General features: G+C 67.8%; 60 protein-coding genes (2 of these 60 running past the window's edge). 35 read left to right on the top strand and 25 right to left on the bottom strand.

From position 1 onward, the window contains the following. The 19 genes from serA to RZE77_RS21895 all read left to right on the top strand — a co-directional run. Window positions 1-550 carry the 3' portion of a phosphoglycerate dehydrogenase gene (gene serA, locus RZE77_RS21985; RefSeq protein WP_319439265.1) on the top strand. 683 nt of this gene lie to the left of the window's left edge, so the window shows 550 of its 1233 coding nt (coding positions 684-1233); the start codon falls outside the window, past its left edge; the stop codon is at window positions 548-550. A 239-nt stretch (window positions 551-789) separates the two neighbouring features. Further along, window positions 790-4668 carry an FAD/FMN-binding oxidoreductase gene (locus RZE77_RS21980; protein ID WP_319439264.1) on the top strand — a complete coding sequence of 1293 codons (3879 nt, stop codon included), beginning with the start codon at window positions 790-792 and terminating at the stop codon, window positions 4666-4668. Beyond that, complete coding sequence (locus RZE77_RS21975; RefSeq protein WP_319439263.1) at window positions 4665-5102, top strand: HIT family protein; 438 nt, start codon at window positions 4665-4667, stop codon at window positions 5100-5102. The genes RZE77_RS21980 and RZE77_RS21975 overlap by 4 nt, the downstream gene beginning before the upstream one ends. Continuing rightward, a complete protein-coding gene (locus tag RZE77_RS21970) occupies window positions 5102-5515 on the top strand; it encodes a gamma-butyrobetaine hydroxylase family protein (RefSeq protein ID WP_319439262.1) in 414 nt (137 codons plus the stop codon). Before RZE77_RS21975 ends, RZE77_RS21970 begins: the two co-directional genes overlap by 1 nt. Window positions 5516-5669: 154 nt before the next feature. Then, entirely contained in the window at window positions 5670-6401 is a 732-nt protein-coding gene (gene ubiE / locus RZE77_RS21965; RefSeq protein ID WP_319439261.1) for a bifunctional demethylmenaquinone methyltransferase/2-methoxy-6-polyprenyl-1,4-benzoquinol methylase UbiE, read from the top strand. Window positions 6402-6435: 34 nt separating this feature from the next. Continuing rightward, window positions 6436-7446, top strand: coding sequence for a Tim44 domain-containing protein (locus RZE77_RS21960; protein ID WP_319439260.1), 1011 nt, complete (start codon window positions 6436-6438; stop codon window positions 7444-7446). Window positions 7447-7599: 153 nt separating this feature from the next. After that, window positions 7600-8172: a ubiquinone biosynthesis accessory factor UbiJ gene (locus RZE77_RS21955; RefSeq protein WP_319439259.1), complete on the top strand. Its 573-nt coding sequence runs from the start codon at window positions 7600-7602 to the stop codon at window positions 8170-8172. Further along, entirely contained in the window at window positions 8169-9734 is a 1566-nt protein-coding gene (gene ubiB, locus RZE77_RS21950; RefSeq protein ID WP_319439258.1) for a ubiquinone biosynthesis regulatory protein kinase UbiB, read from the top strand. Before RZE77_RS21955 ends, ubiB begins: the two co-directional genes overlap by 4 nt. A gap of 12 nt (window positions 9735-9746) precedes the next feature. Beyond that, window positions 9747-11186: a high affinity choline transporter 1 gene (locus RZE77_RS21945; RefSeq protein ID WP_319439257.1), complete on the top strand. Its 1440-nt coding sequence runs from the start codon at window positions 9747-9749 to the stop codon at window positions 11184-11186. A 90-nt stretch (window positions 11187-11276) separates the two neighbouring features. Continuing rightward, on the top strand, window positions 11277-11618 hold the full coding sequence (locus RZE77_RS21940) for an FmdB family zinc ribbon protein (RefSeq protein WP_319439256.1): 342 nt from the start codon (window positions 11277-11279) through the stop codon (window positions 11616-11618). A 9-nt stretch (window positions 11619-11627) separates the two neighbouring features. Beyond that, entirely contained in the window at window positions 11628-12248 is a 621-nt protein-coding gene (locus tag RZE77_RS21935) for a DUF502 domain-containing protein (RefSeq protein WP_319439255.1), read from the top strand. Between the two features lie 31 nt (window positions 12249-12279). Next, entirely contained in the window at window positions 12280-14085 is a 1806-nt protein-coding gene (gene aspS / locus RZE77_RS21930) for an aspartate--tRNA ligase (RefSeq protein ID WP_319439254.1), read from the top strand. Window positions 14086-14092: 7 nt separating this feature from the next. After that, complete coding sequence (gene nudB / locus RZE77_RS21925) at window positions 14093-14566, top strand: dihydroneopterin triphosphate diphosphatase (protein WP_319439253.1); 474 nt, start codon at window positions 14093-14095, stop codon at window positions 14564-14566. Continuing rightward, the gene (locus tag RZE77_RS21920; RefSeq protein WP_319427396.1) at window positions 14563-15315 is read left to right on the top strand and encodes an endonuclease/exonuclease/phosphatase family protein; all 753 of its coding nucleotides are present in this window, start codon (window positions 14563-14565) and stop codon (window positions 15313-15315) included. Before nudB ends, RZE77_RS21920 begins: the two co-directional genes overlap by 4 nt. A 64-nt stretch (window positions 15316-15379) precedes the next feature. After that, the gene (gene folE, locus RZE77_RS21915) at window positions 15380-16111 is read left to right on the top strand and encodes a GTP cyclohydrolase I (protein WP_015866893.1); all 732 of its coding nucleotides are present in this window, start codon (window positions 15380-15382) and stop codon (window positions 16109-16111) included. A gap of 2 nt (window positions 16112-16113) precedes the next feature. Beyond that, a complete protein-coding gene (locus tag RZE77_RS21910; protein ID WP_307699463.1) occupies window positions 16114-16536 on the top strand; it encodes a BLUF domain-containing protein in 423 nt (140 codons plus the stop codon). A 15-nt stretch (window positions 16537-16551) separates the two neighbouring features. Beyond that, the gene (locus RZE77_RS21905; RefSeq protein ID WP_319439252.1) at window positions 16552-17433 is read left to right on the top strand and encodes a DMT family transporter; all 882 of its coding nucleotides are present in this window, start codon (window positions 16552-16554) and stop codon (window positions 17431-17433) included. Between the two features lie 5 nt (window positions 17434-17438). Beyond that, window positions 17439-18272 carry a DUF429 domain-containing protein gene (locus tag RZE77_RS21900; protein ID WP_319439251.1) on the top strand — a complete coding sequence of 278 codons (834 nt, stop codon included), beginning with the start codon at window positions 17439-17441 and terminating at the stop codon, window positions 18270-18272. 126 nt (window positions 18273-18398) lie between these two features. After that, the gene (locus tag RZE77_RS21895; RefSeq protein ID WP_319439250.1) at window positions 18399-18899 is read left to right on the top strand and encodes a BON domain-containing protein; all 501 of its coding nucleotides are present in this window, start codon (window positions 18399-18401) and stop codon (window positions 18897-18899) included. 65 nt (window positions 18900-18964) lie between these two features. Here the strand turns inward: RZE77_RS21895 and RZE77_RS21890 are convergent, their stop codons facing one another. The 6 genes from RZE77_RS21890 to RZE77_RS21865 all read right to left on the bottom strand — a co-directional run bounded on the left by RZE77_RS21890 (window position 18965) and on the right by RZE77_RS21865 (window position 22537). Then, window positions 18965-19525, bottom strand: coding sequence for a ferritin-like domain-containing protein (locus RZE77_RS21890; protein ID WP_319439249.1), 561 nt, complete (start codon window positions 19523-19525; stop codon window positions 18965-18967). Continuing rightward, window positions 19522-20019: a hypothetical protein gene (locus tag RZE77_RS21885; RefSeq protein ID WP_319439248.1), complete on the bottom strand. Its 498-nt coding sequence runs from the start codon at window positions 20017-20019 to the stop codon at window positions 19522-19524. Before RZE77_RS21885 ends, RZE77_RS21890 begins: the two co-directional genes overlap by 4 nt. Next, window positions 20006-20389 (bottom strand): TMEM134/230 family protein, encoded by a 384-nt coding sequence (locus tag RZE77_RS21880; protein WP_319439247.1) that lies wholly within the window; start codon window positions 20387-20389, stop codon window positions 20006-20008. The genes RZE77_RS21885 and RZE77_RS21880 overlap by 14 nt, the downstream gene beginning before the upstream one ends. A gap of 47 nt (window positions 20390-20436) precedes the next feature. Next, window positions 20437-20811 (bottom strand): hypothetical protein, encoded by a 375-nt coding sequence (locus RZE77_RS21875; RefSeq protein ID WP_319439246.1) that lies wholly within the window; start codon window positions 20809-20811, stop codon window positions 20437-20439. 53 nt (window positions 20812-20864) lie between these two features. Beyond that, a complete protein-coding gene (locus tag RZE77_RS21870; RefSeq protein ID WP_015866884.1) occupies window positions 20865-21029 on the bottom strand; it encodes a DUF1328 domain-containing protein in 165 nt (54 codons plus the stop codon). A gap of 188 nt (window positions 21030-21217) precedes the next feature. Next, window positions 21218-22537 carry a CHASE3 domain-containing protein gene (locus RZE77_RS21865; RefSeq protein WP_319442396.1) on the bottom strand — a complete coding sequence of 440 codons (1320 nt, stop codon included), beginning with the start codon at window positions 22535-22537 and terminating at the stop codon, window positions 21218-21220. 131 nt (window positions 22538-22668) lie between these two features. Between RZE77_RS21865 and RZE77_RS21860 the strand changes: the two genes are divergently transcribed. Then, entirely contained in the window at window positions 22669-23301 is a 633-nt protein-coding gene (locus tag RZE77_RS21860; protein WP_015866882.1) for a response regulator, read from the top strand. Between the two features lie 28 nt (window positions 23302-23329). On the opposite strand, the gene RZE77_RS21855 is transcribed toward RZE77_RS21860, so the two are convergent. After that, window positions 23330-23743 carry a response regulator gene (locus RZE77_RS21855; protein WP_015866881.1) on the bottom strand — a complete coding sequence of 138 codons (414 nt, stop codon included), beginning with the start codon at window positions 23741-23743 and terminating at the stop codon, window positions 23330-23332. Window positions 23744-23976: 233 nt separating this feature from the next. Between RZE77_RS21855 and RZE77_RS21850 the strand changes: the two genes are divergently transcribed. After that, complete coding sequence (locus RZE77_RS21850) at window positions 23977-25995, top strand: AsmA family protein (protein WP_319439245.1); 2019 nt, start codon at window positions 23977-23979, stop codon at window positions 25993-25995. A 27-nt stretch (window positions 25996-26022) separates the two neighbouring features. On the opposite strand, the gene RZE77_RS21845 is transcribed toward RZE77_RS21850, so the two are convergent. The 3 genes from RZE77_RS21845 to gpmA form a co-directional block, all read right to left on the bottom strand. Further along, complete coding sequence (locus RZE77_RS21845) at window positions 26023-26781, bottom strand: HesA/MoeB/ThiF family protein (RefSeq protein ID WP_319439244.1); 759 nt, start codon at window positions 26779-26781, stop codon at window positions 26023-26025. 26 nt (window positions 26782-26807) lie between these two features. Further along, on the bottom strand, window positions 26808-28250 hold the full coding sequence (locus RZE77_RS21840; RefSeq protein ID WP_319433078.1) for a S41 family peptidase: 1443 nt from the start codon (window positions 28248-28250) through the stop codon (window positions 26808-26810). A gap of 103 nt (window positions 28251-28353) precedes the next feature. Beyond that, entirely contained in the window at window positions 28354-29097 is a 744-nt protein-coding gene (gene gpmA, locus RZE77_RS21835; RefSeq protein ID WP_015866877.1) for a 2,3-diphosphoglycerate-dependent phosphoglycerate mutase, read from the bottom strand. 105 nt (window positions 29098-29202) lie between these two features. Here gpmA and RZE77_RS21830 point away from each other — a divergent pair, with 105 nt between their 5' ends. The 6 genes from RZE77_RS21830 to nadA all read left to right on the top strand — a co-directional run bounded on the left by RZE77_RS21830 (window position 29203) and on the right by nadA (window position 33572). After that, window positions 29203-29586, top strand: coding sequence for a rhodanese-like domain-containing protein (locus RZE77_RS21830; RefSeq protein ID WP_405547645.1), 384 nt, complete (start codon window positions 29203-29205; stop codon window positions 29584-29586). Window positions 29587-29606: 20 nt separating this feature from the next. After that, window positions 29607-29867, top strand: a complete 261-nt coding sequence (gene grxC, locus RZE77_RS21825; RefSeq protein ID WP_319439243.1) for a glutaredoxin 3 — start codon at window positions 29607-29609, stop codon at window positions 29865-29867. Between the two features lie 128 nt (window positions 29868-29995). After that, window positions 29996-30460: a protein-export chaperone SecB gene (gene secB / locus RZE77_RS21820; RefSeq protein WP_015866874.1), complete on the top strand. Its 465-nt coding sequence runs from the start codon at window positions 29996-29998 to the stop codon at window positions 30458-30460. Between the two features lie 24 nt (window positions 30461-30484). Then, window positions 30485-31498: an NAD(P)H-dependent glycerol-3-phosphate dehydrogenase gene (locus tag RZE77_RS21815; RefSeq protein ID WP_319427384.1), complete on the top strand. Its 1014-nt coding sequence runs from the start codon at window positions 30485-30487 to the stop codon at window positions 31496-31498. A gap of 62 nt (window positions 31499-31560) precedes the next feature. Beyond that, on the top strand, window positions 31561-32439 hold the full coding sequence (nadC, locus tag RZE77_RS21810) for a carboxylating nicotinate-nucleotide diphosphorylase (protein WP_319439242.1): 879 nt from the start codon (window positions 31561-31563) through the stop codon (window positions 32437-32439). A gap of 8 nt (window positions 32440-32447) precedes the next feature. Beyond that, window positions 32448-33572, top strand: coding sequence for a quinolinate synthase NadA (nadA, locus tag RZE77_RS21805; protein ID WP_319439241.1), 1125 nt, complete (start codon window positions 32448-32450; stop codon window positions 33570-33572). 124 nt (window positions 33573-33696) lie between these two features. Here the strand turns inward: nadA and RZE77_RS21800 are convergent, their stop codons facing one another. From RZE77_RS21800 to RZE77_RS21770, 7 genes are all read right to left on the bottom strand, one after another. Next, window positions 33697-34059, bottom strand: coding sequence for a 6-carboxytetrahydropterin synthase (locus RZE77_RS21800; protein ID WP_319439240.1), 363 nt, complete (start codon window positions 34057-34059; stop codon window positions 33697-33699). 17 nt (window positions 34060-34076) lie between these two features. Further along, on the bottom strand, window positions 34077-34715 hold the full coding sequence (gene queE, locus RZE77_RS21795) for a 7-carboxy-7-deazaguanine synthase (RefSeq protein ID WP_319439239.1): 639 nt from the start codon (window positions 34713-34715) through the stop codon (window positions 34077-34079). Further along, window positions 34712-35551, bottom strand: coding sequence for a pantoate--beta-alanine ligase (gene panC / locus RZE77_RS21790; RefSeq protein WP_319439238.1), 840 nt, complete (start codon window positions 35549-35551; stop codon window positions 34712-34714). Before panC ends, queE begins: the two co-directional genes overlap by 4 nt. A gap of 16 nt (window positions 35552-35567) precedes the next feature. Further along, on the bottom strand, window positions 35568-36461 hold the full coding sequence (gene panB / locus RZE77_RS21785) for a 3-methyl-2-oxobutanoate hydroxymethyltransferase (RefSeq protein ID WP_319439237.1): 894 nt from the start codon (window positions 36459-36461) through the stop codon (window positions 35568-35570). Window positions 36462-36535: 74 nt separating this feature from the next. Further along, on the bottom strand, window positions 36536-38107 hold the full coding sequence (nadB, locus tag RZE77_RS21780) for an L-aspartate oxidase (RefSeq protein WP_319439236.1): 1572 nt from the start codon (window positions 38105-38107) through the stop codon (window positions 36536-36538). A 29-nt stretch (window positions 38108-38136) separates the two neighbouring features. Next, window positions 38137-38973, bottom strand: a complete 837-nt coding sequence (locus RZE77_RS21775; protein ID WP_319439235.1) for a segregation and condensation protein A — start codon at window positions 38971-38973, stop codon at window positions 38137-38139. 68 nt (window positions 38974-39041) lie between these two features. Then, on the bottom strand, window positions 39042-39248 hold the full coding sequence (locus RZE77_RS21770; RefSeq protein ID WP_319427375.1) for a DUF3460 family protein: 207 nt from the start codon (window positions 39246-39248) through the stop codon (window positions 39042-39044). A gap of 69 nt (window positions 39249-39317) precedes the next feature. On the opposite strand from RZE77_RS21770, the gene RZE77_RS21765 reads away from it, so the two are divergent. Further along, on the top strand, window positions 39318-39800 hold the full coding sequence (locus RZE77_RS21765; RefSeq protein ID WP_319433074.1) for an outer membrane protein assembly factor BamE: 483 nt from the start codon (window positions 39318-39320) through the stop codon (window positions 39798-39800). On the opposite strand, the gene RZE77_RS21760 is transcribed toward RZE77_RS21765, so the two are convergent. From RZE77_RS21760 to RZE77_RS21740, 5 genes are all read right to left on the bottom strand, one after another. Further along, window positions 39797-41470, bottom strand: coding sequence for a SulP family inorganic anion transporter (locus RZE77_RS21760; protein WP_319439234.1), 1674 nt, complete (start codon window positions 41468-41470; stop codon window positions 39797-39799). The two genes, RZE77_RS21765 and RZE77_RS21760, sit on opposite strands and share 4 nt — an antisense overlap. A gap of 69 nt (window positions 41471-41539) precedes the next feature. Then, window positions 41540-41764, bottom strand: a complete 225-nt coding sequence (locus tag RZE77_RS21755) for a hypothetical protein (RefSeq protein WP_319439233.1) — start codon at window positions 41762-41764, stop codon at window positions 41540-41542. A 22-nt stretch (window positions 41765-41786) separates the two neighbouring features. Beyond that, window positions 41787-42959, bottom strand: coding sequence for a CaiB/BaiF CoA transferase family protein (locus RZE77_RS21750; RefSeq protein WP_319439232.1), 1173 nt, complete (start codon window positions 42957-42959; stop codon window positions 41787-41789). Next, complete coding sequence (locus RZE77_RS21745) at window positions 42956-43930, bottom strand: Bug family tripartite tricarboxylate transporter substrate binding protein (protein ID WP_319439231.1); 975 nt, start codon at window positions 43928-43930, stop codon at window positions 42956-42958. Before RZE77_RS21745 ends, RZE77_RS21750 begins: the two co-directional genes overlap by 4 nt. A 44-nt stretch (window positions 43931-43974) precedes the next feature. Continuing rightward, the gene (locus tag RZE77_RS21740; protein ID WP_319439230.1) at window positions 43975-44730 is read right to left on the bottom strand and encodes an enoyl-CoA hydratase/isomerase family protein; all 756 of its coding nucleotides are present in this window, start codon (window positions 44728-44730) and stop codon (window positions 43975-43977) included. A 58-nt stretch (window positions 44731-44788) separates the two neighbouring features. Between RZE77_RS21740 and RZE77_RS21735 the strand changes: the two genes are divergently transcribed. Further along, window positions 44789-45460 (top strand): GntR family transcriptional regulator, encoded by a 672-nt coding sequence (locus tag RZE77_RS21735; RefSeq protein WP_319427369.1) that lies wholly within the window; start codon window positions 44789-44791, stop codon window positions 45458-45460. A gap of 24 nt (window positions 45461-45484) precedes the next feature. Here RZE77_RS21735 and metG read toward each other — a convergent pair whose 3' ends face one another. After that, entirely contained in the window at window positions 45485-47605 is a 2121-nt protein-coding gene (gene metG / locus RZE77_RS21730; RefSeq protein WP_319439229.1) for a methionine--tRNA ligase, read from the bottom strand. Between the two features lie 246 nt (window positions 47606-47851). On the opposite strand from metG, the gene RZE77_RS21725 reads away from it, so the two are divergent. The 5 genes from RZE77_RS21725 to RZE77_RS21705 are packed head-to-tail and all read left to right on the top strand — an operon-like array spanning window position 47852 to window position 51524. Then, window positions 47852-48883: an isocitrate/isopropylmalate dehydrogenase family protein gene (locus tag RZE77_RS21725; protein ID WP_319439228.1), complete on the top strand. Its 1032-nt coding sequence runs from the start codon at window positions 47852-47854 to the stop codon at window positions 48881-48883. A 26-nt stretch (window positions 48884-48909) separates the two neighbouring features. After that, the gene (locus RZE77_RS21720) at window positions 48910-49614 is read left to right on the top strand and encodes a phosphodiester glycosidase family protein (protein WP_319439227.1); all 705 of its coding nucleotides are present in this window, start codon (window positions 48910-48912) and stop codon (window positions 49612-49614) included. A gap of 47 nt (window positions 49615-49661) precedes the next feature. Then, complete coding sequence (locus RZE77_RS21715; RefSeq protein WP_319439226.1) at window positions 49662-50348, top strand: YceH family protein; 687 nt, start codon at window positions 49662-49664, stop codon at window positions 50346-50348. Window positions 50349-50372: 24 nt separating this feature from the next. Beyond that, window positions 50373-50729 (top strand): hypothetical protein, encoded by a 357-nt coding sequence (locus RZE77_RS21710; protein WP_319439225.1) that lies wholly within the window; start codon window positions 50373-50375, stop codon window positions 50727-50729. 6 nt (window positions 50730-50735) lie between these two features. Beyond that, entirely contained in the window at window positions 50736-51524 is a 789-nt protein-coding gene (locus RZE77_RS21705; RefSeq protein WP_319439224.1) for a phytanoyl-CoA dioxygenase family protein, read from the top strand. 10 nt (window positions 51525-51534) lie between these two features. Here the strand turns inward: RZE77_RS21705 and RZE77_RS21700 are convergent, their stop codons facing one another. Then, window positions 51535-52110, bottom strand: a complete 576-nt coding sequence (locus RZE77_RS21700; protein WP_319439223.1) for a redoxin domain-containing protein — start codon at window positions 52108-52110, stop codon at window positions 51535-51537. 76 nt (window positions 52111-52186) lie between these two features. On the opposite strand from RZE77_RS21700, the gene RZE77_RS21695 reads away from it, so the two are divergent. Then, the gene (locus tag RZE77_RS21695; protein ID WP_319439222.1) at window positions 52187-52837 is read left to right on the top strand and encodes a TetR/AcrR family transcriptional regulator; all 651 of its coding nucleotides are present in this window, start codon (window positions 52187-52189) and stop codon (window positions 52835-52837) included. Window positions 52838-52843: 6 nt separating this feature from the next. On the opposite strand, the gene RZE77_RS21690 is transcribed toward RZE77_RS21695, so the two are convergent. Next, window positions 52844-53982, bottom strand: the 3' portion of a protein-coding gene (locus RZE77_RS21690) for a patatin-like phospholipase family protein (RefSeq protein WP_319439221.1). 55 nt of this gene lie beyond the right edge of the window; only the last 1139 of its 1194 coding nucleotides appear in the window; the start codon falls outside the window, past its right edge; it ends in the stop codon at window positions 52844-52846.

Here is a 53982-nt window from a genome sequence, read left to right as displayed (position 1 = left end):
CGCCATGAAGCCGGGCGCGATCCTGATCAACGCCTCGCGCGGCACGGTCGTGCGGATCGAGCCGCTGGCCGAGGCGCTGAAGCAGAAGAAGCTGCTTGGCGCCGCGATCGACGTGTTCCCGGTCGAGCCGCGGACCAACAAGGACGAATTCCAGTCGCCGCTGCGCGGGCTGGACAACGTGATCCTCACGCCCCACATCGGCGGCTCGACCATGGAGGCGCAGGCCAACATCGGCCTGGAGGTGGCGGAAAAGCTGGTGAAGTACAGCGACAACGGCACCTCGACCTCGTCGGTCAACTTTCCCGAGGTGGCGCTGCCCGCCCACCCCGGCAAGCACCGGCTGCTGCACATCCACCGCAACGTGCCCGGCGTGCTGTCGGAGATCAACAAGATCTTCTCGGACAACAACATCAATATCTCCTCGCAGTTCCTGCAGACCAACGAGAAGATCGGCTACGTGGTGATGGACATCGACGCAGCGTATTCCGACCTGGCGCTGGAAAAGCTGGCCAAGGTGAACGGCACGATCCGCAGCCGCGTGCTGTTCTGAACCCTGAACCAAGCGCCTCCGTCTTGCTCCCTCTCCCCCTGGGAGAGGGCCGGGGTGAGGGCAGCGGCATCCACGCTACGGCAAGCGCCCGGCATAGCGGGGCCGGCTGCGCCGCACCGCCTGCCTGGCGCCTCCCAATAGGGGAACAGCGAAGGCGCAAGGCAGTCCCCCCGCCCCTGCCCTAAAATCCCACCCCCGGCTAGATGGGCGCGCAGCGCCTGGCCGAGGTGCCACCCCCGATGAATGCTCCGACCGCGTTGACCACGCTGTTGTCGCAGGCCGCAGAGCCTGTACGACTGCGCGAGATCCCCTATAACTACACCAGCTTTTCCGATCGCGAGATCGTGATCCGCCTGTTGGGCGAGCGCGGCTGGGAACTGCTCCAGACCCTGCGCGCCGAGCGCCGCACCGGCCGGTCGGCCCGCATGCTCTACGAAGTGCTCGGCGACATCTGGGTGGTGCAGCGCAACCCCTACCTCGTCGACGACCTGCTCGACAATCCGCGCCGCCGCGGCCAGCTGGTCGACGCCCTCCGGCACCGCCTGGCCGAGGTCCAGAAGCGCCGCACCCCCGACAGCGACCTGCCGCGCGACCAGCTCGTGGGCGAACTCACCGGCCTCGTCGGCGAGGCTGTCGCGGCCTTCGACACCGCCTTTCGCGACGTGGCGGCCCTGCGCCGCAAGGCCACGCGCGTGCTCGGCCGCCTCACGGCCAAGGACAACATCAAGTTCGACGGCCTCTCGCGCGTCTCGCACGTCACCGACGCCACCGACTGGCGCGTCGAATATCCCTTCGTGGTGCTGTGCCCCGACACCGAGGCCGAGATGGCGCTGCTGGTCAAGGGCTGCATCGAGCTGGGCCTGACCATCATCCCGCGCGGCGGCGGCACCGGCTACACCGGCGGCGCCATTCCGCTCACGTGGAAGAGCGTGGTCATCAACACCGAGAAGCTCGAGGCCATGACCGAGGTCGAGCTGGTTTCGCTTCCGGGCCTGGAAGCGCCCGTGGCCACCGTCTGGACCGAAGCCGGCGTCGTCACCCAGCGCGTGGCCGACGCCGCCGAGCGCGCCGGCTACGTGTTCGCGGTCGACCCGACCTCCGCCGAGGCCTCGTGCGTCGGCGGCAACGTGGCCATGAACGCGGGCGGCAAGAAGGCCGTGCTCTGGGGCACGGCGCTCGACAACCTCGCCTCGTGGCGCATGGTCACGCCGCAGGCCGAATGGCTCGAGGTCACGCGCATCGGCCACAACCTCGGCAAGATCCACGACGCCGAGAGCGCCGTGTTCGAGCTGCAGTACTACGCCGCCGACGGCAAGACGAAACTGCGCACCGAGCGCCTCGACATCCCCGGCCGCACCTTCCGCAAGGAAGGCCTCGGCAAGGACGTGACCGACAAGTTCCTCTCGGGCCTGCCCGGCATCCAGAAAGAAGGCTGCGACGGCCTCATCACCAGCTGCCGCTGGGTGGTGCACCGCATGCCGGCGCACACCCGCACCGTGTGCCTCGAATTCTTCGGCAACGCCAAGGACGCGGTGCCCAGCATCGTCGAGATCAAGGACTTCATGTTCGCCGAGCAGAAGCGCTCCGGCGTGCTGCTGGCGGGCCTCGAGCACCTGGACGACCGCTACCTGAAGGCCGTGGGCTACGCCACCAAGTCGAAAAAACATGGCGGCTTGCCGAAGATGGTGCTGTTCGGCGACATCGCGGGCGACGACGCCGACGCGGTGGCGCGCGTCACCTCCGAAGTGGTGCGCATCGCCAATTCGCGCAGCGGCGAAGGCTTCGTCGCCATCAGCCCCGAGGCGCGCAAGAAGTTCTGGCTCGACCGCAAGCGCACGGCAGCCATCAGCAAGCACACCAACGCCTTCAAGATCAACGAAGACGTGGTCATTCCGCTGCCGCGCATGGCCGAGTACAGCGACGGCATCGAGCGCATCAACATCGAGCTCTCGCTGCAGAACAAGCTCGCGCTCACCGACGCGCTCGAAGCCTTCCTGCTGCGCGGCAACCTGCCGCTGGGCAAGACCGACGACGCGCACGAGATCCCGGCCGCCGAGCTGCTCGAAGACCGCGTGGCGCAGGCCGTGGCGCTGGTGCAGGGCGTGCGCGCGCTCTGGGCCGAATGGCTGCGCGACGTCGACGCGCTGTTCCCGCAGTTGCAGGACCACACCCTGCGGGCCAGCTGGAAGACCCAGCTGCGCCAGCCGCTGCAGGAAATCTTCTCGGGCGCCGAGTTCACGCCGATCCTGGCCGAGTGCACCGCCATCCACAAGCAGGTGCTGAAGGGCCGCGTCTGGGTGGCGCTGCACATGCACGCGGGCGACGGCAACGTGCACACCAACATCCCGGTCAACAGCGACAACTACGAGATGCTGCAGACCGCGCATGCCGCGGTGGTGCGCATCATGGCGCTGGCGCGCAGCCTCGACGGCGTGATCTCCGGCGAGCACGGCATCGGCATCACCAAGCTCGAGTTCCTGAGCGACGAAGAGCTGAAGCCCTTCATGGACTACAAGCAGCGCGTCGACCCCGAGGGCCGCTTCAACAAGGGCAAGCTGCTGCGCGCGCCCGCCGGCGAAGCCGCGCTGCCGCATGCCGACCTGACCAACGCCTACACGCCGAGCTTCGGCCTCATGGGGCACGAGTCGCTCATCATGCAGCAGAGCGACATCGGCGCCATTGCCGACAGCGTGAAGGACTGCCTGCGCTGCGGCAAGTGCAAGCCGGTGTGCGCCACCCACGTGCCGCGCGCCAACCTGCTGTACAGCCCGCGCAACAAGATCCTCGCAACCTCGCTGCTGGTGGAGGCCTTCCTGTACGAAGAGCAGACCCGGCGCGGCATCAGCATCAAGCACTGGGAAGAGTTCGAGGACGTGGCCGACCACTGCACGGTCTGCCACAAGTGCCTCACGCCGTGCCCCGTGAAGATCGACTTCGGCGACGTGTCGATGAACATGCGCAACCTGCTGCGCAAGATGGGGCAGAAGAGCTTCCGGCCCGGCAACGCGGCCGCGATGTTCTTCCTCAACGCGACCAATCCGCAGACCATCAAGGCGGTGCGCGCGGGCATGGTGGGCATCGGCTTCAAGGCGCAGCGCCTGGCCAACGACCTGCTGCGCGGGCTTGCCAGGAAGCAGACGGCCGCGCCGCCGGCCACGCTCGGCCCGGCGCCCGTCAAGGAGCAGGTGATCCACTTCATCAACAAGAAGATGCCGGGCAACCTGCCCAAGCAGACGGCGCGCGCGCTGCTCGACATCGAGGATGCCGACTACGTGCCGATCATCCGCGACCCGAAGGCCACCACCTCGGAAACCGAGGCGGTCTTCTACTTTCCGGGCTGCGGCTCGGAGCGGCTGTTCTCGCAGGTGGGCCTCGCCACCCAGGCCATGCTCTGGCATGCGGGCGTGCAGACCGTGCTGCCGCCCGGCTACCTGTGCTGCGGCTATCCGCAGCGCGGCAGCGGCCAGTTCGACAAGGCCGAGAAGATGATCACCGACAACCGCGTGCTGTTCCACCGCGTGGCCAACACGCTCAACTACCTCGACATCAAGACCGTGGTGGTGAGCTGCGGCACCTGCTACGACCAGCTGCAGGGCTACCAGTTCGACAAGATCTTCCCGGGCTGCCGCATCATCGACATCCACGAGTACCTGCTCGAGAAGGGCATCACGCTGGCCGATGCAGGCGGTGGCGGCTACCTCTACCACGACCCCTGCCACAGCCCGATGAAGCTGCAGGACCCGATGAAGACCGTGAAGGCGCTGGTCGGCGACAACGTGCTCAAGAACGACCGCTGCTGCGGCGAATCGGGCACGCTGGGCGTCTCGCGGCCCGACATCTCGACGCAGATCCGCTTCCGCAAGGAAGAGGAACTGAAGAAGGGCGAGGCCGCCTTGCGCGCGAACGGCCAGGTCGGCGAAAAGGACAACGTCAAGATCCTGACCAGCTGCCCGAGCTGCCTTCAGGGCCTCTCGCGCTACGGCAACGACCTGAACAACGGCCTGCTCGAAGCCGACTACATCGTGGTCGAGATGGCCAACAAGATCCTCGGCAAGGACTGGATGCCGGAATACGTGGCAGCCGCCAACCAGGGCGGCATCGAGCGGGTATTGGTATGAAGGTAAAGAACTGTCCCTTCTGCGAAGGCCCCGGCGGCCGCGTCGTGTTCGAGGGCGCGAAGCTTCGCGTCATCCATGCCGAGGAGGCCGGCTTCCCGGCCTTCTACCGCGTGGTCTGGCGTGAGCATGCGGCGGAGTTTTCCGACCTCGACGCGGCCGACCGCGTGCTGTGCATGGAGGCGGTGACAGTGGTCGAGCAGTGCCTGCGCGAGCATCTGTCGCCGGCCAAGATCAACCTTGCGGCGCTCGGCAACATGGTGCCGCACCTGCATTGGCACGTGATCGCGCGCTTTGCGGGCGACACGCATTTTCCGGGCTCTGTGTGGGCGCCGGTGCAGCGCGAAGCCAATGCGGCACAGGAAGCCGCCGTGGCCGCGCGCCTGCCCGCGCTCGAGAGTGAGATGATGGCCCGCTTGGGCACAAGGAGCTTCTGATGGCAGGTTTGCAAGCCGGCGCACCGACGCCGCAATCGATCACCGTGCACGGCCAGTCGCGCGTGCTCGAGGTCGGCTTCTCGGACGGCGCGACCTTCCGCATTCCGTTCGAGCTGATGCGCATCTATTCGCCATCGGCCGAGGTGCAGGGCCACGGCCCGGGCCAGGAGGTGCTGCAGACCGGCAAGCGCGAGGTCGAGTTGGCCGACCTGAAGCCGGTGGGCAACTACGCCGTCCAGCCGGTCTTCAGCGACGGCCACGACACCGGCATCTTCTCGTGGAACCTGCTGTACGAACTGGGCGCCAACCAGGCCGCGCTCTGGGCCGAATACGAACGCCGGCTTGCCGCCGCGCGCGTCGACCGCGATGCGCCGATGATCGACAAGGGCGGCTCCGCCTGCAGCAGCCACTGACCCTCCAGACCCGTTCGCTCCTGAAAAAATAGCCTCGCATGCAGGCGCGGCGCGCCTTGCCGCGGCCCGCTATTTCAAGAAAAAGCAACAAATGTCCGCCGTCTTCGCAGGGTCGCCTTCTTGAGGTGTGTGCTTCCGGCCTAATATCAGACCAATGAGCACCACCCACTTCGGCTTCGAAAAAGTCGACGAAAGCGAGAAGGCGCAACGTGTGCGCGGCGTCTTCGATTCCGTCGCCACGCGCTACGACCTCATGAACGATCTGATGTCGATGGGGCTGCACCGCGCCTGGAAGGCCTACACCGTGATGGTGGCCAACGTGGGCGAGGGCTCGCGCGTGCTCGACATCGCGGGCGGCACCGGCGATCTCGCGCTGGCCTTCTCGAAGAAGGTGGGCGCCAGCGGCCAGGTGGTGCACACCGACATCAACGAAGCCATGCTGCGCACCGGGCGCGACCGCCTGCTCGATGCGGGCGTGGCGCTTCCCACGCTGGTGTGCGACGCCGAGAAGCTGCCGTTCCCCAACGACCACTTCGACGTCGTGACGGTGGCCTTCGGCCTGCGCAACATGACGCACAAGGACCTTGCGCTGAAGGAAATGAACCGCGTGCTCAAGCCGCGCGGCAAGCTGCTGGTGCTCGAGTTCTCGAAAGTCGCCAAGCCGCTCGCCAAGGCCTACGACTGGTATTCGTTCAACGTCCTGCCGCGCCTGGGCAAGCTGGTGGCCGGCGACGACGCCAGCTACCGCTACCTGGCCGAATCCATCCGCATGCATCCCGCGCAGGACGAACTCAAGACCCTCATGAAAGAGGGCGGTTTCGGGCATGTGGACTATCACAACATGACGGGGGGCGTGGTCGCCCTTCATGTTGGAATCAAATGTTGATGACGCGAATTCTTCGCTCAAAAGAGGAGACGACATGAAAAGTTTGAGTTCTTTGTTCCTGGCTTGCGTGCTGGCCCTGGTCAGCGTTCAGGCAGACGCAGCCCGCATCGGCGGCGGCAAGTCGGTCGGCCGCCAGTCGTCCAACGTGACGCAGCGCGAATCCGCAGCGCCCACCGCACCCGCGCAGCAAAACGCGACCAATGCAGCGCCGAGGCCCGGAACGCCGGCACCTGCCGCCGCAGCGCCCAAGCGCCCCTGGGGCGCGATGCTCGGCGGCCTGGCCGCCGGCCTGGGCCTCGCGTGGCTCGCGAATTCGCTGGGCCTTGGCGCCGGCTTTGCGAACATCCTCCTGATCGGCCTGCTCGTGATGGCCGGGCTGTTCGCCTGGCGCATGTTCAAGGCGCGCTCGGCTGCGTCGTCGGGCGCCAACCGCCAGGGCGGCTTCGCCTTCGAAGGCGCCGGCAACCCGGCTAACGCCAGCGCGCCTGCGCAGTACAGCCCTGCCAACGTCGGCAACGACGCTTCGGCGCGGCCCTGGGAGCGCAACACGGCTTCCTTCGACGCCCCCCCCGGGCATGGCAGCAGCCTTTCCGCGGCAGGCGCGGCGGCCGGCGGCAGCCTGATCGGCTCGGCGCTTTCGGGCTCGCAGTCGTGGGGCATTCCGGCCGGCTTCGACGTGGACGGCTTCCTGAGCGCCGCCAAACGCAATTTCGTGACGCTGCAGGACGCATGGGACCGTGCCGACGTCACCATGCTGCGCTCCATGATGACCGACGACATGGTCGAGGAAATCCGCAGCCAGCTGGCCGACCGCGCAAGCCACACCGGCGGCGCCTCGAACAAGACCGAAGTCGTCATGCTCGACGCCAAGCTGCTCGGCATCGAGGAACTGGCCGATGCCTACCTCGCGAGCGTGGAGTTCTCCGGCATGATCCGCGAAGACGCTTCGGCCGGCCCGGGCCCGTTCCGCGAAGTCTGGAACATGACCAAGCCCACCAGCGGCAACAGCGGCTGGCTGGTGGCGGGCGTGCAAGCCCTTCAATAGTTCGCCCCCAGGCTCCGCGCACTTCGTGTCGCTTCTTCCACCCCCTACCGGGGGCAACACCAGCAGCCCGGCAAAGCCGGTTCTGCGGTGTTTCTGGAAAAGGGCATGCAGTCCATGAGTCGCCGGGCGCTACAGTGACGGGATAATGGGGACATGGCTACACCATCGTCCCCATTTTCTTTTCTCGACGACCTGTTCAATCGCATCGGCGAGCGCCTGCAGCCGCCCGCCTGGGCGGTGCACGAGATCCAGCACCGCGCGGTGCTGTTCCTGAACCATGTGCTGCAGCAGGAACCCGAGGCCCAGCAGCGGCTGCTCAGGCAGCAGGGGCGGGTGGTGCGCTTCCAGTGGCGCTTCGTGACGATGGAGATGGTGGCCACGCCGGCCGGCCTGCTCGACCTCGCGCCCGCCGGCTCGGTGCCCGAGCTCACGCTCACCGTCACCGACGAATCCCCCTTCGAGCTGGCCCGCGCCACGCTGCGCGGCGGCAAGCCCTCGGTGCAGATCATCGGCGACGTGCAGCTTGCCGCCGAGGTCAACTGGCTGGTGGACCACGTGCGCTGGGACGTCGAGGACGACCTCGCCCGCCTCGTGGGCGACGTGCCGGCCCACACCATTTCCAATGGCGCGCGCCGGGTCGTGGACGCGCTGCGCCAGTTCGTCGGCGGTCGCAAGCCCCCGCAGGCCGGCGGTCCATCGACCGGCTCGGCGAGCACGGCCGAATGAGGCGCTTCTACCGCGGAATCTTCATCGTCTGGGTCGCGCTGCGCTACGGCCTGGACGAGCTCGTGCTCACGAGCTTCCAGAAACCCTGGCTGCGCGTGGTGGCGCGCATCGTCTCCATCGGCCGCAACCTCGACGCACCCCGCGGCCAGCGCCTGCGCGAGGCGCTCGAACGCCTGGGCCCGATCTTCGTCAAGTTCGGCCAGGTGCTGTCGACCCGGCGCGACCTGCTGCCGCCCGACATCGCCGACGAGCTCGCCTTCCTGCAGGACCGCGTGCCGCCGTTCCCCTCGGCGGTGGCCATCGCCACCATCGAGCGCGCATTCCGCCGCCCGGTGGGCGACGTGTTCGTGCAGTTCGACGAGACGCCGATCGCCAGCGCGTCGATCGCCCAGGTCCACTTTGCGACCATCCGCACCGACGAAGGCGAGGTGCGCGAGGTCGCGGTCAAGGTGCTGCGCCCCAGCATGCGCGGCGTGATCGAGAAAGACCTGGCGCTCATGGCCATGATGGCCGGCTGGGTCGAGAAGCTCTCGCCCGACGGCAAGCGCCTGAAGCCGCGCGAGGTGGTCGGCGAGTTCGACAAGTACCTGCACGACGAGCTCGACCTGGTGCGCGAGGCGGCCAACGCGGCCCAGCTGCGCCGCAACATGGCCTCGCTCGACCTGGTGCTGATCCCCGAGATGTTCTGGGACTTCTGCCACCCCGAGGTGATCGTGATGGAGCGCATGAACGGCGTGCCCATTGCCCAGCTCGACCGCCTGCGCGCGGCCGGCGTCGACATTCCCAAGCTGGCGCGCGACGGCGTCACGATCTTCTTCACCCAGGTGTTCCGCGACGGCTTCTTCCATGCCGACATGCACCCGGGCAACATCCAGGTGAGCCTCGCGCCGGAGACCTTCGGGCGCTACATCTCGCTGGACTTCGGCATCATCGGCACGCTGACCGAGTCGGACAAGGAATACCTGGCGCAGAACTTCGTGGCCTTCTTCCGGCGCGACTACAAGCGCGTGGCCGAGCTGCACCTGGAGAGCGGCTGGGTGCCCGAGGGCACGCGCATCGACGAGCTCGAAGGAGCGATCCGCACCGTCTGCGAGCCGTACTTCGACCGGCCGCTGAAGGAAATCTCGCTCGGCATGGTGCTGATGCGCCTGTTCCAGACCTCGCGCCGCTTCCACGTCGAGATCCAGCCGCAGCTGGTGCTGTTGCAGAAGACCCTGCTCAACATCGAGGGCCTGGGCCGCCAGCTCGATCCGGAGCTCGACCTCTGGCACACCGCCAAGCCCTTCCTCGAGAAGTGGATGGTCGACCAGATCGGGCCGAAGAAGCTGTTCCAGCAGCTCAAGGCCGAGGCGCCGCGCTACGCAAAACTGCTGCCCGAACTGCCGCGCCTGCTTCACGATTTCCTGGAAAATCGGCCCGCCGACCACCGCCGCGAGCTGCTGGAACTGCTGGCCGCCCAGAAGCGCACCAACCGGCTGCTGCAGACCATCATCTACGGTGGCATAGGATTTGTATTGGGGTTGCTCGCCATGCAAGTGCTGGTGCGCGTGAAATTGTTCTAGAGGAGTGTCCCCGTGCTGCTGACGCTGGTTGTCGTTTATCTGCTGGTCACCATCGCGATTGGCCTGTACGCCGCCAAGCGGGTGAAGAACACCACCGATTTCGCCATCGCCGGGCGGCACCTGCCGCTCTTCATGATCGTGACGACCACCTTCGCGACCTGGTTCGGCTCCGAAACGGTGCTCGGCATCCCGGCCAAGTTCATCGAAGGCGGCCTGAACGGCGTGATCGAGGACCCGTTCGGCGCGGGCACCTGCCTGATCCTGGTGGGCCTGTTCTTCGCGGGCAAGCTCTACCGCATGACGCTCCTGACCATCAGCGACTACTACCGCGAGCGCTACGGCCGCGGCGTCGAGGTGGCCTGCTCGCTCATCATCATGCTGAGCTACCTGGGCTGGGTGTCGGCGCAGGTCACGGCGCTGGGGCTGGTGTTCAACGTGCTTTCGGCCGGCGCCATCTCCATTCCGGCGGGCATGGTGATCGGGGTGGTGTCGATCCTGGCCTACACCCTGTTCGGCGGCATGTGGTCGGTGGCGGTGACCGACTTCATCCAGATGATCATCCTGGTCACCGGGCTGGCCGTCATCGCCACGTTCGCCGGCAACATGGCCGGCGGCGCCGACAAGGTGGTGGCCTTTGCGCTCAGCAAGGACCTCTTCAAGTTCTGGCCCGAGCCCAACTGGCACGACATGGTCTTCTTCTTCGCGGCCGCCATCACGATGATGCTGGGCTCCATCCCGCAGCAGGACGTGTTCCAGCGCGTGATGTCCGCCAACAGCGTCAAGGCTGCCACGCGCGGCCCGGTGATCGGCGGCGCGGCGTACATCCTGTTCGCCTTCGTGCCGATGTTCCTGGTGGCGAGCGCGCTGCTGATCATGCCGGAGCAGTCGGCCGCGCTGCTGAAGGAAGATCCGCAGAAGGTGCTGCCGACGCTGGTGCTCGAGAAAATGCCCTTCGTGATGCAGGTGCTGTTCTTCGGCGCGCTGCTGTCGGCCATCAAGTCGACCGCCTCGGCCACCTTGCTGGCGCCGAGTGTCACGTTCACCGAGAACATCTGGCGCCAGTTCCGTCCCGCGGGCACCGACCGCCAGAACCTCATGACCATGCGCATCACGGTGCTGGTCTTCAGTGCCGCCGTGCTGGCCTATGCGATCCGCATGCAGGGCACCCCCATCTACGAACTGGTGTCGGGCGCCTACCAGGTGCCGCTGGTCGGCGCCTTCGTGCCGCTGGTGTGCGGGCTCTACTGGCGCCGCGCCACCACGCAGGGCGCCCTTGCCTCTGTTGTGCTCGGCATCGGCACCTGGCTGCTGTTCCTGGCCATGCCCTGGGGCAGCGAATTTCCGGCCCAGCTGGCCGGCGTGCTCGCCTCCTTTGCCGGCATGGTGGCCGGATCGCTGGCGCCGCAGTGGGTGGCCGACACCCGCACGCCGCACCGGATGTTGGCTGTCTAGCGCCCCCCGGGGGCGCGGGGGCGCCCTTATAATCGAGGGCTTTGCGAGCGGCCTCTGCTTCGTTTTTGCGCCGCTTTTCCACTCAATTCCATGCCCATCTACGCCTACAAGTGCAGCGCCTGCGGCTTCGCCAAGGACGCCCTGCAGAAAATGTCCGATGCACCACTCACGGTGTGTCCGGCGTGCGGCGCAAGTGCATTCGAGAAGCAAGTCACCGCCGCCGGTTTCCAGCTCAAGGGTTCCGGCTGGTACGTGACCGATTTCCGCGATGGCGGCGGCAAGAAGGCCGCCGAGCCTGCAACCGCGGCCAAGAACGGCGACGCCGCCGCCGCGCCGGCCGCCAGCACCGCGGAAACTTCCAGCCCTGCGCCTGCCGCCATTCCTGCCCCCAGCCCGGCCCCCGCGCCGGCTGCTGCCGCCAAGAGCGACTGAGAACGCCCCATGCTCGCCCTGCGCAAATGGCTGTTCTCCGGCTTGCTGGTGATCGTTCCGCTGTTCATCACCCTGGCGGTGCTGAAATGGATCATCGACACGCTGGACCAGACGCTCTGGGTGCTGCCGGCGGTCTGGCAGGCATGGCTGCACGACAACAATGTGCGCGGGCTCGGCGTGCTGCTCACCCTGGCCATCCTGCTGGGCGTGGGCGCCATTGCGAGCAATTTCGTGGGCAAGCGGCTGCTCGGATGGGGCGACGCCGTGGTGCGGCGCATCCCGGTCGTGCGCTCGATCTACTCCAGCGTCAAGCAGGTGTCCGACACGCTGTTCTCCGAGAATGGCAACGCCTTCCGCACGGCGGTGCTGGTGCAGTGGCCCCGCGAAGGGGTCTGGACCATCGCCTTCGTGACCGGCATGCCCGGCAGCGATGTGGTCGAGCACCTGGGCGGCGGCGACTACCTCAGCGTCTACGTGCCGACCACGCCCAATCCCACGGGCGGTTATTTCGTGATGCTCAGGCGCAGCGACTGCATCGAACTCAGGATGAGCGTGGACGAAGCGCTCAAGTACATCGTCTCAATGGGGGTGGTCGTCCCCGGCGGCCCCTCGTCCATCGCGAACAAGTAAAACGCGCCTTCGCGGCGCCGGAATCCAAGATATGGCCATGCGTACTCACTATTGCGGTCTTGTGACCGATGCCCTGATGGGCCAAACCGTCACCCTGTGCGGCTGGGTCAACCGCCGCCGCGACCATGGCGGCGTGATCTTCATCGACGTGCGCGACCGCGAAGGCTACGTGCAGGTGGTGTGCGATCCCGATCGCGCCGCCACCTTCGCCGTGGCCGAGAACCTGCGCAACGAGTTCTGCGTGCAGATCACCGGCCTGGTGCGCGCCCGCCCCGAAGGCACCACCAACGACCAGCTCAAGAGCGGCAAGATCGAAGTGCTGTGCCATGAGCTCAAGGTGCTGAACCCGTCGGTCACGCCGCCGTTCCTGCTGGACGACGACAACCTGTCGGAAACCACGCGCCTCACGCACCGCGTGCTCGACCTGCGCCGCCCGGCCATGCAGCGCAACATGATGCTGCGCTACAAGGTCACGATGGAAACGCGCAAGTTCCTCGACGCCAACGGCTTCATCGACATCGAGACCCCGATGCTCGGCAAGTCCACGCCCGAAGGCGCGCGCGACTACCTCGTGCCCAGCCGCGTGCACGACGGCAGCTTCTTCGCGCTGCCGCAGTCGCCGCAGCTCTTCAAGCAGCTCCTGATGGTGGCCGGCTACGACCGCTACTACCAGATCGTGAAGTGCTTCCGCGACGAGGACCTGCGCGCCGACCGCCAGCCCGAATTCACGCAGATCGACATCGAGACCTCGTTCCTTGCGGAGGAAGAAATCCGCGAGATGTTCGAAGGCATGATCCGCAACGTGTTCCGCAACGCCGCGGGCATCGACCTGCCGGTGTTCCCGACCATGACGTACGGCGACGCGATGTTCAAGTACGGCTCGGACAAGCCCGACCTGCGCGTGAAGCTCGAGTTCACCGAGCTCACCGAGCTCATGAAGCGCGTCGAGTTCAAGGTGTTCTCGAATGCCGCCACCATGAAGGGCGGCCGCGTGGTCGCGCTGCGCGTGCCCGGCGGCGGCGCCGAGGGCGGCCTCTCGCGCGGCGAGATCGACGCCTACCAGGAGTTCGTCAAGATCTACGGCGCCAAGGGCCTGGCCTACATCAAGGTCAACGACGCCGCGGCCGGCCGCGAAGGCCTGCAGAGCCCGATCGTCAAGAACCTCGACGATGCCTCGCTGGCCGAGATCATCGCCCGCACGGGTGCGCGCAACGGCGACATCCTGTTCTTCGGCGCCGACAAGGAAAAGGTCGTCAACGACGCCATCGGCGCGCTGCGCGTGAAGATCGGCCACAGCGCCTTCGGCAAGAAGGCCGGCCTCTTCGACGACCGCTGGGCGCCGCTCTGGGTGGTCGACTTCCCGATGTTCGAGTTCGACGAGGAAGGCCAGCGCTGGAGCGCCGTGCACCACCCGTTCACCGCGCCGAAGGACGGCCATGAAGACCTCATGGACACCGCGCCCGAGAAGTGCATTGCCAAGGCCTACGACATGGTGCTCAACGGCATCGAGATGGGCGGCGGCTCGGTGCGTATCCACCGCGAGGAAGTGCAGAGCAAGGTGTTCCGCGCGCTCAAGATCAGCGCCGAGGACGCGCAGCTCAAGTTCGGCTTCCTGCTGGACGCGCTGCAGTACGGCGCTCCGCCGCACGGCGGCATCGCCATCGGCCTGGACCGCCTGGTCATGCTCATGACCGGCGCCGAGTCGATCCGCGACGTGATCGCCTTCCCCAAGACCCAGCGCGCGCAGGACCTGCTCACGCAGGCGCCGAGCCCGGTCGACGAGAAGCAATTGCGCGAGCTGCACATCCGGCTGCGCAACGTCCAGCAACCCGCCTGATGCGCCCATGACCGACAGCGTCCGGCCCTGGAAGATTCCGGAGTCGGTGCTGGTCGTCATCCATACGCCGGCGCTCGAGGTGCTGCTGATCCGCCGCGCCGATGCCGAGGACTTCTGGCAGTCGGTCACCGGCAGCAAGGACCTGGCCGACGAGCCGCTGGCGCTCACCGCCGCGCGCGAGGTGGCCGAGGAAACCGGCATCCAGTGCGGGGAGGGCAGCCCGCTCGCATCGCAGCTGGTCGACTGGCAGCTGCGCAACGTCTACGAGATTTATCCACGCTGGCGCTCGCGCTATGCGCCCGGCGTGACGCACAACACCGAGCACCTGTTCGGCCTGTGCGTGCCCGAGCGCGTGGTGCCCACGCTGGCGCCGCGCGAGCACACCCACTGGAAGTGGCTGCCCTACCGCGAGGCGGCCGATGCATGCTTTTCCCCGTCGAACGCCGAAGCCATTCTGTTGCTGCCAGAATTTGCGCGATGAACCTGCCGGCATACAACCTCCGGGTGGCCACCTACAACATCCACAAGGGTGTTCAGGGCATCGGGCTGGCCCGGCGCCTGGAGATCCACAACCTGGGGCACGCCATCGAGCAGCTCGATGCCGACATCGTCTGCCTGCAGGAGGTGCGCAAGATGAACCGGCAGGCCGCGCTTCGCTTCGAGCGCTGGCCCGAGCTTCCGCAGGCCGACTTCCTGGCGCCCGAGGGCTATACCGCCGTCTACGAAACCAACGCCATCACGCGCCACGGCGAGCACGGCAATGCGCTTTTGACCCGCTGGCCGGTGATCCGCACCGGCCACCAGGACATTTCCGATCACCGCTTCGAGCAGCGCGGCCTGCTGCACGTCGTCATCGAGGTGGAGGGCCGGCCGGTGCATGCCATCGTGGTGCACCTGGGACTCATCAAGGGCAGCCGCGTGCGGCAGGTGGCGCGGCTGCGCGAGTTCATCGAGCGCGAGGTACCGGCCGGCGAGGCGGTGGTCGTTGCCGGCGACTTCAACGACTGGGGCGCACGCATGCGCTACGCCATGAACGCCATGGGCCTGCGCGACACCAGCGACCTGCGCGGGCCGCGAACCCTTACCTATCCCTCGCGCCTGCCGGTGGCGCAGCTCGATTTCGTCTATGGGCGCCAGCTCGAGCCGGTGGCCTGTTCGGTGCCGCGCGGCCCGATCTGGGCGCGCATGTCCGACCACCTGCCGCTGGTCGCCGATTTTGCGCTGGCATGAATGGCGCTTGCGCGGTGTTCCCCCCCGGCCCCGGCCGGAATGCGTTCGCTGATACCATGCGCGGATGCTGAGGAAAACCGACGTGGAACCGCGCCCTGACGGCAACAACGACGACGAGGGCACGCCCGTCTCGGTGAAGATCCGCGAGCGCCTGACCGCGGCGCGCAGGCGCTTCAATGCCAACGACAACATTGCCGAGTTCATCGAACCCGGCGAACTCGAGTCGCTGCTCGACGAGGTCGAGGTCAAGATGAAGGGCGTGCTCGAAAGCCTGGTGATCGACCTCGAGAACGATCACAACACCGGCAACACCGCGCGCCGCGTGGCCAAGATGTACCTGAACGAAGTGTTCAAGGGCCGCTACGTGGCACCGCCTTCGCTCACCGAATTCCCGAATGCCGAGCACCTGAACGAGCTGATGATTGTCGGCCCGATCACCGTGCGCAGCGCCTGCTCGCACCACTTCTGCCCGATCATCGGCAAGCTGTGGATCGGCATCATGCCCAACGAGCACACCAACGTCATCGGCCTGTCGAAGTACGCGCGCCTGGCCGAATGGGTCATGGGCCGCCCGCAGATCCAGGAAGAGGCCGTGGTACAGCTGGCCGACCTGATCCAGGAAAAGACGCAGCCCGACGGCCTCGCGCTCGTGATGGAAGCCGAGCATTTCTGCATGGCCTGGCGCGGCGTGAAGGAAATGGACAGCAAGATGATCAACTCCGTGATGCGCGGCGTGTTCCTCAAGGACCCGAGCCTGCGGCGCGAATTCCTTTCCCTCTTGCCGAGAAGGAGCTGAACATGCTGGTCCGACTTCTCTACGCCAGCCGCGCGGTCGATACCAGCCCCGAGGCCATCGAAGCCATCCTCGCGCAATCGCGCACGCACAACACGGCCTGCGGCATCACCGGCATTCTTTGCTATGGTGCGGGCACCTTCCTGCAGGCCATCGAAGGCGGGCGCATGGCCATCAGCGAACTCTACGGCCACATCCAGCGCGATGCGCGCCACAAGGACGTGGTGCTGCTGCACTACGAGGAAATCTCCGAGCGCCGCTTCGGCGGCTGGACCATGGGGCAGGTCAACCTCTCCAAGCTCAATGCCTCGACGCTGCTCAAGTACTCGGAAAAGCCCGAACTCAATCCTTACGCGGTGTCGGGCAAGGTCTCGCTCGCGCTGCTTGAAGAATTGATGGCCACCGCCGCCATCGTCGGGCGCCACTAAGCCCCGTTCTCCGGGGTGCCGCTTTCCGCTTTTTCGCTGATCCTGCTTGCCGGGATCATTCATGCCAGCTGGAACATCGCCGCCAAGAAGGCGAACGGCGATGCGCGCTTCGCATTTCAGAGCGGCGTGTTCATGGCCATCGTCTGGGCGCCCGTGGGCATTGCGCTGGGCTGGCGCGTGGTGCCGGGCTGGGGCTTGCGGGAGTGGGGCTTCGTCGCGCTGAGCGGCGTGCTGCACGTCTTCTACTACGTCATCCTGCTGCGCGGCTACCGCAAGTCCGATCTCACGGTGGTCTATCCGCTGGCGCGCGGCTCGGGCCCGCTGCTGTCGTCGCTGGTGGCCATCCTGTTCCTGGGCGAGCGCATCAGCCTGGTGGGCGTGGCGGGCATCGCGGGCGTGGTGCTCGGCGTGTTCCTGGTGGCGGGCGGGCCGGGCCTCTGGCGCAAGACGCATGACCCTGCCCAGCGCGCGCGGGTGCACAAGGGCCTCCGCTACGGCGTGCTGACCGGCGCCTTCATTGCGGCCTACACGGTGGCCGACAGCTACGCCGTGAAGTTCCTGGCGATGTCGCCGATCCTGCTCGACTACTTCAGCAACTTCGTGCGCGTGGGCCTGCTGCTGCCCGCGGCGCTGCACGACCGCGCCGCCACCGCGCGGATGTGGCGCGCGCAGTGGAAGTACGCGCTGCTGGTGGCGGCGATCAGTCCGGTCTCGTACGTGCTCGTGCTCTACGCGGTGCAGCAGGCGCCCATTTCGCACGTCGCGCCGGCGCGCGAGGTTTCGATGCTGTTCGCCGCGCTGATCGGCGGCCATCTGTTGCGCGAGGGCGACCGCCTGCTGCGGCTGCTGGGTGCCGGCTTCATCGCGGCCGGCGTGGTGGCGCTCGCGCTGGGGTGAGGACGATGAGCCCGGCGCTGCTGTTCGGCTGCGACTTCTCTTGCGCACCCACGGCGCGCAAGCCGATCGTCGTGGCCAGCGGCAGCATTGGCGATGCAGGCGAGCTGGTGCTGGCGGGCCTGCAGCGCTTCACGGCGCTCGATGCCTGGGCCGCGTGGCTGCGCAGCGAACCCGCATGGATCGGCGGCTTCGATTTTCCGTTCGGGCTTCCGCGCGAGCTGGTGGAGTATCTGCACTGGCCGCGGGAATGGAACGCGCTCATGAGCCACTATGCGGGCCTGAGCCGCGCCGAGATCCGCGCCACCTTCGCAGCCTTTTGTGCCGCCCGCCCTGCCGGCGGCAAGTTCGCGCACCGGGCGACCGACGGGCCCGCGGGTTCGAGCACGTCGATGAAATGGGTCAACCCGCCGGTGGCTTTCATGCTCCATGCGGGCGTGCCGCCGCTCTTGAACGCGGGCGCGAGCCTGCCAGGGTTGCACGTGGGCAGCAACGGCAGCCGCGTTGCGCTCGAGGCCTATCCAGGGCTGCTCGCGCGCGAGCTGATCGGCCGCCGCAGCTACAAGAGCGACGAGCTCGCGAAGCAGACACCCGAGCGGCTGGCCGCACGCACCGACCTGCTCGCGGCGCTCGAAGCCGGCACCACGCGGCTCGGCCTGCGGCTGGCGCTCAGCGGCGCCCAGCGCGCCGAACTGCTCGGCGACGCCCGCGGCGACCACATCGATGCGGTGCTTTGCCTCGTGCAGGCCGCCTGGAGCGCGCAGCGTGCTTCCACGCCCGGTCCGGGCTACGGCTTGCCGGAGCAGTTCGATCCGCTCGAAGGCTGGATCGTCACGGCTTGACCCTTCTGTCCTACAGGGTTTCGCGCCGCCGGCCATCCCTGCCGGTTCGATCCGAAAGCTAGAGTGAGCCGTGGTCCCTTCGGACCACGCCTTTTCCTGCTCCGTGCGAGCGACTGGAGGATTCAAATGAACAATATTCGTCGAACAACCATCGCCATGCCGTCTTCGCGCGCATGGCTTGCCGTGCTGCTGGCCGGTGCCGCGCTGACCCTCGCCGCGTGCGACGACGCGGGCAACCGCACCGCGGGCGAGAAGCTCGACAGCGCCATCGAAAAGACCGAGAAGGCGGCCGACACGGCCGCCGCCAAGACCGCGGAGGCCCTGAAGGACGCAAAGGCGAAGATCGACGCCTCCGGCACCGCCGCAGAGGTGAAGGACGCCGCAAAGAGTGCCGGCGCGGCCGTGAGCGCCACGGTGGACGATGCCGCGATCACCGCGTCGGTGTCCGCGGGCCTCGCCAAGGACCCGGACCTGAGCGCGATCAAGATCGACGTCGACACCAAGGGTGGCGTCGTGAGCCTGAAGGGCCCCGCACCCACGGCGGCCGCCAAGGCGCGCGCCGAGGAAATTGCCAAGGGCGTGCAGGGCGTGACCTCGGTGAACAACCAGCTCGAGGTCAGAAGCTGACCGTTTCCCTTGCCCAGCAAAAAAGCCCGGTTCGTCCGGGCTTTTTGCTGGGAGAGAGGGCTGCTTCAGTGGCCGAGCCAGTCCTTGAGTTCGTCCGCGTGCTCTTCCTCGTCGGAAAGAATGTCTTCCAGCATGCGCCGGGTGGTCGGGTCCTTGTCGCCGATCAGCGCGATCATCTGCCGGTACGTTTCCACGGCGATGCGCTCGGCCACGAGATTGGCGCGCACCATGGCCTGCAGGTCGGTGGATTCGTCGTAGCTCGCATGGCTGCGGTCGAGCAGGTGCGTCGGCGCGAAGTCCGGCTCCCCGCCCAGCTGCACGATGCGTTCCGCGATGCGGTCGGCATGGGCCGACTCCGCGTTGGCGTGCACCAGGAATTCCTCGGCGATCTTGGGCGACGACACGCCGTTGGCGGTGAAATAGTGGCGCTTGTAGCGCAGCACGCAAACCAGTTCGGTGGCCAGCGCGTCGTTCAGCAGCTTGAGGACATCGTCGCGCCAGGGGCCGTAGCTCGGCGTGACCGCGCCTTCGTCGAGGCTCTTGGCGGCGGCGCCGATGGCCTGCTCGTCGAGTACCAGGCGCTCGGGTCGTGCCGCGCCCGTGGCGGGGGAAGCATTGGCATTCATGAAGAATCCTTTCGTGGGCTGGTGTTTTTCTGCATCAACGTGTTGACGACGTCAGCCACGTCGGATGTCTTGAGCACAGCCGCCAGCACTGCCGTGAAGGAGAGCAGGCGCCACGGCTTGGTCAACACGATCACCGCCCCCGTGGCGGCCGCCAGTGCCATGAGCTTGGCGGGCTCCTTGCGGGCATAGTGTTCGAGCAGGGGGCGGGCGAGCTGGCCCACCGCATGGGCCGGATGGCGGCGCCACCAGCGCTCGGTCATGCTGCGCGCCATCGAAACCCACTGGTTGCGCCCGCGCGCCGATGAGGTTCGCCGGTGGTCCGCCGCTTCGCCGGCGGCGTGCATTGCTTCCGGACGTTCCTGCGCTGTGCGGCGCCTGCCGCGGCCGCCGTCGTCCTCCGGCTCGTCCTCGCCATTCAATTGCCTGACGAGTGCACGGCGCGAGATGGCCAGCCGCTCCTGCGGCGTCAGGAAGCTGCGCTCAGTGCCGTTCATGGCGAACTCCTGCTTCGTGCAGCGCCCGGAGGTCGGCATCGACCTGGGCGCGCAGATCGTCGAATCCATAGCCGGGGAACGGCCGGGCGGCCATCCAGGCGCAGATCGCGGCGATCACCAGCGCGACGCCGGGCACCGCCACCAGCACCCAGTGGAAGCTGCCGTGGAGCACGCCCATCAGCACGGCCACGCCGATGAGCCCCAGGGCCAGCAGGGCACTGCCGACCGCCAGCACGCCGGCCACGATGCGGGCAACGATCCCGCGCCCCGCTTCCGAGGCCTCCTGTCTTACCAGTGCCGCGTAGTTGGCGGCGTGGTCGGCGATGAGTTCCGGATGCCCGAGCACCGTGGAAAAAATCGGATGAAGCATGGTGCGCGGAACCGGTGGAACTGCGTGCGTGCCTTCAGCGGATCAAATCAATAGTCGTCCCGGCGGTTGCGGCTGGCCAGCACGATGAGGGCGGTGATCGCGGCGCCGGCTGCGGCGGCAATCAGCACCGAACGCACGGGCTGGTCGGAGATATAGCGTCCGGTGACGTCGGCCGCCTGTTCCAGCCGGCGCTGTGCGCGCGCGCTCGTGGTGGAGGCGGCGTCGATGCCGCGCTGCACTGCCTGCTGCACGCGCGCTGCCAGTTGTTCGACCGCGGGTTCCGCGTCGCGGCGCAATTCGCGGACCTTCTCGCCGGCCGCATTCACCGCGTTCTGTGCATAGGCCCGGGTCGTTTCCACCGCGTCGTTGGCGGTCTGGCGGGCCTCGTCGGCAACTTGCGAGGGAGTCTTGGTCGTGTTCATGAATTTTCCTTTCCGGGGAGATGAATTGCGGGAGCCTGTGGATCGTACCTACGCTACTTGCGTCGTAGCAAGCCGGCCAGGAAACTGGCGATGGCAAGCACGGCGAAGATCACGAAAAGGATCTTGGCGATCCCTACCGCGCTGGCTGCAATGCCGCCGAAGCCGAACACGGCGGCGATCAGCGCGATGACCAGAAACACCACTGCGTAATACAACATGTGGACTCCTTCGAGGCTTCGCTCGTTGTTGGAAATTGCTCGTCCAAGAGGAAATGAACGGCACGTCGGCAACCTTAAGTGGACGCCCCTGCGAGGGGCTGTCAGCGGCTGGGCGCGGGGAGCGTAGGAGATGGCCGAGTTCCTTGCACGCCGATCCGTGCAGAAATACCGCAGGGCGCCTCCAGGGCTCAGAGCGGCTTCGCGATGGGCAGCATCGCGCTCACGCGGGTGCCACGACCCGGCGTCGAAGAGATCGTGAGCTTGCCCCGGGCCGCCTCGACCCGGTGGCGCATGCCTGCCAGGCCGTGCGTCGACGGGCGGATGCGCTGGGGATCGAAGCCCTTGCCGTTGTCGGCCACTTCCACGACCGCGTGGTTCTCGTAGTTCTTCAGGACGATCGTCGCTTCGCTGGCCTCGGCGTACTTGCCGATGTTGGTCAGGCTCTCCTGCACCATGCGGTAGATCGTGAGCTGGCGCGACTCGTCCATGGCCACCGGTTCGAGCGCCATCTGCACCTGGATGCCCGAGCGCTCGGCGAACTCGCGCCCGAGGATCTCGAGCGATGCGACCAGCCCGAGGTTCGACAGCGACGACGGCCGCAGGTCCTCGATGATGCGGCGCTTGAGCGCGATGCCGCTGTTGAGCAGCTCGGTCAGGTGCTGCAGCCGCTGGGTGGCATCAGGCGCCTCCAGCAGCCGCGACTTGAGGCGGGCCACGTCCAGCTTGGCGGCGGTCAGCAGCGAGCCGAGCTCGTCGTGCAGCTCCCGCGCGAGATAGCCGCGCTCGGTTTCGCGCACGTCCTGCAGGTGCGTGGCCAGCTCGGCCAGTGATGCGGTGCGTTCGCGCACTTCGTCTTCGAGCGCATTGCGCTCGCGCTGCAGTGTTTCCTGCTGGCGCTCACCGATGGAGCGCAGCGCGTGCGCCTGCCGCAGGTACAGGAAGAAGGCGAGGAACGCGGCAAGCGCGACGATAGCGGTACCGATGCGCGCGAGCCGCAGCGACTTCATCACCTGGATCTGGCTCTGGTGCAGGGTCTGGTTGCTGATCTCCGCCAATTCGCCGGCGGTCTTGCGAATGGAATCCATTTCCTCGCGCCCCACGTCCGTCGTGATGACGAATTTCCAGGCCTCGTCCTTGCCGTCCTGCCGCAGCCGCACGCTCATGTCCATTTCAGCGATCTTGCGCAGCACATGCTTCGAAAGCTCCGCCAGCCGCGTGCGCTCGGCCGGGCGTTCGGCGTACAGTTGGCGTAGCGCCGCAAGGTGGCCGTCGACCTGCTTGACCGCCGTGTCGTAAGGTTGCCGGTAGCTGGCTTCGCCGGTCAGGAGGTAGCCTCGCTGGCCGGTTTCGGCATCGAGCATGTTCTGCAGGATCTGGTTGAGCGTACCGCGCACCTTCAGCGCCGCGTCGATGTCTGCCAGGGCGCGGCTCGACTGGCGGTAGCCGGCCTCGTTGATTCCAACGAGGGCCAGCGCGGCCAGCGCCGCGAGCAGCAGGCTCACGGCCATTTTTGGAGGGGCTAGCCAATGCATGAAACTTTCGAAGGTGCTTTCAACACAAGTTCGTGAATAATCGACAACAAGCAGGGGACCGGCATGCTGCGGCTTCCGCAGGCGCGGCACAACGAAGAAAGTAACAGATGATCAAAATTGGAATTGTGGACGACCACGCCATCGTCAGATCTGGCCTGAGGCAGTTCTTCTCCGAACACGTCGACTTGCGCGTGGCCGGCGAAGCCGCCAGCGGCCGCGAGGCCATCGAGCTCGTGCGCACCACGGAGCTCGACGTGCTGGTGATGGACCTTTCCATGCCGGGGCAGAGCGGCATCGACGCGCTCGCCATGATCCGCGCCAAGGCGCCGGACGTGGGCATCCTCATCCTGAGCGGCTACCCCGAAGAGCACTACGCGATGAATCTCATCCGCCAGGGTGCGAGCGGCTACCTCAACAAGGAGTGCGATCCGATGGAGATCGTCAACGCCATTCGCACCATCTCGCTCGGCCGCCGCTACATCACGCCGGCCGTGGCGGAACTGCTGGCGCGCCAGCTCGACCGCAAGGACGACGCGGCACCGCACGAGCAGCTGTCGGAAAGAGAATTCCAGGTGTTCCTGAAGCTCGCCAAGGGCGAGACCGCGGGTGACATCGCCAAGACGTTGTCGCTGTCGGTGAAGACCGTCAGCACCTACCGCACGCGCCTGATGGAGAAGATGAACCTGTCCTCCAACAGCGACCTCACGTACTACGCACTGAAGAACAAGCTGATCGACTGACCGCGGCAGCCGGCGGCCGGCTTTTTCTTCAGCCGGTGCCGCCGGTCCCGCTGGTGGGGCGGTGAGCCACCGCCTCCAGGATGCAGAAGTCGACCAGCGCGTCGATCTCGTTCGACTTGTCGAACACCGCATCCACGCCGAACTCGGCGCATCGCCGACGGATGTCGGGCGTCGCATAGTTGCTGAGCACCACCACCTTCTGGTTCGCCCGCCGCGAGGTGCAGGCCTGGAGCACGCCCAGGCCGCTGCCTTGCTTGAGGAAAAGGTCGACCACCGCCAGGTCCCACTCCTCGCTGTGGTCGTGCAGCCACTGCCTCGCGTGGGCCTCGGTTTCGGCGAAGCCGACCACCGTCGTGCAGGTGAGTTCTTCCAGGGTGCCAATGAGGTTTTCACGGATCGTGAGGTTGTCTTCGACGATGTAGGTCTGCAATCTTGTCTCCATGCCGAACCGCGCTTCCTCTGACGTTGGCAGGCATCTTCGACGCCCTGCCGGCGAATGCCTGCACACCGGAAATTTGTGGCGCCGCCGACGAGCATCATGCAAGTTTCGGAGGAAGGGTGTTGTAGGCGCGTTCTGACGAAAGGACTGGCGAGGCCATTCCGTAGGCAATGCCTCACGGTTTCTGCGGCCCCTTGCCGACCCGCGGCGCGGCGCCGCGGATATATCCAGTTTTCATGGCAACGAATGTCCTTCGCAACCGGCCGCTCTGGCTCAAGCTGCTTGCGGCTTTGGTGCTGCTGCTTGCCGCACTGGCGTTGCTGCTGGCGTTCTTCCCATGGGACACCTTGCGCGAACCCGTCAATCGCTACGTCAGCGAGAAGACCGGGCGCAAGTTCGAGATCACGCGCCGGCTCGATGTGGGCATCGGGCTGCGCGGCGCCACCGTCAAGGCCGACGGCATCGAGTTTGCCAATCCGCCCTGGGCCCGCGATCCCTACCTGGTCAAGGCCGAGCGCGCCGAGTTCGACATTCGGCTCTGGCCCCTCATCACGCAGAAGGTCGTGATCCCGCGCCTGGCGCTTTCCTCGCCCACGCTGGGCCTGCAAATGGAGCCGGACGGCCGCCGCACCTGGGCGCTCGGCAAGGACACCTCGGATCCCGGCACCGTGCCCGTCATCGGCCTGATGCAGGTGGACGGCGGCGTGGTCGACTTCCTGGCCAAGCACCTGGGGGTGGACCTGCATGCGGACGTGAGCTACGACACCAGCCGCGGGGAGCTTCCCCTGAGCTTCCGCATCAAGGGCCGCTACAAGGGCCAGCCGCTGAGCGCCGAGGGCCGCACCGGCAACGTGCTGCAGCTCAGGGCGGCCGGCCAGCGGCCGTTTCCGCTGGAGGTCGATGGCGCGGCCGGCCAGACGCGGCTGAAGGCCTCGGGCACGGTGACCGACTTTGCCGACCTCGACGGCATCGAGGCCAGGTTCGATCTCAAGGGCCAGACGCTTGGCGCCTTGTTCCCGCTGCTGGGCATCGCGCTGCCCGAGACCTCTCCCTATGCACTGAGCGGCGACCTGCGCAAGCGCGGCAAGCTGTGGGAAGTGGCGGGACTCAAGGGCAGGCTCGGCCTTTCGGACATTGCCGGCGACATGCGCTTCGACAAGGCCGGCCAGGTGCCGCACCTGGCGGGGGAACTGCGCTCCAAGGTCATGGACATGGACGACCTGGGCCCGCTCATCGGCCTGCCGCCCACCGAGCGCTCGGCCAAGGCGGTCGAGGGCGTCGCGCCGCCACCCACCATCAAGCAGATAAAAAAGCGCGCTCCGGGCGCCAAGGTGCTGCCCGGCGCCACGCTCGACTTCGACCGCCTGCGCGCCATGAACGCCGACGTGAAGTACGCGGCCGACCGCATCCGCAACGTGCGCAACGTGCCGCTCGACCGCGGCAGCGTGCAGGTCAAGCTGAACAACGGCGTGCTTGCGCTCGACCCGCTCGACCTGGGCGTGGGCGGCGGCAAGCTGGCCGGCGCGATCCGCATCGACGCCACCCAGAACCCGGCCGACATCCGTGCCTCGCTCGACCTGCGCAACGTGCAGCTCAACCGCCTGGTGCCGAAGATCGAAACCATGCGCAGCAGCTTCAGCAGGCTCGATGGTCGCATCAACCTGTCGGGCCGGGGCAACTCGGTGGCCAGCTGGCTCGGCGGCGCCTCCGGGGACGTGGCCGCGCTCACGGGGCGGGGGCGGTTCAGCAACCTGCTGCTGGAGTTCATGGGGCTGGATGGCGCCGAGATCATCAAGTTCCTGCTGCGCGGCGACCAGAACGTGGAGCTGCGCTGCGCCGCCATGGCCTTCGACGTCAACAAGGGCGTCATGAGCAGCCGCAGCATGGTGCTCGACACCGCCGACACCGTGTTCTACGCCACCGGCCAGGCCAACCTGGCGACCGAAAAGCTCGACTTCGTGGTCCGGCCCGAGCCCAAGGACGCGAGCATCCTGTCGCTGCGCTCGCCGCTGGTCATCGGCGGCAGCTTCGGTGCGCCCACAGGCGGCGTGCAGGCCGGTCCGCTGGCCGAGCGTGGCCTGGCCGCGCTGGTGCTCGGTGCGCTCAATCCGCTGCTGGCGCTGGCCGCGACCATCGAGACCGGTCCGGGCCAGGATGCGGATTGCAAGGGCGTGCTGTCGGAGGCCCAAAAGCCCAGTGCCGGCGCGGCAGCCGCAGGTGCGGCCAAGGCAAAAGGCGCGAAGAAGAAGCCCTGACCGAACGGCGCCCTGAACGGCGCCCGCTCAGGCGCGCGCGCGCTGCGCGCAGACGTTGCAGTGCGGATCGCGTGCGATCTTCAGCGTATCGAAGGCGGTGCGCCGCCCGTCGAACATCAGGAGCTTGCCCGCCAGCGACGGTCCGATGCCCGCGAGCAGCTTCAGCGCTTCGCTCGCCTGCAGCGTGCCGATGGTGCCGACCACCGGGCCGAACACGCCGAGCACCGCGCAGAGCGTTTCCTCGAAGGCCGCGTCGGGCGGAAAGATGCAGGCATAGCAGGGCGAGGCTTCGTCGCGCGTGTCGTACACGCTCAACTGGCCGTCGAAGCGGATCGCGGCGCCCGCCACCAGCGGCTTGCCATGCGCCACGCAGGCGCGGTTGACCGCGTGGCGGGTGGCAAAGTTGTCGCAGCAGTCGACCACCACGTCCGCGGCCTCGACCAGGCGCGCAAGCAGCGCCTCGTCGGCCCGCAGGGCGTGCGTCTCGATGGCGATGTCGGGGTTGATGGCGCGCATGGCCTCGGCGGCCGATTCGACCTTGAGCCGGCCCACGCGGTCATTGGTATGGGCGACCTGGCGCTGCAGGTTGGTGAGATCGACCTCGTCGTCGTCCACCAGCGCGATGTGCCCGACGCCGGCGGCCGCGAGATAGAGCGCGACGGGCGAGCCCAGCCCGCCGGCACCGATGACAAGAACGCGACCGGCACCGACGCGCGCCTGCCCGTCGATGCCGAACTCCTCGAGAAGAATGTGGCGCGAGTAGCGCAGCAGGTCGTGATCGTCCATGCGCGCCTCGGCCCGCCTCAACGGCTTCAGTTTTCCTTCTTCTCTTCCTTGTTGTCGACGATGACCTGCGTCTTGCTGACCAGCACCGGCTGGCCCTTAAGGCGGTTGAGCGCCTGCATCAGCGGGAAGTCCTTGTCGGTGCCGAATTCGGGCACCTTGCGGTCCTGCGGCGGCTTCTTGGCTTCTTCCTCGAGGCGCTTGCGGGCTTCGTCACGGGCCTTTTCGCGTTCCGGGTCCTTCGTTTCAGGGCCCTGGCCGCTGGCCAGGTGCTTTTCGAGGTCGGCCTCGCGCATGCGCAGGGCGGCGAAGGGGCTGCCTTCGGCGCTTTCGTCGATCAGCACGTTGGGCACGATGCCCTTGGCCTGGATCGAGGTGCCGCTCGGCGTGTAGTAGCGCGCCGTGGTGATCTTCAGGCCCGTGTCCGGTCCGAGCGGGCGCACCGTCTGCACCGAGCCCTTGCCGAAGGTCTGGCTGCCCATGACGGTGGCGCGCTTGTGGTCCTGCAGCGCACCGGCCACGATCTCGCTCGCGGAGGCCGAGCCTTCGTTCACCAGCACCACCAGCGGCACGGTCTTGAGGGCCGCGGGCAGGTTGCGCAGCGGGTCGCTGCCGGAGCGGCGCTGGTAGAACTCGGGCGCCGCCTTGTAGACGGACTTGCTCTCGGCCAGCTGGCCGTCGGTCGACACCACCGTGACGTTCTCGGGCAGGAAGGCGGCCGAGATGGCGACGGCCGCGTCGAGCAGGCCGCCCGGGTCGTTGCGCAGGTCGAGCACCAGGCCCTTGAGGTTGGGCTCTTCCTTGTAGATGTCCTCGACCTTCTTCACGAAGTCGTCGACCGTGCGTTCCTGGAACTGCGACAGCCGGATCCAGCCGTAGCCCGGCTCCATGACCTTGCCGCGCACCGACTGGGTACGGATTTCCTCGCGCGTGATCGTGACCGGGAAGGTGCGGCTCTCGTCCTTGCGGAAGATGGTCAGCAGCACCTTGGTGTTGGCCTCGCCGCGCATGCGCTTGACGGCTTCGTTGAGCGACAGGCCGCGCACGGCCGTGTCGTCGATCTTGGTGATCAGGTCGTTGGGCTTCAAGCCCGCGCGGAAGGCCGGCGAGCCCTCGATCGGCGACACCACCTTGATGAGCCCGTCTTCCTGGGAAATCTCGATGCCCACGCCGACGAAGCGGCCGGTGGTGCCTTCCCTGAATTCCTTGAAGGACTTCTTGTCGAAGTATTGGGAATGCGGGTCGAGCCCGGCCACCATCCCCGAGATGGCGTCGGAAATGAGCTTTTTCTCGTCGACCGGCTCGACATAGTCGCTCTTGACCATGCCGAACACCGCGGCAAGCTGCTGCAATTCTTCGAGCGGGAGCGGCGCAAGCGAACCGCGTGCAACCGTCTGCAACGAGACGGTGGTCAAGACGCCGGCAACGGCGCCGGCGGCAACCCAGCCGGTAATCTTCAGTTTCTGACCCATCATGAGTGATTGTCCTTGTCGGCTGTCGAACCAATATACACAGCTTGGAAGCAAATTGCCTGCCGGGGTTCCACGGGGGAGCGCCGCCGAGGGGCTTTCTTTTTCAGCCCTTGCCCTGCGAGGCGACCGCTGCGGCGGCCTTTTCGGCGGCCGCGGCGTCGCCGAGGTAGTAGTGCCGCAGCGGCTTGAGCTCGTCGTCGAGTTCGTAGACCAGCGGAATGCCGTTCGGGATGTTCAGGCCGACGATGGCGTCGTCGGAGATGCCGTCGAGGTACTTGACCAGCGCGCGGATCGAGTTGCCGTGCGCCGCCACCACCAGGCGGCGCCCGGTGCGGATGGCCGGCGCCATCGACTCGTTCCAGAACGGCAGCACGCGCGCCACCGTGTCCTTCAGGCATTCGGTCAGCGGGACCTGCTCGGGCGACAGCTTGGCGTAGCGCACGTCGGAGCGCTCGCTGCGCGGATCGTCGGCTTCCAGCGGCGGCGGCGGGGTGCCGTAGCTGCGGCGCCAGACCAGCACCTGCTCGTCGCCGTACTTCTTGGCGGTTTCGGCCTTGTTCAGGCCCTGCAGGGCGCCGTAGTGGCGCTCGTTCAGGCGCCACGAATGCACCACGGGCAGCCAGGTGCGGTCGAGCTCGTCCAGCGTGTGCCAGAGCGTGCGGGTGGCGCGCTTGAGCACGCTGGTGTAGGCGACGTCGAAGTCGTAGCCCTCGGCCTTGAGCAGCCGGCCGGCCTGCTTGGCCTGCTCGATGCCGGTCTCGGTGAGGTCGACGTCGGTCCAGCCGGTGAAGCGGTTTTCGAGATTCCAGGTCGATTCGCCATGGCGGATCAGTACCAGTTTGTGCATGTGGGAAGCCTTTGGCAGCGCTTGGGAAAACCAGCATTCTAAAATCCCGGGTTTGCCATCCAAGGAACCCCCGTGAAATTGATCGAATTCGTCACCGCGAACTGGATGCTGATCCTGATCGCACTCAGCTCGGGTGGCATGCTGGCCTGGCCGCTCGTGCGCGGCGCCGGCGGCGGCACGCTCACGGCCCAGGGGGCGGTGCAGCTCATCAACCGCGAACGCGCGGTGCTGGTCGACGTGCGCGAACCCGAAGAGTTTGCCACCGGCCACATGATCGGCGCCAAGAACGTGCCCCTGAACCAGCTCGAGGAAAAACTGACCGGCGCGGTCAAGAACAAGAGCGTGCCGGTGCTGCTGGTGTGCGCCACCGGCGCCCGCGCCCAGCGCGCCGTGGCCATGGCCAAGAAACTCGGCTACGAGCAGGCCCAAGCGGTTTCCGGCGGCCTCAAGGCGTGGAAAGACGCTAACCTGCCCGTTGAAAAAGCTTAAGTCTTCCCAAGGTACAGCGTATGCAAGCCGTCAAGATGTACACCACCGCCTTCTGCCCGTACTGCGTTCGCGCCAAGCAGATCCTCAAGTCCAAGGGTGTCGATGAGATCGAAGAAATTCGCATCGACAGCGATCCCGCGGCCCGCAGCACCATGATGGAGATCACCCAGCGCCGCACGGTGCCGCAGATATTCATCGGCGACACCCATGTGGGCGGCTGCGACGACCTGGTGGCGCTGGACGGTCGCGGCGGCCTGGTTCCGCTCTTGCAGGGCGCCTGAAACACAAAGCAGCCGGGCGTCACGGAAGTGGTCCGGCCGCGGGGCGATAATCGCCTGCTCATTCATCTGCAGCCCGCTGCGGGAAGCTCTCCCCGGCGGGCATTGTTTTGATCCTCGAAAGTTCAGCCATGGCCGACCAGCAAGCCCAAGATCCCGTTTTCCAGATCCAGCGCGTCTACCTCAAGGACCTGTCGCTCGAACAGCCCAATTCGCCCGCCATCCTGCTCGAGCAGGAGCAGCCCACGGTCGACATCCAACTCGGCGTGGACGCCCAGCCGGTGGCCGAAGGCATCTTCGAGATCACCGTGTCGGCCACCGTGCAGACCAAGATCCAGGACAAGACCGTGTTCCTGGTCGAAGCCAAGCAGGCCGGCATCTTCGAGATCCGCAACCTGCCGGAAGACCAGATGGGCCCGATCCTGGGCATCGCCTGCCCCCAGATCGTCTATCCGTACCTGCGCGGCAACGTGGCCGACGTGATCCAGCGCGGCGGCTTCCCGCCCGTGCACCTGGCGGAAATCAACTTCCAGGCGATGTACGAGCAGCAGCAGGCGCAGGCCGCCGGCCAGCCCTCGCCGATCGTCACGCAGTAAAGCCGGCACAGCGCCGCAACGCCGATGAAGATCTGCGTTCATGGCGCCGGTGCCTGGGGCACGGCGCTGGCTGTCAATGCGGCGGGCCGCCACGAGGTCACGCTCTGGGCGCGCGATGCGGCCCAGGCCGAGGCCATTTCCAAGGCGCGCGAAAACGTCCGCTACCTGCCCGGCCTGGCACTGCCGCCCGCACTCACGGTGCGCGCCGGCGACCTGCACCAGGCCCGGGCGGGCGCCGAACTCGTCGTGGTGGCCACGCCCATGGCCGCCCTGCGCCAGCAGCTCATCGCCTTGCGCGGCACGACCGCGCCGGTGGCATGGCTGTGCAAGGGCGTCGAACCCGCGCTCGATGCTTCTTCGCCCACCTCCTACGGCCTGCTGGCCCACGAAATCTGGGGACAGGTTGCGCCTGAACTGATGGCCGGCGTGCTCAGCGGCCCGAGCTTTGCGCAGGAAGTCGCCGAAGGCCGCCCGACCGCGCTGGTGGCTGCAAGCCCCCATGCCGCAGTGCGCGAAGCGCTGGTCGAGGCATTCCACGGCCCGGCGTTGCGCGTCTATGCCAACGACGACATCGTGGGCGTGGAGGTCGGCGGCGCCGTCAAGAACGTGCTGGCCATTGCCACCGGCCTCTGCGACGGCCTGGCGCTCGGGCTCAATGCACGTGCGGCGCTCATCACGCGGGGCTTGGCCGAGATGACGCGCTTCGGACTGGCGCTCGGCGCGCGCGCCGAGACGTTCATGGGCCTTTCCGGCCTGGGCGACCTGGTGCTCACGGCCACCGGCGACCTCTCGCGCAACCGCAAGGTGGGCCTGTTGCTGGCCCAGGGCCACACGCTGGCGCAGGCCGTCGCTTCGCTGGGCCATGTCGCCGAAGGCGTCTATTGCGCACGTACCGTGGTGCAGCGCGCGCGCGGCCTGGGCGTGGAAATGCCCATCGCCGAAGGCGTGGTCGCGCTGCTCGACGGCCGGCTGAGTCCGCAGGAGGCGGTCGCCTCGCTGACCGGCCGCGATCCGGTGCCCGAGTCGGTGCGGCCCTAGGTGCGTCCGGGCCGCGTGCCATGACGATGAACTACACACAAGACTGAAGAGACAAGACCGCCATGAGCCTTCGCTTTGATTTTTCGGCGCCGGCCGTGGCCGCGCTGGCCCAGGCCGACGCGACCCGCGCCCTGCAGGAAGACGTGGCCGACGGCGACCTGACCGCTTCGCTGGTCGACCCCGGCCGCCGCGCCCAGGCCCGGGTGCTGGCGCGCGAGGCGGCCGTGCTCTGCGGCGCGCCCTGGGTCGAAGCCACGGTGCGGCAGCTCGATCCGCAGGCCCGCATCCGCTGGCTGTGCGGCGAAGGCGAGCGCTGCGCGGCCGACCAGACCGTGCTCGAGATCGAGGGCACGGCGCGCGCGCTGCTGACGGCCGAGCGCACCGCGCTCAATTTCCTTCAGCTGCTGAGCGCGGTCGCCACCAAGACGGCGCTTTACGCCGATGCGGTGCGCGGCACGCGCGCGCGCATCGTCGACACCCGCAAGACCCTGCCGGGCCTGCGCCTTGCCCAGAAGTACGCCGTGCGCACGGGCGGTGGCGTGAACCACCGCATCGGCCTTTACGACGCGGTGCTCATCAAGGAAAACCACATTGCCGCGGCCGGCGGCGTGGCCGCGGCGCTGCGTGCGGTGGCGCCGGTGGCGCAGCGCGCGGCTTTTGTCGAGGTCGAGGTCGAAACCCTGGCGCAGCTGCGCGAGGCGCTGGAGGCGGGCGCGCGCATGGTGCTGCTCGACAACATGGACCTGCCGACCCTGCGCGAAGCCGTCCGCATCAACGCCGAGGTCGGCGAGGACCGCAAGGCCGTGCTCGAAATCTCGGGTGGCGTGACGCTCGAGGGCCTGCGCACGCTGGCCGACACCGGCGTGGACCGCATCTCCGTCGGTGCGCTCACCAAGGACGTGAAGGCCATCGATTTCTCGATGCGTTTCCAGGAAGGCTGAGCGCGTCCATGGCTGCCCCTTCTTTCGTCATCGACGTCGACTACGAACAACCCGCGGCCGAGGCCGGCGCGGCCTGCGACACGCGCCACGCCTGGGCCCGCGTGCCGCCCGAGCCTTCGCAAGATGAGCGCATCGCGCTCAAGGAGCGCATCCGCCGCCTGCTGCGCGAGCGCAACGCGGTGATGGTGTCGCACTTCTACGTGCACCCCGACCTGCAGGACCTGGCCGAGGAAACCGGCGGCATCGTGAGCGATTCGCTCGAGATGGCGCGCTTCGGCCGCGACCATGCGGCGCAGACGCTGGTGGTGTCGGGCGTGCGCTTCATGGGCGAGACCGCCAAGATCCTCTCGCCCGAGAAGCGCGTGCTGATGCCCGACCTGGACGCCAACTGTTCGCTCGACCTGGGCTGCCCGGTCGACGAGTTCAGCGCCTTCTGCGACCGGCATCCCGACCGCACCGTGGTGGTCTACGCCAACACCAGCGCGGCCGTGAAGGCGCGCGCCGACTGGCTCGTCACCTCGAGCTGCGCGCTCGACGTGGTGAGCGCCCTGCATGCGCAGGGCCGCAAGATCCTCTGGGGCCCCGACCGCCACCTGGGCGACTACATCCAGCGCCAGACCGGTGCCGACATGGTGAGCTGGAACGGCGCCTGCATCGTGCACGACGAGTTCAAGGCGCTCGAGCTCGAGCTGCTCAAGAAGGCGCACCCGGCCGCGAAGGTGCTGGTGCATCCCGAATCGCCGACCGACGTGATCGCGCTGGCCGATGCGGTGGGCTCCACCTCGGCCATCCTGAACGCGGCGCAGCGCATGGACGCGAGCGAATTCATCGTTGCCACCGACACCGGCATGCTGCACAAGCTGCGCACGCTGAATCCCGGCAAGACCTTCATCGAGGCCCCCACGGCCGGCAACGGCGCCACCTGCAAGAGCTGCGCGCATTGCCCGTGGATGGCGATGAATGGGCTGGTGGAGCTGGCGAATGCGCTGGAAACGGGCGCGGGCGAAATTCACGTCGACCCGGCGCTGGGGCTGCGCGCGAGGGTGCCGATCGACCGGATGCTGGCGTTCACGGCGGGGCTGAAAAATGGCCAGCCGCCGGGGAGCCTGATCGCGGGCATCGGCGCGGCCTGACGTTTTATTCCCTCTCCCTCCGGGAGAGGGCTAGGGTGAGGGCAGCGGCCTCACAACATCGCGCGGCCCTCATTGCCGCTCACCCTCACCCCAACCCTCTCCCCGAGGGGAGAGGGAGCAAGATTCAGAACTCCAGCGTACAGCTGTCCCCCAGCGCCTCGCGCCACACGCGCACGCGCGCAAGCGAGGGCCTGAATTCCGGCAGCGCGTCCGCAATGAACAGGCACAGGTTCTCGAGCGTCGGTGGATGCAGCCCCGCCACGTCGTCGAGCAGGTGATGGTCGAGCTGCTCGCGCACATCCTCCAGCCGCCGGCGCAGCAATCCCAGGTCGACGACCATGCCTGTGAGGGGATCGCGCTGGCCGGCGAGCCAGACTTCGGCGTGGTAGGTATGGCCGTGGATACGGCGGCTGCCTTCGGCTTCGATCTCGCGCTTGAGCGTATGCGCGGCGTCGAAGAAAAAGCGTTGGCTGATGGTGAATCGCATCTGAAAAGTCTCCGCGCTCAGCGGATGCCGGTGATCTTGTGGGTCTGCACGCTGAGGCGCCAGGTCGGATGGCGCATGCATTCGGCAATGCACAGTTCGGTGTTGGCCACGCGGTCGGGTCCGTCCATCGGCTGCAGGAAGCGGTGCGTGAACTCGCCGGTGCGCGCCATGGTGTCGAGATCGAACTCGGCCTGCGGCCACACCAGCTTGAGTTCCTGGCCGCGCTGCTGCACCCAGGGTGCGCCGGCCTTGGGGCTGATGCAGAGCCAGTCGATGCCCTCGGGCGCGGCGACCGTGCCGTTGCTCTCCACCGCGATGCGAAAGCGGCGCGCATGCAGCGCGTCGACCAGCGCGGCGTCCACCTGCAGCAGCGGCTCGCCGCCAGTCAGCACCACCAGCCGGTGCTCGGCATCGTCGGCCGGCCATTGCGCGGCGATGGTGCCGGCCAGCAGCTCGGCGTCCTTGAACTTGCCGCCCAGCGTGCCGTCGGTGCCGACGAAATCGGTGTCGCAGAAACGGCAGACGGCCGTGGCGCGGTCTTCCTCGCGGCCGGTCCACAGGTTGCAGCCGGCGAAGCGGCAGAACACGGCCGGCATGCCGGCCTGGCCGCCTTCGCCCTGCAGGGTGTAGAAGATTTCCTTGACGCTGTAGGTCATGAGGGCATTGCGTCGATTTCGAGGTTGTCGATCAGCCGCGTGCCGCCCAGCCGCGCCGCGGCCAGCGCCACGAGCGGCTCGCCAGCCGAGGGCGCCTGCAGGTCGGAACGGCGCCGCAGCACAAGATAGTCCGGTTGCCAGCCGCGCTGCGCCAGCGCCTGCATTGCCCGTGCTTCGATCGCGGCCAAATCGCGTTCGCCGGCCTGCACGGCTTCGGCCATCGCCTTCAGCGCCTTCGAGAGCTGCACGGCTTCCGCGCGCTCGGCTTCGCTCAGGTAGCCGTTGCGCGACGACAGCGCGAGCCCGTCCTCCGCGCGGAAGGTCTCGCTGCCCACGATCTCGATCGGCATCGCGAACTGCCGCACCATGTGGCGGATCATCATGAGCTGCTGGTAGTCCTTCTTGCCGAACACCGCCACGCGCGGCTGCACGCACTGGAAGAGCTTCATCACCACCGTGCACACGCCGACGAAGAAGCCCGGGCGGAAATGGCCTTCGAGGATGTCGGCGAGTGCCGGGTCCGGGTGCACCTTGCAGGTCTGCGGCTCGGGGTAGAGCGCCTTCTCGTCGGGCGCAAAGAGCACGTCGCAGCCGGCCGTGCGCAGCTTCTCGCAGTCGCTGTCCCAGGTGCGCGGATAGGTGTCGAAATCCTCGTGCGGCAGGAACTGCAGGCGGTTCACGAAGATGCTCGCCACGGTGACATCGCCCAGCGGCTTGGCCTGCTTCACGAGGGCCAGGTGGCCCTCGTGCAGGTTGCCCATGGTGGGGACGAAGGCGGGGCGCTCGAAGGCGGCCAGGTGGCTGCGCAGCTCGGCGATGGTGTGTGCGATGTACATGGTCTCGGTTCCTTCCTTACCAGGCGTGGAGTTGGTCGTCGGGGAAGCTGCCGTCCTTGACGGCCTGCACGTAGGCCTTGAGGGCGGGCAGCACGCCCGGCGCGTCGGCCATGAAGTTGCGCACGAACTTCGGCATCTTTCCGAGGTTGATGCCCAGCATGTCGTGCAACACCAGCACCTGGCCGGCGGTGCCCTTGCCCGCGCCGATACCGATGGTGGCGCAGTGCTTCAGTTCGGCGGTGAGCTCGGCGGCCAGCGCGGCCGGCACCATCTCGAGCACCAGCATGGTGGCGCCCGCGTCCTGCAGCGCATGGGCCTGCTGCTTGAGCAGCGCGCCGGCGTCGCCCTTGCCCTGCACGCGGTAGCCGCCCAGCGCATGCACGGTCTGCGGCGTCAGGCCCAGGTGCGCGCACACCGGAATGCCGCGCTCGACCAGGAAGCGCACCGTCTCGGTGGTCCAGCCGCCGCCTTCGAGCTTGACCATGTGCGCGCCGGCCTGCATCAGCACCGTGGCGCTGAGCAAGGCCTGCTCGCGCGATTCCTGGTAGCTGCCGAAGGGCAGGTCGGCAATCAGCCAGGCCGTGCCCTGCACGCGGCGCAGGCCGCGCGAGACGCTGTCGGTGTGATAGCGCATGGTGTCCAGGCTCACGCCCACGGTGCTCGCAAGGCCCTGGCAGACCATGCCGAGTGAATCGCCGACCAGCAGGCAATCGATGCCGGCCGCATCGGCCATGGCCGCGAAGGTGGCGTCGTAGGCGGTGAGCATCGAGATCTTCTCGCCGCGCGCATGCATGTCGGCCAGGCGCGGCAGGCTCACCGGCTTGCGCGAGGCGGGCGTCGAAGCCGGCGGCAGCGTGCCGTAGGGCGAGGCTGGCGTGGTTTCCGGCTGTGGGGTGGTGGTGTTCGACATGGTTGGGTTTCTCCCTGCGGGCGTCGGTGGCCGGGCATCCTTGAATGAAGAAAAACGTGAAGAGCGGGTGGGTTTCAGTCCGCCGAGGGCACCAGCACGGTCGGTGCGGTCGGCTCGGCGAGCGAGGGATAGTCGCGGCTGAAATGCAGGCCGCGGCTTTCGTGGCGGGCCTGCGCGGAGCGCACGATCAGCTCGGCCACCTGCACCAGGTTGCGCAGTTCGAGCAGGTCGCGCGTGACGTGGAAGTTCGCATAGAACTCCTGGATCTCGGCCTGCAGCAGCGCAATGCGGTGGCTCGCGCGCTCCAGGCGCTTGTTGGTGCGCACGATGCCGACGTAGTCCCACATGAAGCGGCGCAGCTCGTCCCAGTTGTGGGAGATGACCACGGCCTCGTCGGCGTCGGTGACGCGGCTTTCGTCCCAGGCCGGCAGCTCGATGCGCTCGCGCGCCGGTGCCGCGGCAATGTCAGCGGCCGCGGCGCGCGCGAACACCATGCACTCGACCAGCGAATTGCTCGCAAGGCGGTTGGCGCCATGCAGCCCGGTGCAGGCGGTCTCGCCGATGGCATAGAGGCCGGGCAGGTCGGTGCGCCCGGCCAAGTCGCTCAGCACGCCGCCGCAGGTGTAGTGCGCGGCCGGCACCACGGGGATGGGCTCGCGCGTGATGTCGATGCCCAGCTCGGCGCAGCGCGCGAGGATGTTGGGGAAGTGTTCCTGGAGAAATGCCGGCGGCTGGTGCGAGATGTCCAGGTGCACGCAGTCCAGCCCGTGCTTCTTCATCTCGAAGTCGATGGCGCGCGCCACCACGTCGCGCGGCGCGAGTTCGGCGCGCTCGTCGTGCGTCGGCATGAAGCGCGTTCCATCGGGCAACTTGAGCAGCCCGCCTTCGCCGCGCACCGCCTCGCTGATCAGGAAGGACTTGGCATGCGGGTGGTAGAGGCAGGTCGGGTGGAACTGGATGAATTCCATGTTCGACACCCGGCAGCCCGCGCGCCAGGCCGCCGCAATGCCGTCGCCGGTGGCGGTGTCGGGATTGGTGGTGTAGAGGTACACCTTGCCCGCGCCGCCGGTGGCCAGGATGGTGTGCGGCGCGCGGAAGGCCAGCACTTCATCGGTTTCGTCGTCCAGCGCATAGAGGCCCACGCAGGCGGGATCCTTCAGGCCGAGCTTGTCGCCGGTGATCAGGTCGACCAGCGTGTGGTGCTCGAAGAGCGAGATGCTGGGCGTGCGGCGCACCTGCTCGATCAGCGTGCGCTGCACGGCCGCGCCGGTGGCGTCGGTCACGTGCACGATGCGGCGCTGGCTGTGGCCGCCTTCGCGCGTCAGGTGCAGGCCGCCGCCTTCCTCCGAGAACGGCACGCCGAGTTCGCGCAGCCAGGCGATGGCCTGCGGCGCGCCCTCGACGACGAAGCGCGTGGCCTCGGGGTCGCAGAGGCCGGCGCCGGCAATCAGCGTGTCTTCCACGTGGGCGTCGAAGCTGTCGCCCGCGGCCAGCACCGCGGCAATGCCTCCCTGCGCCCAGGCGCTGGAACCGTCGTTGAGCGCGCGCTTGGTCAGCACGGCCACGCGGTGCGTGGGCGCCAGGTGCAGCGCGGCGGAGAGGCCTGCGAGGCCGCTGCCGACGATGAGGACGTCGAAGTCGTGCACGGCGGAATTCTCGGAAGTAGGAAAGAGGCTCAGGCTGGCGAGTAGGCCAGCCGCACGTAGATCGGCGCGAAGGCCTCGGCCTGCGTGATGTCGATCAGCGTTTCCTTCGCGAGCTCGAGCATCGCGATGAAGGTGACGATCAGCACCGGCGCGCCGCGCGACACGTCGAACAGCTTCTCGAACTCGACGAAGCGCTGGCCCTGCAGGTGGCGCAGCACGATGCTCATGTGCTCGCGCACGTTGAGTTCCTCGCGCGAGATCTTGTGGTGCTGCACGAGCTTGGCGCGCTTCATGATGTCGGCCCAGGCGTCGCGCAGCTCGATCACGTTCACGTCGGGAAAGCGCGGCTTGAGCGACTGCTCGATGTAGACCTGCCCCTTCCAGAAGTCGCGCCCGTAGGTCGGCAGCGCGCTGATGGCGGCGGCCTGCAGCTTGGTCTGCTCGTACTCGAGCAGGCGGCGCACGAGTTCGGCGCGCGGGTCTTCGGCCTCTTCGCCGTCGGCCACCTTCTTGGGTGGCAGCAGCATGCGCGACTTGATCTCGATCAGCATCGCGGCCATCAGCAGGTATTCGGCCGCGAGCTCGAGGTTGGTCTGGCGGATCTCGTCGACGTAGCTCAGGTACTGCCGCGTGAGCCCCGCCATCGGGATGTCGAGGATGTTGAAGTTCTGCTTCCTGATCAGGTAGAGCAGCAGATCGAGCGGGCCCTCGAAGGCCTCGAGGAAGACCTGCAGCGCCTCCGGCGGGATGTACAGGTCCTTCGGCATCGCGAACAACGGCTCGCCATAGAGCTTGGCGAGCGCGACCTGGTCGACCACTTCGGGCATGCTGGCCACGAGCGTGTCGCTGTCCTCGTTGTCCTTCATCGGGTGTTTGCTATCATTTTAATAGCTATGCACGATGGCGGCGAACGATGGATGCCGGCTGGGCACCATTACTTGACTTGGGTCTGGTAGACGTACGGCTGCTGCGGCACGCGGGCTTCGCTGTACTCCTCGAGCAGGCTGCGGTCGAGGTGCTTGTCCCAGAGCAGGGCGCGGCCGGCACGCTGTTCGGCTTCCAGCGTCGGCTTCTTGGCTTTCATCTCCTCGATGAAGTTGGTGATCTCGGAGCTGTAGTGGGGGCGGCGGAAGATGGACATAGACTGGACCTTTGTGGCGCGAATTTTACCGGGGATGGGATGAAGCAGCGAAAACAGTGGCGGATCGGCATGGCGGCGGCACTGCTGGCGGGTGTGATCGGGCTTGCGGGCTGCGACAACCAGCGCATCAGCGAACTGGAGGAGGGCGTCTCCACCGAAGCCGATGTGCGCGCCAGGTTCGGCCAGCCCGAGAACATCTGGGACGCGCCGAACGGCCGCGTGTTCGAGTACAACCGCCAGCCGCAGGGCCAGAAGAACTACATGATCACCATCGGCGCCGACGGCAAGATGAGCGCGCTGCGCCAGGTGCTCACGCCCGAGAACTTCGCCAGGGTGCAGCCGGGCATGATGATGGAAGACCTGCGCAAGATGCTCGGCAAGCCCGCGAAGATCACGCCCTATGCGCTCAAGCGCGAGACCGAGTGGGAATGGCGCTGGGTCCAGCCGCCGAATTCGCCCATGGTGTTCACCGCCACGCTCAACGACGACCAGCGCGTGGTGCGCAGCGGCTCTTCGCCCGACCGGAGCACCGAGGCGAACTCCGGCTCCTAGTCCGCCGCATGCGGCTGGCCGCTCGTCAGTTCGTCGGCAAACCCCGAGCGCACGATCACCTCGAGCGGCTGCGGCTGCAGCGATTCCACCCGCAGCAGCCCGCCGCGCGCCAGCACCGCCCGGTGCAGCTGGCGCAGCGCATCGACGCCCGTGGCGTCCAGGTAGATGAGGTGCGTGGCGTCGAGTACAACGGTCATGCCGCGCGGCGCGCTTTCGGCCGCGTTGACGGCCTCGTCCAGCTTGGCCGCCGCCCCGAAGAACAGCGCGCCATAGAGCCGGTAGGTGAGCACCGGCGGCTGCATCGTGACCAGCTCGACGCTGAAGAGCCCGCTCATGCGCCGGATGAAGAGCGCGCAGGCCAGCACGATGCCCACCTGCACCGCCACGGTCAGGTCGAACACCACCGTGAGAAAGAAGGTGCCGAGCATCAGCAGCCGGTAGTGGCGGCTGAAGTGGCGCAGCTGCCCCGGCGTGAACTCGCGCCATTCGCCCATGTTCAGGCCCACGAAGACCAGGATGCCCGCCAGCACCGCGAGCGGCACGTGGCGCGCGAGCGGCGCGGCCAGCAGCACCACCACCATCAGCGTGAGCGCATGCACGATGCCCGCGATCGGCGAACTGCCGCCCGAGCGGATGTTGGTCACGGTGCGCGCGATGGTGCCGGTGGCCGGCATGCCGCCGAAGAAGGGCGTTACCACGTTGGCGATGCCCTGCGCCATCAGCTCCTGGTTCGGATCATGGCGCGGCTGGCCGCTGAGCTGGTCGGACACGCGCGCGCACAGCAGCGACTCGATCGCGCCCAGCAGCGCGATGGTCAGCGTCGGCGTGACCAGCTGCTTGACCGTTTCCCATGAGAAGTCGGGCAGCGCAAAGCCCGGCAGGCCTTCGGGAATGCCGCCGAAGCGCGTGCCGATGGTTTCCACCGGCAGCTCGAAGCCCCACGACACCAGCGTGAGCGTGACCAGCGCGACGATCGGCCCCGGCATGCGCGCGCCCACCTGCACCGCCCGCGTGCGCACCATGCGCCCCGCCAGCCGCTGCACCGCATGGCCGACCTTCGATTCACCGCTCAGCAGCAGCGGCCAGATCACGAGGCCGCCCAGGCACGCCAGCCCGAGCGCAAAGGCATAGGGGTTGAAGGTGCCGATCTGCAGCGCCATGGCATGCAGCTGCGAGAACACGTCCGCTGGCATCTTGGCGACCGTGAGCCCGAGCAGGTCCTTGAGCTGCGACAGCAGAATGAGCACCGCGATGCCGTTGGTGAACCCGACCACGATCGACAGCGGCACGAAGCGCACCAGCCGGCCGAGCCCGAACAGCCCCGCCGCGAACAGCAGCACGCCGGCGCAGGCGGTGGAAATCAGCAGGTTGGCCACGCCATAGCGTTCGACGATGCCGTAGACGATCACGATGAACGCGCCGGCCGGCCCGCCGATCTGCACCGCCGAGCCGCCCAGCAGCGAGATCAGCAAGCCCGCGATGATCGCCGTCCAGATGCCGGCCTCGGGCTTGAGCCCAGAGGCGATGGCAAAGGCCATGGCCAGCGGCAGCGCCACGATGCCCACCGTGGCGCCCGCTCCCAGGTCCTTGAAGAAGCGCTCCCGGCTGTAGCTCGCCATGGCGTCCAGCAGGCGCGGGCGGAAGCGGGTGATGTTCAGCGGTGACTGCATGTGGCGCCATTGTGACCCGCGCGCCGCGTGCGCAGGAAGGCTTGCGGGCAGCGCCGGGGCGCGGCCGGCTCAGTCGCTGTCGGGAATCACCGCATCGGCGGCCGCGCCCACGGCCTTGCCGGTGATGCGCGCGGTGCCGATGGCGGCATCGGCCGCGAGGCCGACCGCGCCGGCGCCCACGCTCACGGCAGTGCCGGCCACGGTGACCACGGCGCAGCCGCCCAGCAGCAGGGTGCCGGCGAGGCCGAGCGCCGCGAGAACGAAAGGTCGGAAGCGGGGGCGAGGGCTTTGCATGCGCGGATTTTGCACCGCGCGCTCACTGCCGCGCCAGCCCCGCCAGGATGGCCTCGCGGTCCTGGTCCAGCCGCGGCGGCTGCCTGGCCACTTGCGTGCGGTGTGTGCCTACGTGCACCGGATTGCCCGCCACCGTCAGCGGCCGGCCGCCCTGCGTGCGGACCTGCACCAGCATCTCGCGTGCCTGCACCTGCGGGTCGTTCACCACCGCGGCCACGTCGTTGTAGCCGCCCGTGGGAATGTTGTGCTGCATCAGCAGCGCCTGCCAGTGCGCGCAGGGTGCCGCGGCCAGGCGCTCTTCGAGCAGCTGCTTCAGCGCCTCGTGGTGCCGGCAGCGCTCGGGGTTGGTGGCAAAGCGCGCATCCTCGGGCAGCGCCGGCAGCTCGAGCGCCGCGCACAGGCGCTGGAACAGCGCATCGTTGCCCGCCGCGATCACGAACCAGCCGTCCGCCGCGCGGAACACGTCGAAGGGCGTGATCGACGGATGCCGCGAGCCGATCGGCCCCGGCGCGCGCCCGTCGGCCTCCATGCGAGAGATCGCGTTCTCCAGCAGCGCGACCTGGCAGTCGAGCATCGCCACGTCCACGCGGTCGCCCAGGCCCGTGCGCCCGCGCTGCAGCAGCGCGGCCTGCGTGCCGATCGTCGCGTACAGGCCGGCGCCCAGGTCGCCAATCGACACGCCCACGCGCGTGGGCGGCGCGCCCGGGTGGCCGGTCAGGCTCATGATGCCGCCCATCGCCTGCACCACCATGTCGTAGGCGGGGCGCCGGCTATAAGGGCCGGTCTGGCCGAAGCCCGAGACCGAGGTGAACACCAGCCGCGGAAAGCGTGCGTGCAGCGCGGGCCAGTCGTAGCCGAGCTTCTCCATCGTGCCGGGCCGGAAGTTCTCGACCAGCACGTCGGCCGTGGCCAGCAGCTGCTCGAAGACGGCGCGGTCGGCCGGCGCCTTCAGGTCCAGCGCGATCGATTCCTTGTTGCGGTTGACCGACATGAAGTAGGCCGAGTCGCCGTCGACGAAGGGGCCGATCTGCCGTGCGTCGTCGCCCAGGCCGGGCTGCTCCACCTTGATCACGCGCGCGCCCAGGTCGGCGAGCAGCAGCGTGCAGTAGGGCCCCGCAAGCACGCGCGTCAGGTCGATGACGGTGAAGCCCTGCAGCGGGCCGCCTGGCGAGCCTTGCGATGCGACCGGGGTCATTCGACGGTCGCGCCGGAGCGCTCGGTGAGTTCCTTCGATTTCGCGCCCTCGGCCAGCGCCCAAGTGCGGAACTCGGCCAGCGACTTCGAGGGCGCCGCCTCGTTGCCCGATTTTTCGAGCCGCGCCTTCACCTCGGGATCGTTGAGCGCCGCCACGCTGGCGTCGAACAGTTTCTGCGCCAGCTCGGGCGGCAGTCCGGCGGGTGCGAACAGGCCGAACCAGAAGGTGAAGTCGTAGCCCTTCACGCCGGCCTCGGCGACGCTCGGCACGTCGGGAAAGAGCGGCGAGCGCTGGCCCGAGGTGACGGCCAGCACGCGCAGCTTCTGGCCCTGCGCCATCGGCAGCACCGAGGGCGGCGTGCCGAAGGTGAGCTGCACGTCGCCGGCGGCCACGGCCTGGATCGATGGGGCGCCGCCCTTGTACGGCACGTGCAGCATGGTCACGCCGGCGGCCTTCTCGAACGACAGGCCCGCCAGGTGCGTCACCACCCCGGTGCCCGACGACGAATAGGCCAGCTTGCCCGGGCTCTGCCGCGCCTGGGCGATGAGCGCCTGCACGTTCTGCGCGCTCACGTCCTTGTTGACTGCGAGCAGCATCGGCGCGGAACTCCAGCGCGAGATGGGCACGAAGCTCCTGGTGCCGTCGTACTTCACGGCCTTGTAGAGCAGCTTGTCGCTGCCGTAGAGGTTGCCGCTGCCCAGCAGCAGCGTGTAGCCGTCGGGCGCCGCGCGCGCGACCTGGTCCGACGCGATGGTGGTGCCCGCGCCGGGCTTGTTGTCGATGACGATCGGCTGCCCGAGGATCTTGGCCAGCTTGTCGCTCACGATGCGCGCCACCGCGTCGGCGCCGCCGCCCGCGGGGAAGCCCACCACCAGCGTGATCGGACGCGAGGGGTAGCTGTCCGCGAGCGCGCCGGCCGAGGCGAGCCATGCCACGGCCGCGAGCGAAACGGCCCGTATTTCTTTCTTCATGCCTTGTCTCCTGTGTCTTGTCGGGGTGCCCGGAAGGGCGGCGCTCAGCGGCCCTTGAAGACCGGCGGGCGCTTCTCGCGCCAGGCGCGGCCGCCTTCGGCCAGGTCTTCGGATGCCACGGTGCGCTGCACCTCGCGCTGGATCGACGCGGCATCGGCCGTGCCGCGCGCGATCTGGTTCAGGTGCTTCTTCATGCCCAGGAGCGCGAGCGGCGCCATGCCGGCGAGCGTGGTGCGCAGGCGCAGCACTTCGGCATCGAGTGCCGCCACGTCGTCCACCAGCTGCGTGAGGAATCCGCATTCGCGCATCGCGCTGCCGTCGAGCTTCTCGGCCGTCAGGAAGAGCCGCTTGGCGGTGTCCAGCCCGAGGCGGGAGACATAGCGCTCCATGCCGCTCTGGTAGTAGTGCAGGCCGAGCCGGGCCGCGGGCATGAACATTTCGGCAGCCCGCACGCCCACGCGGAAGTCGCAGGCCAGCACCAGGTCGGTGGCGCCGCCGAACACGCCGCCGTGCACCGCCGCAATGGTGACGGCGCGGCAGTTTTCCAGCGCATCGACCATCTCGCCGAAGCTGCGGCCCTCGGTCTGGCTGCTGGTGGCGACCTCTGATATATCGTAGCCGCTGCAGAAGTACTTGCCCTCCGAGCGGACCACCAGCACCAGCACGCCGGGCGAGCCGTTCACCGTCTCCAGGTGGCCGACGATGGCCGGCAGGTCCTCCGGCGTCAGCTTGTTGGCGGCCTGCGGACGGCGCAGCGTGAGGTAGGCGACATGGCCGTCGATCTGGAGGGTGGGAAGCATTGATGTACCAAAGAGATCAATTGATATATCTACAAGGTTAGCTAATATCCACGCACCCATGCAACCCGCGAAAACCCTCGACGTGAGCAGCCTGCAGGACCAGATCCGCGGCCGGCTTGAAAAAGACATCCTGGACGGCACGCTGTCGCCCGGCATGCCGATCGACGAAAAGGCGCTGGCCGCGAGCTTCAACATCTCGCGCACGCCGGTGCGCGAGGCCCTGCTGCTGCTGAGCGCACGCGGGCTGGTCGACATCGTTCCGCGCACCGGCATCTACGTGCGCCAGCTGCGAGCCAACGAACTCGTCGCCATGATGGAAGCGCTCGGCGAACTCGAAGGGGTGCTGGCGCGGCTCGCGGCGCTGCGCATCGGCCCGGCGCTGCGCATCGAACTGCAGCGCGCGCTCGAAGGCACGGCCGCCCGTGCACAGGCGGACGATGCGGAGGGCTACCAGCTTGCCAATGCCGCGCTGCACGACGTGATCTACCGCGCGAGCGGCAACCCGTTCATCGTCGAGCAGGCGCAGACCGTGCGCCTGCGCATTGCGGCCTACCGCGGGCGGATGTTCGAGAAGCCCGGGCGGCTGGCCGCATCGCAGCGCGAGCACGAGCGGGTGGTCGAGTGGATCCTCAAGGGCCACGCGGACAACGCCGCGGAGGCGATGCGCGACCACATCTCGGTGGGCGGCAAGGTGTTTGCCGACCTGGTGCTGGTCAACAAGCTCGGCTAGCGACCCAGCCGCAGCCTCTGTTTCTCAGCGAACGCGCATGCCCGGCGTCGCGCCCGGCCAGGGCTCGAGCACGTGGATGCCGGGGTTGGCCTTTTCGTCGCCATGGCTCGCGGCCAGCACCATGCCTTCGCTGATGCCGAACTTCATCTTGCGCGGCGCCAGATTGGCGACCAGCACCGTGAGCTTGCCCACGAGCTGCTCGGGCTGGTAAGCGGAGGCGATGCCGCTGAACACGTTGCGCAGAACAGGACTCCCCTGCGGGTCGGTGCCTTCGCCCGCGTCGAGCGTCAGGCGCAGCAGCTTGGTCGAGCCCTCGACCTTCTCGCAGGCCACGATCTTTGCGATGCGCAGGTCGATCTTCACGAAGTCGTCGATGGTGATGGCAGGCGCGATGGCTTCGCCGCCCGGCAGTGCATCGGCCGACGGCGTCTCCGCGGCGGCCGCAGGCGCCGGCTCGGCGGCTTCGAACAGCTTGTCGACGATCTTGGCGTCGGCGCGCTGCATCAGGTGCTTGTATTCGCCGATGGCGTGGCCGGCCGGCAGGCTCTGCGCGGCGTCGGCCCAGGCGAGCGGCTCGATCCTGAGGAAGGCCTCGACATTGGCGGCGAGCGCCGGCAGCACCGGCTTCAGGTACAGCGTGAGCAGGCGGAAGGCCTCGATGCACACGGTGCACACGTCGTGCAGCCGCGCCTCCTGGCCTTCCTTCTTGGCCAGTTCCCAGGGCTTGTTCTGGTCGACGTACTCGTTCACCTTGTCGGCCAGCGCCATCACCTCGCGCAGCGCGCGGGCGTAGTCGCGGCCGTCGTAGAGCGAATGCAGCTGCGGCGCCGCATCGCGCAGCGCGAACAGCAGTGCGTCGCCGTCGGCCGACACCTCGCCCAGCTTGCCGCCGAAGCGCTTGCCGATGAAGCCCGCCGCGCGGCTCGCGATGTTGATGTACTTGCCCACGAGGTCGCTGTTGACGCGCGCGACGAAGTCCTCGGGGTTGAAGTCGATGTCCTCGTTGCGGCCGTTGAGCTTGGCCGCGATGTAGTAGCGCAGCCATTCGGGGTCCAGGCCGATCGACAGGTACCGGAGCGGGTCGATGCCGGTGCCGCGGCTCTTGCTCATCTTCTCGCCGCTGACCGTGAGGTGGCCGTGCACGTACACCGCATCGGGCGCCTTGCGGCCGCTGAAGTGCAGCATTGCGGGCCAGAAGAGGGTGTGGAAGGTGATGATGTCCTTGCCGATGAAATGCACCTGCTCCAGGTCGGGGTCGGCCATGTACTCGGTGTACGAGATGCCGTCGCCGCCAAGCTCGATGCAGCGCTTGTCGAGCAGGTTCTTGAGCGAGGCCAGGTAGCCCACGGGCGCGTCGAGCCACACGTAGAAGTACTTGCCCGGCGCATCGGGAATCTCGATGCCGAAGTAGGGCGCGTCGCGGCTGATATCCCAGTCGCCGAGGCCGCCCTTGCCTTCGTCGTCCTTGTAGAGCCATTCGCGGATCTTGTTCTGCACTTCGGACTGCACGTGGCCGGGTGCGGCGGTCCATTCCTTCAGGTAGGCCTCGCAGCGCGGGTCCGAGAGCTTGAAGAAGAAGTGGTCGGAGCTGCGCAGCTCGGGCTTGGCGCCCGACAGGGCCGAGTAGGGGTTGATCAGCTCGGTGGGTGCATAGACGGCGCCGCACACCTCGCAGTTGTCGCCGTACTGGTCCTTGGCGTGGCAGTTGGGGCACTCGCCCTTGATGAAGCGGTCGGCCAGGAACATGCCCTTGGCCGGATCGTAGAACTGCTCGACGCTCTTGGTTTCGATCAGGCCGTTGGCGCGCAGGTCGCGGTAGATGTCCTGCGCGAGCTGGTGGTTCTCGGGCGCGTCGGTCGAGTGCCAGTTGTCGAACGAGATGTAGTAGCCGTCCAGGTAGGGCTTGCGGCCCGCGGCGATCTCGGCCACGAAGGCCTGCGGCGTCACGCCGGCCTTGTCGGCCGCGATGGTGATGGCCGCGCCGTGCGCGTCGTCGGCGCAGACGAAGTTGACCTCGGCGCCATTCATCCGCTGGTTCCGCACCCAGATGTCGGCCTGGATGTATTCCATCATGTGGCCGATATGGAACTTGCCGTTGGCATAGGGCAGGGCGGTGGTGACGAAGAGCTTGCGCGGGGCGGACATCGGGGAGGGCGCTTTCGGGGAGTGGGCGACGAACTTGCGGGAAGCGGGCATTTTAGGTGGCAGCATCGCGGCATGCCGAATGCCGTCGATCCGGGCGGCTGCATCGGCGGTTTTGCGCACCAGTGACCCGCAAGGCGCCGGGGTGTCTCCGGCGCGACGTATGCTCCATGCCGCGCGTTTCGCGAATGCTCTCTGCTGATAGGGCGAACAGATATACAAGATGGATATACAGAAAGCGAGTTTCCGATGACCACCCCCATTCCCGCAACCTTGATTCCCGGCGATGGCATCGGCCCCGAGATCGTCGACGCCACGCTGGCCGCGCTCGATGCGCTGAAGGCGCCCTTCGAATGGGACCGCCAGATCGCCGGCCTCGGCGGCGTCCAGGCCTCGGGCGATCCGCTGCCGCAGGCCACGCTCGACAGCATCCGCCGCACCCGCCTGGCCCTCAAGGGCCCGCTCGAGACGCCCTCGGGCGGCGGCTACCGCTCGTCGAACGTGCGGCTGCGCGAGGAGTTCCAGCTGTACGCCAACCTGCGCCCCGCGCGCACCATCATTCCGGGCGGCCGCTTCGACAAGATCGACCTGATGGTCGTGCGCGAAAACCTCGAGGGCCTGTACATCGGCCACGAGCACTATGTGCGCATCGATGGCGACCCGCACGCCGTGGGCATGGCCACCGGCATCAACACGCGCCAGGGGTGCCTGCGCCTGCTCGAATACGCCTTCGAGACCGCCATTGCCGCCGGCCGCAAGAAGGTCACGCTGGTGCACAAGGCCAACATCATGAAGGTGCTGACCGGCCTGTTCCTGGAGACCGGCCTGCGGCTCTACGAAGAAAAGTACAAGGGCAAGTTCGAACTCGACACCATCATCGTCGACGCCTGCGCGATGAAGCTGGTGCTCAATCCGTGGCAGTTCGACATGCTGGTGACGACCAACCTGTTCGGCGACATCCTGTCCGACCTGGTGGCGGGCCTGGTGGGCGGCCTGGGCATGGCGCCCGGTGCCAACATCGGCGCCGATGCGGCGATCTTCGAGGCCGTGCACGGCTCGGCGCCCGACATTGCCGGCAAGGGCATCGCCAACCCCACGGCGCTGCTGCTGGCCGCCGCGCTGATGCTCGAGCATGTCAGGCTGCCTGAGCTCGCCACGCGCCTGCGCAAGGCCATCGACGACACGCTCAACATCGACAAGGTGCGCACCGGCGACCTGGGCGGCAGCGCCGGCACGGCGGCGTTCACGAAGGCGCTGGTCACCCGCATCCAGAACGGCTGAAGCGAGAGGCGGCTTTCCGTGGCTTCATGAGAAAGCTGCTGCTCCTGCTGGCCTTGTGCGTGGCCGGACTGGCCGCCGCGGCCAACGCCGAGCCGCGCTACACCGTCGTGAAGATCGACCTGCGCCGCGAACGCCTCGAGCTGTTCCTGCGTGACGACAGCGGCGCCCCGTTCAAGCGCCTCGACCGCCTGGAAGCCTGGCTCGCCGCGCGCAACCGGCAACTCGTGTTCGCGATGAATGCCGGCATGTACCACGCGGACTTTTCCCCGGTCGGCCTGCTGGTGCAGGAGGGGCGCGAGGTGGCGCCGCTCAGCCTGGCGGCGGGTGCGGGCAACTTCTTCCTCAAGCCGAACGGCGTGTTCCTGGTGTCCGATGCGGGGCCGCGTGTGGTCGAGTCCTCCGAATATGCGGCGCTACCGAAGGACAGCGTTCGGCTGGCGACCCAGTCGGGCCCGCTGCTGCGCCGCGGCGTGGTGCATCCCGCCTTCATTCCGGATTCCGATTCGCGCAAGATCCGCAACGGCGTGGGCGTGTCGGGCCACACGGCGATCTTCGTGATCAGCGAGCAGCCGGTGAACTTCCACGAGTTCGCGCTCTACTTTCGCGACGTGCTGCATTGCCGCGACGCGCTCTACCTCGACGGCACCGTGTCGGCACTGCATTCGCCCGCGCTCGGCCGCAGCGACTTCACCAGGGAGCTGGGACCGATACTCGGCGTGGCGGTGCCATGAACAGCCGGCCCTTGCCGCGATCGTTTTCATTCAGGATTCCTTGAGCAATGACCCAGGCCCTTCCCATTCTTTCGCTCGTCGAAACCCGCGTGCTCGGCGTGCTGGCCGAGAAGCAGCGCACCGTGCCCGACAGCTATCCGCTGACGCTCAATTCACTGGTGTCCGGCTGCAACCAGAAGACCAGCCGCAACCCGGTGCTCGAACTGAGCGAGGCCCAGGTGCAGGCCGCCATCGACAGCCTCAAGGGCTACAGCCTGGTGGCCGAAACCAGCGGCGGCCGGGCGTTCCGCTACGAGCACAACATCGACCGCGTGCTGCGCATTCCGTCGCAGTCGGTGATCCTGCTCACGGTGCTGATGCTGCGCGGCCCGCAAACGGCGGGCGAGCTGCGCATTGCCTGCGACCGCATGCACAACTTCGCCGACATCTCGTCTGTCGAGGGTTTTCTCGACGAGCTCGCCGAACGTCCGGCCGGCGCACTGGTTGTGAAGCTCGCGCGCCTGCCGGGCGCGCGCGAGAGCCGCTGGGCGCACTTGCTGAGCGGCGCGCCGGCGGAAGAGCTTGCGGGGCCGGGCGGTGCATCGGCCGAGGGGGCGCATGCATCGCACGATGCATCGTTCGGCGAGGTGGCCGCGCTCAGGGCCAACGTGGCGCGGCTCGAGGCCGAGCTCGCATCGCTGAAGGCGCTGGTGGGGCGGGTGTGCTCGGAGCTCGGGATTTCCGACGCGGCGTAGCGGGTAGACGGCGATCTACTTTTCATGAAGCACACCTGTCCGAGCTGCCGCAAGCCGGGAATCGACGGCATGGCCAAGCGCTGGTCCAGCCGCGGCGCCCCTGCCGCCTGCGAAGCCTGCGGCGGCCTCAGCCATGTGCTGGCAAGCACTTCGAGCGGCATCTGGGCGGCGGGCGTGGTGATCGTCGTGGTGTCGCTGATCGGTGCGTTCGGCCTGCATTCCTTTTTGCTTTTCTTCAGCGGACTGGTGCTTGCCGTTGCCTGCAACCTGCGGGCCTGGAAACGCGCGAAACTGGTGCCGATCTCGAAGGAAAGCGCGACCCGCGCAGCAAAGGCGAACTGGTTCGTCGCGGGCATCTTCGTGCTCTTCGGACTCAATTAGCAGCCCATGACCGAGCATTCGGATCTTTCTGCGAACGATGCGCGCGCGCAGGCCTTCATCCGCGACGGCTTCCTGCGCATCGACAACGCCTTTCCGCGCGGACTCGCGGACGAGGCCCGTGCGATCCTTTGGCGCGACACCGGATGCGATCCGGACGATCCGTCGACATGGACAAAGCCCGTCGTCCGGCTCGGCATGTACGCGCAACAGCCCTTCGTCCAGGCCGCGAACACGCCGCTTCTGCACGGCGCCTTCGACCTGCTCGTCGGCCCGGGGCGGTGGCAGTCGTGCCGCAGCATGGGCACCTTCCCCGTGCGCTTTCCCTCGGCCGAGGACCCGGGCGACGCCGGCTGGCACATCGACGTGAGCTTCGGTCTGGAGAACCCCGACTTCATGGCCTGGCGGGCGAACATCCGCTCGAAGGGGCGTGCCTTGCTGATGCTCTTTCTTTTCTCGGATGTGGGCGACGACGATGCGCCCACGCGCATCCGCGCCGGCTCGCATGCCGACATCGCCCGCATGCTGGCGCCGGCGGGCGAGGAAGGCCTGTCGCTGGGGGAACTGGCGCGCAATGGTTTTGCCGAGTCCGCCGGGCGGCCCGAGGTGCTGGCGACGGGCGCGGCGGGCACGGTGTACCTGTGCCACCCGTTCCTCGTGCATTCGGCGCAGCCGCACCACGGCAGGCATCCGCGCTTCATGGCGCAGCCGCCGCTGCTGCCGGCGCAGCCTTTCAGTCTCGAGTCGCCCGTGCGCTGCCCGGTGGAAGAAGCGATCTGGCAGGCGCTGAACGGCTGAACTCACCCGGTCAAGCCGGCACGGCCGGCGCATCCCCCGGATTCGCCGGCGCAGGCTGCGCTTGACGGGCCAGCTGCAGCAATTCGTCCACCTCCCAGTGATCGTCGGCATGCGCACCGTACTTGCAGGCCACGATGCGTCCGTGCGCGTCGACGAGAAAGTCCGCGGGCAGCCCCAGGATGCCGTTCTCGGCCCGGGTGTAGAAGCGCCTGGCGGCCAGGATCCACCGCAGCCCGCTCCAGAAGACACGGGGATGCAACAGCGCCCGTAAAGAGGTCTCGATCCCGAACGCCTTGAAGTGCTTCTTGCCCGCGTCGGCGACGCAATCGAAGGGCAGCTGCGCCTGGTACTTGAGCATTTCTTCGCGCGACGAATGAAAGAAGACCACCTGGCGGATGCCCGCCGCGGCAATTTCCGCCTGGCGCCTGCCCATGGTGAGCAGGTGGAAGTTGCACACGGGGCAGCCCGCGAAACGCCGGAACTGAAGGTGCACGTAGCGCGGCACCGGATCCGGAACATGGACGGGCTTGCCGTGGATGGTGCTTGCGGCAATGGCGGGAGCCGTGTCCCCAGGTGCGAGTTTCATGAATCCGTTCCTTTAACGTACAGTGTACGTAATTGAATATACTCGCAGCTTCGAAACTGCGTCAACATCTGCCTCCATGGGACGACCCGCCAAATTCACGCATTCGCAGCTCCAGGCCGCCGCCTTGGCGCTGGTCGACAGGGAAGGGCTGGCGGGCCTCTCCATGCGCGCACTGGCCGGCGAGCTCGGCACCGGCGCCATGACGCTCTACAACTACGTCTCGCAGCGCGAGGACATCGACCTGCTGGTGGTGGAGGCGGTGATCGGCAAAGCGCGCTGGCCGCGTGCCGGCTACGCGCAATGGCAGGACGAAGTCCGGGCCATTGCCACGGCGCTGTGGCAGGCGGTACGGGCGCATCCGCATGCCATCCCGTTGATCCTCACGCGCCGCAGCCGCTCGCCGGCCGTGTTCGAGGTGACCGAAGCCCTGCTGCGCGCGCTGGCCCGCAGCGGGCGCTCGGGACCGGCCCTGCTGGTTGCGTTCCGCGCGGTGTCCGGGCTGATCACGGGGCTTGCGCAATCGGAGTTGGCGGGGCCGCTGGCGCTGCAGGCCGAGGAGTCGGCGGAGCTCACGATCGCGCGGTTCCGGGCCTTGCCGGTCGAGCGCTTTGCGCACCTGATCGACATTGCCAATGCGGCTGCGGGCAGCACGGCGGACGGCGAATTCCAGGCGAGCCTGGATCTGCTGCTGGCGGGGCTGTCCGCAGGCCGCGGCGGTGATCGCTGATCGGCTTCAGGCGGCCGCATCCCATCCGAAGAAGCGCAGCACTTCGGCCTGCTGGCGCAGCGTGTCGGCCCGCCCAAGGGCCATCAGTTCGCGCGTGTAGCCCGCCTCGAACAGCAGGTAGCTCGCGAGCGCGCCGCCCTTCACATCGGCTGCGACCTTCGAGCCGCCCAGCAGGTGGCGCACCGCGCCGGGCAGCGCATCGACATGGCGTGCCGCAATCACGTCCAGGCGCTCCGACGGCGCGATCACCAGCAGGTCGAGCGGACGCAGCGTGCTCGATGCGCGCGCTTCCTCGGGAATGAGGCCGAGCGTGTGGTTGATGCGCCGCAGCCGCTCGATGTCCACCGCCAGCGCATCGAGAAAGATGCTCGACAGCGCATGGCCCGCGATCTGCGCCATGGTGGGATAGCCGCTGTAGGTGTTGGGCGCGTCGGCGTCGCGCGGCTCGTGCATGCGGCCCGCGCCGATCACCAGGATGCGCCGGGCGCCCAGGTGGATGGCCGCCGCAATGGGCGCCGACTGGCGCATCGAGCCGTCGCCGAAATATTCGGTGTGCCCCTGCATCGGCAGCGCGGTGGCCGGAAACACGAAGGGAATGGCCGACGAGGCCAGCAGGTGCGCGTGGCTGATGCGGCCGCGCACCGACAGCCGCTGCGAACGCACCCAGGGCTCCATCGGCACCGCGGCCTCGAAGAAGGTGACGTGCTCGCCCGAGCTGTAGCTCGAGGCGGTCACGGCCAGCGCCTGCAGGTGCCCTTCCCGCATGAGCCGGGGCAGGCGCTCGAGCGGCACCATGCGGGCCAGCAGTTCGGCCAGCGGCGCGTTGTCCAGCAGCGAGCGCGGCTTGATGCGCATCCAGTTGGCGGCAAAGCGCCCGAGCCCGAGCAGCATGCGCCAGCGCGTGCCGCTGCCGAGCACCGAGAGCGAATCGGCGCGGTAGACCTGGCCGGCGTGGAAGTCGCGCCAGACCTGCGCGATGCGCTCGACGGCTCCGTCGAAGTCGTCGGCGCCGCAGGCCAGCGCGGCGGCGTTGATGGCGCCGGCCGAGGTGCCGGTGATCACTTCGAAGGGATTGCGCCGGCCGGCCAGGCCCGCTGCGCACCGGATGCCGGCAATGGCCTCGAGCACGCCGACCTGGTAGGCGG

It is taken from the genome of Variovorax sp. SPNA7 (genome assembly GCF_033807855.1).
Classification (GTDB): domain Bacteria; phylum Pseudomonadota; class Gammaproteobacteria; order Burkholderiales; family Burkholderiaceae_C; genus Variovorax; species Variovorax beijingensis.
This window is presented reverse-complemented; position numbering and strand designations above follow the sequence as displayed.

What these genes read in the sequence shown, in the direction of transcription:
- panC (WP_319439238.1), bottom strand. Translation starts at nt 35,551, where the DNA reads ATGTACATCGCACACACCATCGCCGAGCTGCGCAGCCACCTGGCCGCC.
- panB (WP_319439237.1), bottom strand. Translation starts at nt 36,461, where the DNA reads ATGTCGAACACCACCACCCCACAGCCGGAAACCACGCCAGCCTCGCCC.
- RZE77_RS21830 (WP_405547645.1), top strand. Translation starts at nt 29,203, where the DNA reads ATGCTGATCCTGATCGCACTCAGCTCGGGTGGCATGCTGGCCTGGCCG.
- RZE77_RS21850 (WP_319439245.1), top strand. Translation starts at nt 23,977, where the DNA reads ATGGCAACGAATGTCCTTCGCAACCGGCCGCTCTGGCTCAAGCTGCTT.
- RZE77_RS21940 (WP_319439256.1), top strand. Translation starts at nt 11,277, where the DNA reads ATGCCCATCTACGCCTACAAGTGCAGCGCCTGCGGCTTCGCCAAGGAC.
- nadC (WP_319439242.1), top strand. Translation starts at nt 31,561, where the DNA reads ATGAGCCTTCGCTTTGATTTTTCGGCGCCGGCCGTGGCCGCGCTGGCC.
- RZE77_RS21705 (WP_319439224.1), top strand. Translation starts at nt 50,736, where the DNA reads ATGACCGAGCATTCGGATCTTTCTGCGAACGATGCGCGCGCGCAGGCC.
- RZE77_RS21755 (WP_319439233.1), bottom strand. Translation starts at nt 41,764, where the DNA reads ATGCAAAGCCCTCGCCCCCGCTTCCGACCTTTCGTTCTCGCGGCGCTC.
- RZE77_RS21920 (WP_319427396.1), top strand. Translation starts at nt 14,563, where the DNA reads ATGAACCTGCCGGCATACAACCTCCGGGTGGCCACCTACAACATCCAC.
- nudB (WP_319439253.1), top strand. Translation starts at nt 14,093, where the DNA reads ATGACCGACAGCGTCCGGCCCTGGAAGATTCCGGAGTCGGTGCTGGTC.
- RZE77_RS21815 (WP_319427384.1), top strand. Translation starts at nt 30,485, where the DNA reads ATGAAGATCTGCGTTCATGGCGCCGGTGCCTGGGGCACGGCGCTGGCT.
- RZE77_RS21935 (WP_319439255.1), top strand. Translation starts at nt 11,628, where the DNA reads ATGCTCGCCCTGCGCAAATGGCTGTTCTCCGGCTTGCTGGTGATCGTT.
- RZE77_RS21875 (WP_319439246.1), bottom strand. Translation starts at nt 20,811, where the DNA reads ATGAACACGACCAAGACTCCCTCGCAAGTTGCCGACGAGGCCCGCCAG.
- RZE77_RS21765 (WP_319433074.1), top strand. Translation starts at nt 39,318, where the DNA reads ATGGCGGCGGCACTGCTGGCGGGTGTGATCGGGCTTGCGGGCTGCGAC.
- RZE77_RS21870 (WP_015866884.1), bottom strand. Translation starts at nt 21,029, where the DNA reads ATGTTGTATTACGCAGTGGTGTTTCTGGTCATCGCGCTGATCGCCGCC.
- RZE77_RS21800 (WP_319439240.1), bottom strand. Translation starts at nt 34,059, where the DNA reads ATGCGATTCACCATCAGCCAACGCTTTTTCTTCGACGCCGCGCATACG.
- aspS (WP_319439254.1), top strand. Translation starts at nt 12,280, where the DNA reads ATGGCCATGCGTACTCACTATTGCGGTCTTGTGACCGATGCCCTGATG.
- RZE77_RS21865 (WP_319442396.1), bottom strand. Translation starts at nt 22,537, where the DNA reads ATGGCCGTGAGCCTGCTGCTCGCGGCGCTGGCCGCGCTGGCCCTCGTT.
- RZE77_RS21710 (WP_319439225.1), top strand. Translation starts at nt 50,373, where the DNA reads ATGAAGCACACCTGTCCGAGCTGCCGCAAGCCGGGAATCGACGGCATG.
- secB (WP_015866874.1), top strand. Translation starts at nt 29,996, where the DNA reads ATGGCCGACCAGCAAGCCCAAGATCCCGTTTTCCAGATCCAGCGCGTC.
- RZE77_RS21980 (WP_319439264.1), top strand. Translation starts at nt 790, where the DNA reads ATGAATGCTCCGACCGCGTTGACCACGCTGTTGTCGCAGGCCGCAGAG.
- ubiB (WP_319439258.1), top strand. Translation starts at nt 8,169, where the DNA reads ATGAGGCGCTTCTACCGCGGAATCTTCATCGTCTGGGTCGCGCTGCGC.
- RZE77_RS21775 (WP_319439235.1), bottom strand. Translation starts at nt 38,973, where the DNA reads ATGAAGGACAACGAGGACAGCGACACGCTCGTGGCCAGCATGCCCGAA.
- RZE77_RS21750 (WP_319439232.1), bottom strand. Translation starts at nt 42,959, where the DNA reads ATGACCCCGGTCGCATCGCAAGGCTCGCCAGGCGGCCCGCTGCAGGGC.
- RZE77_RS21840 (WP_319433078.1), bottom strand. Translation starts at nt 28,250, where the DNA reads ATGGGTCAGAAACTGAAGATTACCGGCTGGGTTGCCGCCGGCGCCGTT.
- RZE77_RS21735 (WP_319427369.1), top strand. Translation starts at nt 44,789, where the DNA reads ATGCAACCCGCGAAAACCCTCGACGTGAGCAGCCTGCAGGACCAGATC.
- RZE77_RS21745 (WP_319439231.1), bottom strand. Translation starts at nt 43,930, where the DNA reads ATGAAGAAAGAAATACGGGCCGTTTCGCTCGCGGCCGTGGCATGGCTC.
- RZE77_RS21960 (WP_319439260.1), top strand. Translation starts at nt 6,436, where the DNA reads ATGAAAAGTTTGAGTTCTTTGTTCCTGGCTTGCGTGCTGGCCCTGGTC.
- RZE77_RS21895 (WP_319439250.1), top strand. Translation starts at nt 18,399, where the DNA reads ATGAACAATATTCGTCGAACAACCATCGCCATGCCGTCTTCGCGCGCA.
- RZE77_RS21725 (WP_319439228.1), top strand. Translation starts at nt 47,852, where the DNA reads ATGACCACCCCCATTCCCGCAACCTTGATTCCCGGCGATGGCATCGGC.
- RZE77_RS21715 (WP_319439226.1), top strand. Translation starts at nt 49,662, where the DNA reads ATGACCCAGGCCCTTCCCATTCTTTCGCTCGTCGAAACCCGCGTGCTC.
- RZE77_RS21760 (WP_319439234.1), bottom strand. Translation starts at nt 41,470, where the DNA reads ATGCAGTCACCGCTGAACATCACCCGCTTCCGCCCGCGCCTGCTGGAC.
- gpmA (WP_015866877.1), bottom strand. Translation starts at nt 29,097, where the DNA reads ATGCACAAACTGGTACTGATCCGCCATGGCGAATCGACCTGGAATCTC.
- RZE77_RS21880 (WP_319439247.1), bottom strand. Translation starts at nt 20,389, where the DNA reads ATGCTTCATCCGATTTTTTCCACGGTGCTCGGGCATCCGGAACTCATC.
- RZE77_RS21700 (WP_319439223.1), bottom strand. Translation starts at nt 52,110, where the DNA reads ATGAAACTCGCACCTGGGGACACGGCTCCCGCCATTGCCGCAAGCACC.
- ubiE (WP_319439261.1), top strand. Translation starts at nt 5,670, where the DNA reads ATGAGCACCACCCACTTCGGCTTCGAAAAAGTCGACGAAAGCGAGAAG.
- RZE77_RS21890 (WP_319439249.1), bottom strand. Translation starts at nt 19,525, where the DNA reads ATGAATGCCAATGCTTCCCCCGCCACGGGCGCGGCACGACCCGAGCGC.
- nadA (WP_319439241.1), top strand. Translation starts at nt 32,448, where the DNA reads ATGGCTGCCCCTTCTTTCGTCATCGACGTCGACTACGAACAACCCGCG.
- RZE77_RS21720 (WP_319439227.1), top strand. Translation starts at nt 48,910, where the DNA reads ATGAGAAAGCTGCTGCTCCTGCTGGCCTTGTGCGTGGCCGGACTGGCC.
- RZE77_RS21885 (WP_319439248.1), bottom strand. Translation starts at nt 20,019, where the DNA reads ATGAACGGCACTGAGCGCAGCTTCCTGACGCCGCAGGAGCGGCTGGCC.
- RZE77_RS21855 (WP_015866881.1), bottom strand. Translation starts at nt 23,743, where the DNA reads ATGGAGACAAGATTGCAGACCTACATCGTCGAAGACAACCTCACGATC.
- RZE77_RS21970 (WP_319439262.1), top strand. Translation starts at nt 5,102, where the DNA reads ATGGCAGGTTTGCAAGCCGGCGCACCGACGCCGCAATCGATCACCGTG.
- RZE77_RS21860 (WP_015866882.1), top strand. Translation starts at nt 22,669, where the DNA reads ATGATCAAAATTGGAATTGTGGACGACCACGCCATCGTCAGATCTGGC.
- RZE77_RS21955 (WP_319439259.1), top strand. Translation starts at nt 7,600, where the DNA reads ATGGCTACACCATCGTCCCCATTTTCTTTTCTCGACGACCTGTTCAAT.
- grxC (WP_319439243.1), top strand. Translation starts at nt 29,607, where the DNA reads ATGCAAGCCGTCAAGATGTACACCACCGCCTTCTGCCCGTACTGCGTT.
- queE (WP_319439239.1), bottom strand. Translation starts at nt 34,715, where the DNA reads ATGACCTACAGCGTCAAGGAAATCTTCTACACCCTGCAGGGCGAAGGC.
- metG (WP_319439229.1), bottom strand. Translation starts at nt 47,605, where the DNA reads ATGTCCGCCCCGCGCAAGCTCTTCGTCACCACCGCCCTGCCCTATGCC.
- RZE77_RS21845 (WP_319439244.1), bottom strand. Translation starts at nt 26,781, where the DNA reads ATGGACGATCACGACCTGCTGCGCTACTCGCGCCACATTCTTCTCGAG.
- RZE77_RS21910 (WP_307699463.1), top strand. Translation starts at nt 16,114, where the DNA reads ATGCTGGTCCGACTTCTCTACGCCAGCCGCGCGGTCGATACCAGCCCC.
- folE (WP_015866893.1), top strand. Translation starts at nt 15,380, where the DNA reads ATGCTGAGGAAAACCGACGTGGAACCGCGCCCTGACGGCAACAACGAC.
- RZE77_RS21900 (WP_319439251.1), top strand. Translation starts at nt 17,439, where the DNA reads ATGAGCCCGGCGCTGCTGTTCGGCTGCGACTTCTCTTGCGCACCCACG.
- RZE77_RS21975 (WP_319439263.1), top strand. Translation starts at nt 4,665, where the DNA reads ATGAAGGTAAAGAACTGTCCCTTCTGCGAAGGCCCCGGCGGCCGCGTC.
- RZE77_RS21770 (WP_319427375.1), bottom strand. Translation starts at nt 39,248, where the DNA reads ATGTCCATCTTCCGCCGCCCCCACTACAGCTCCGAGATCACCAACTTC.
- RZE77_RS21740 (WP_319439230.1), bottom strand. Translation starts at nt 44,730, where the DNA reads ATGCTTCCCACCCTCCAGATCGACGGCCATGTCGCCTACCTCACGCTG.
- RZE77_RS21695 (WP_319439222.1), top strand. Translation starts at nt 52,187, where the DNA reads ATGGGACGACCCGCCAAATTCACGCATTCGCAGCTCCAGGCCGCCGCC.